General features: G+C 71.4%; 53 protein-coding genes and 1 pseudogene (1 of these 54 cut by a window edge). 30 read left to right on the top strand and 24 right to left on the bottom strand.

Going from position 1 to position 56014, the window contains the following annotated elements:
- On the top strand, positions 1–233 hold the final stretch of the coding sequence (locus ACWEKM_RS17475; protein WP_451622053.1) for a Gfo/Idh/MocA family protein. The gene continues 814 nt to the left of window position 1, outside the view; the window shows 233 of its 1047 coding nt (coding positions 815–1047); its start codon lies beyond the left edge, outside the window; it ends in the stop codon at positions 231–233.
- A 103-nt stretch (positions 234–336) separates the two neighbouring features.
- Here ACWEKM_RS17475 and ACWEKM_RS17470 read toward each other — a convergent pair whose 3' ends face one another.
- Both ACWEKM_RS17470 and ACWEKM_RS17465 read right to left on the bottom strand, forming a co-directional pair.
- Entirely contained in the window at positions 337–1071 is a 735-nt protein-coding gene (locus ACWEKM_RS17470) for a response regulator transcription factor (protein ID WP_451622052.1), read from the bottom strand.
- Positions 1072–1202: 131 nt separating this feature from the next.
- Positions 1203–2468: a sensor histidine kinase gene (locus tag ACWEKM_RS17465; protein WP_451622051.1), complete on the bottom strand. Its 1266-nt coding sequence runs from the start codon at positions 2466–2468 to the stop codon at positions 1203–1205.
- A gap of 178 nt (positions 2469–2646) precedes the next feature.
- Here ACWEKM_RS17465 and ACWEKM_RS17460 point away from each other — a divergent pair, with 178 nt between their 5' ends.
- Positions 2647–2847, top strand: coding sequence for a hypothetical protein (locus tag ACWEKM_RS17460; RefSeq protein ID WP_451622050.1), 201 nt, complete (start codon positions 2647–2649; stop codon positions 2845–2847).
- A 151-nt stretch (positions 2848–2998) separates the two neighbouring features.
- Positions 2999–3388 carry a ribonuclease domain-containing protein gene (locus ACWEKM_RS17455; RefSeq protein ID WP_451622049.1) on the top strand — a complete coding sequence of 130 codons (390 nt, stop codon included), beginning with the start codon at positions 2999–3001 and terminating at the stop codon, positions 3386–3388.
- A gap of 209 nt (positions 3389–3597) precedes the next feature.
- Here the strand turns inward: ACWEKM_RS17455 and ACWEKM_RS17450 are convergent, their stop codons facing one another.
- The 3 genes from ACWEKM_RS17450 to allB all read right to left on the bottom strand — a co-directional run bounded on the left by ACWEKM_RS17450 (position 3598) and on the right by allB (position 7111).
- Positions 3598–4224 (bottom strand): dihydrofolate reductase family protein, encoded by a 627-nt coding sequence (locus ACWEKM_RS17450; RefSeq protein ID WP_451622048.1) that lies wholly within the window; start codon positions 4222–4224, stop codon positions 3598–3600.
- Between the two features lie 331 nt (positions 4225–4555).
- On the bottom strand, positions 4556–5680 hold the full coding sequence (gene alc / locus ACWEKM_RS17445) for an allantoicase (RefSeq protein WP_451622047.1): 1125 nt from the start codon (positions 5678–5680) through the stop codon (positions 4556–4558).
- A gap of 90 nt (positions 5681–5770) precedes the next feature.
- Complete coding sequence (gene allB / locus ACWEKM_RS17440; RefSeq protein WP_451622046.1) at positions 5771–7111, bottom strand: allantoinase AllB; 1341 nt, start codon at positions 7109–7111, stop codon at positions 5771–5773.
- Between the two features lie 268 nt (positions 7112–7379).
- Between allB and ACWEKM_RS17435 the strand changes: the two genes are divergently transcribed.
- On the top strand, positions 7380–8174 hold the full coding sequence (locus ACWEKM_RS17435) for an IclR family transcriptional regulator (RefSeq protein WP_451622045.1): 795 nt from the start codon (positions 7380–7382) through the stop codon (positions 8172–8174).
- Between the two features lie 331 nt (positions 8175–8505).
- Here ACWEKM_RS17435 and ACWEKM_RS17430 read toward each other — a convergent pair whose 3' ends face one another.
- The gene (locus ACWEKM_RS17430) at positions 8506–8793 is read right to left on the bottom strand and encodes a DUF5955 family protein (protein WP_451622068.1); all 288 of its coding nucleotides are present in this window, start codon (positions 8791–8793) and stop codon (positions 8506–8508) included.
- 234 nt (positions 8794–9027) lie between these two features.
- Here ACWEKM_RS17430 and ACWEKM_RS17425 point away from each other — a divergent pair, with 234 nt between their 5' ends.
- Together ACWEKM_RS17425 and aceB are read left to right on the top strand one after the other, a co-directional pair.
- Positions 9028–9636, top strand: a complete 609-nt coding sequence (locus tag ACWEKM_RS17425) for a nucleotidyltransferase family protein (RefSeq protein ID WP_451622044.1) — start codon at positions 9028–9030, stop codon at positions 9634–9636.
- Positions 9637–9814: 178 nt separating this feature from the next.
- The gene (gene aceB / locus ACWEKM_RS17420) at positions 9815–11440 is read left to right on the top strand and encodes a malate synthase A (protein ID WP_451622043.1); all 1626 of its coding nucleotides are present in this window, start codon (positions 9815–9817) and stop codon (positions 11438–11440) included.
- 204 nt (positions 11441–11644) lie between these two features.
- Here aceB and ACWEKM_RS17415 read toward each other — a convergent pair whose 3' ends face one another.
- On the bottom strand, positions 11645–12598 hold the full coding sequence (locus ACWEKM_RS17415) for a HipA family kinase (protein ID WP_451622042.1): 954 nt from the start codon (positions 12596–12598) through the stop codon (positions 11645–11647).
- A 195-nt stretch (positions 12599–12793) separates the two neighbouring features.
- Here ACWEKM_RS17415 and ACWEKM_RS17410 point away from each other — a divergent pair, with 195 nt between their 5' ends.
- Positions 12794–13366: a MarR family winged helix-turn-helix transcriptional regulator gene (locus ACWEKM_RS17410; RefSeq protein ID WP_451622041.1), complete on the top strand. Its 573-nt coding sequence runs from the start codon at positions 12794–12796 to the stop codon at positions 13364–13366.
- 47 nt (positions 13367–13413) lie between these two features.
- Here the strand turns inward: ACWEKM_RS17410 and ACWEKM_RS17405 are convergent, their stop codons facing one another.
- The 9 genes from ACWEKM_RS17405 to ACWEKM_RS17365 form a co-directional block, all read right to left on the bottom strand.
- Entirely contained in the window at positions 13414–14175 is a 762-nt protein-coding gene (locus ACWEKM_RS17405; protein WP_451622040.1) for a gamma-glutamyl-gamma-aminobutyrate hydrolase family protein, read from the bottom strand.
- 14 nt (positions 14176–14189) lie between these two features.
- Positions 14190–15680, bottom strand: a complete 1491-nt coding sequence (locus ACWEKM_RS17400; protein WP_451622039.1) for an aldehyde dehydrogenase — start codon at positions 15678–15680, stop codon at positions 14190–14192.
- Between the two features lie 247 nt (positions 15681–15927).
- Entirely contained in the window at positions 15928–16542 is a 615-nt protein-coding gene (locus ACWEKM_RS17395) for a TetR/AcrR family transcriptional regulator (RefSeq protein WP_451622038.1), read from the bottom strand.
- 28 nt (positions 16543–16570) lie between these two features.
- Positions 16571–17416 carry a fumarylacetoacetate hydrolase family protein gene (locus ACWEKM_RS17390; RefSeq protein WP_451622037.1) on the bottom strand — a complete coding sequence of 282 codons (846 nt, stop codon included), beginning with the start codon at positions 17414–17416 and terminating at the stop codon, positions 16571–16573.
- A gap of 10 nt (positions 17417–17426) precedes the next feature.
- A complete protein-coding gene (locus ACWEKM_RS17385; RefSeq protein WP_451622036.1) occupies positions 17427–18365 on the bottom strand; it encodes a 3,4-dihydroxyphenylacetate 2,3-dioxygenase in 939 nt (312 codons plus the stop codon).
- Complete coding sequence (locus ACWEKM_RS17380; protein WP_451622035.1) at positions 18358–19821, bottom strand: aldehyde dehydrogenase; 1464 nt, start codon at positions 19819–19821, stop codon at positions 18358–18360. Before ACWEKM_RS17380 ends, ACWEKM_RS17385 begins: the two co-directional genes overlap by 8 nt.
- Before the next feature lie 37 nt (positions 19822–19858).
- Positions 19859–20665 (bottom strand): acetoacetate decarboxylase family protein, encoded by an 807-nt coding sequence (locus ACWEKM_RS17375; protein WP_451622034.1) that lies wholly within the window; start codon positions 20663–20665, stop codon positions 19859–19861.
- 10 nt (positions 20666–20675) lie between these two features.
- The gene (locus tag ACWEKM_RS17370; protein ID WP_451622033.1) at positions 20676–21914 is read right to left on the bottom strand and encodes an NAD(P)/FAD-dependent oxidoreductase; all 1239 of its coding nucleotides are present in this window, start codon (positions 21912–21914) and stop codon (positions 20676–20678) included.
- Between the two features lie 3 nt (positions 21915–21917).
- Positions 21918–22106, bottom strand: a complete 189-nt coding sequence (locus ACWEKM_RS17365) for a ferredoxin (protein WP_451622032.1) — start codon at positions 22104–22106, stop codon at positions 21918–21920.
- A gap of 340 nt (positions 22107–22446) precedes the next feature.
- On the opposite strand from ACWEKM_RS17365, the gene ACWEKM_RS17360 reads away from it, so the two are divergent.
- From ACWEKM_RS17360 to ACWEKM_RS17335, 6 genes are all read left to right on the top strand, one after another.
- Positions 22447–23802, top strand: coding sequence for a glutamine synthetase family protein (locus tag ACWEKM_RS17360; RefSeq protein ID WP_451622031.1), 1356 nt, complete (start codon positions 22447–22449; stop codon positions 23800–23802).
- Between the two features lie 20 nt (positions 23803–23822).
- The gene (locus ACWEKM_RS17355) at positions 23823–25112 is read left to right on the top strand and encodes a cytochrome P450 (protein WP_451622030.1); all 1290 of its coding nucleotides are present in this window, start codon (positions 23823–23825) and stop codon (positions 25110–25112) included.
- A gap of 75 nt (positions 25113–25187) precedes the next feature.
- Positions 25188–26087, top strand: a complete 900-nt coding sequence (locus tag ACWEKM_RS17350; protein ID WP_451622029.1) for an amidohydrolase family protein — start codon at positions 25188–25190, stop codon at positions 26085–26087.
- A complete protein-coding gene (locus tag ACWEKM_RS17345; protein ID WP_451622028.1) occupies positions 26062–27570 on the top strand; it encodes an APC family permease in 1509 nt (502 codons plus the stop codon). Before ACWEKM_RS17350 ends, ACWEKM_RS17345 begins: the two co-directional genes overlap by 26 nt.
- A gap of 125 nt (positions 27571–27695) precedes the next feature.
- A complete protein-coding gene (locus tag ACWEKM_RS17340) occupies positions 27696–28538 on the top strand; it encodes a mycofactocin-coupled SDR family oxidoreductase (protein WP_451622027.1) in 843 nt (280 codons plus the stop codon).
- Between the two features lie 250 nt (positions 28539–28788).
- The gene (locus tag ACWEKM_RS17335) at positions 28789–30435 is read left to right on the top strand and encodes an amidohydrolase (RefSeq protein ID WP_451622026.1); all 1647 of its coding nucleotides are present in this window, start codon (positions 28789–28791) and stop codon (positions 30433–30435) included.
- A gap of 194 nt (positions 30436–30629) precedes the next feature.
- Here the strand turns inward: ACWEKM_RS17335 and ACWEKM_RS17330 are convergent, their stop codons facing one another.
- Complete coding sequence (locus ACWEKM_RS17330) at positions 30630–31421, bottom strand: MBL fold metallo-hydrolase (protein WP_451622025.1); 792 nt, start codon at positions 31419–31421, stop codon at positions 30630–30632.
- 125 nt (positions 31422–31546) lie between these two features.
- Between ACWEKM_RS17330 and ACWEKM_RS17325 the strand changes: the two genes are divergently transcribed.
- On the top strand, positions 31547–32131 hold the full coding sequence (locus tag ACWEKM_RS17325) for an ABATE domain-containing protein (protein WP_451622024.1): 585 nt from the start codon (positions 31547–31549) through the stop codon (positions 32129–32131).
- Between the two features lie 17 nt (positions 32132–32148).
- Here ACWEKM_RS17325 and ACWEKM_RS17320 read toward each other — a convergent pair whose 3' ends face one another.
- The gene (locus ACWEKM_RS17320; RefSeq protein ID WP_451622023.1) at positions 32149–32625 is read right to left on the bottom strand and encodes an ATP-binding protein; all 477 of its coding nucleotides are present in this window, start codon (positions 32623–32625) and stop codon (positions 32149–32151) included.
- Between the two features lie 196 nt (positions 32626–32821).
- Here ACWEKM_RS17320 and ACWEKM_RS17315 point away from each other — a divergent pair, with 196 nt between their 5' ends.
- The 3 genes from ACWEKM_RS17315 (at position 32822) to ACWEKM_RS17305 (ending at position 34155) form a co-directional block, all read left to right on the top strand.
- On the top strand, positions 32822–33646 hold the full coding sequence (locus ACWEKM_RS17315; protein ID WP_451622067.1) for a helix-turn-helix domain-containing protein: 825 nt from the start codon (positions 32822–32824) through the stop codon (positions 33644–33646).
- Positions 33643–33849 carry a DUF397 domain-containing protein gene (locus ACWEKM_RS17310; RefSeq protein ID WP_451622022.1) on the top strand — a complete coding sequence of 69 codons (207 nt, stop codon included), beginning with the start codon at positions 33643–33645 and terminating at the stop codon, positions 33847–33849. Before ACWEKM_RS17315 ends, ACWEKM_RS17310 begins: the two co-directional genes overlap by 4 nt.
- Positions 33850–33948: 99 nt before the next feature.
- On the top strand, positions 33949–34155 hold the full coding sequence (locus ACWEKM_RS17305; RefSeq protein WP_451622021.1) for a DUF397 domain-containing protein: 207 nt from the start codon (positions 33949–33951) through the stop codon (positions 34153–34155).
- Between the two features lie 67 nt (positions 34156–34222).
- Here ACWEKM_RS17305 and ACWEKM_RS17300 read toward each other — a convergent pair whose 3' ends face one another.
- Entirely contained in the window at positions 34223–35011 is a 789-nt protein-coding gene (locus ACWEKM_RS17300) for a DUF3050 domain-containing protein (RefSeq protein ID WP_451622020.1), read from the bottom strand.
- A gap of 210 nt (positions 35012–35221) precedes the next feature.
- Between ACWEKM_RS17300 and ACWEKM_RS17295 the strand changes: the two genes are divergently transcribed.
- From ACWEKM_RS17295 to ACWEKM_RS17270, 6 genes are read left to right on the top strand one after another with little or no spacing between them, the layout of a single operon-like run.
- Complete coding sequence (locus ACWEKM_RS17295) at positions 35222–35809, top strand: hypothetical protein (RefSeq protein ID WP_451622019.1); 588 nt, start codon at positions 35222–35224, stop codon at positions 35807–35809.
- Between the two features lie 28 nt (positions 35810–35837).
- Complete coding sequence (gene pabB, locus ACWEKM_RS17290; RefSeq protein WP_451622018.1) at positions 35838–37973, top strand: aminodeoxychorismate synthase component I; 2136 nt, start codon at positions 35838–35840, stop codon at positions 37971–37973.
- Positions 37970–39502 (top strand): AMP-binding protein, encoded by a 1533-nt coding sequence (locus ACWEKM_RS17285; RefSeq protein WP_451622017.1) that lies wholly within the window; start codon positions 37970–37972, stop codon positions 39500–39502. The genes pabB and ACWEKM_RS17285 overlap by 4 nt, the downstream gene beginning before the upstream one ends.
- 35 nt (positions 39503–39537) lie before the next feature.
- A complete protein-coding gene (locus ACWEKM_RS17280; RefSeq protein WP_451622016.1) occupies positions 39538–41112 on the top strand; it encodes an AMP-binding protein in 1575 nt (524 codons plus the stop codon).
- A complete protein-coding gene (locus ACWEKM_RS17275) occupies positions 41109–42296 on the top strand; it encodes an FAD-dependent oxidoreductase (RefSeq protein ID WP_451622015.1) in 1188 nt (395 codons plus the stop codon). The genes ACWEKM_RS17280 and ACWEKM_RS17275 overlap by 4 nt, the downstream gene beginning before the upstream one ends.
- A 10-nt stretch (positions 42297–42306) precedes the next feature.
- Positions 42307–43116, top strand: a complete 810-nt coding sequence (locus ACWEKM_RS17270; RefSeq protein ID WP_451622014.1) for an aminotransferase class IV — start codon at positions 42307–42309, stop codon at positions 43114–43116.
- Positions 43117–43182: 66 nt separating this feature from the next.
- Here the strand turns inward: ACWEKM_RS17270 and ACWEKM_RS17265 are convergent, their stop codons facing one another.
- Entirely contained in the window at positions 43183–43665 is a 483-nt protein-coding gene (locus ACWEKM_RS17265) for a carboxymuconolactone decarboxylase family protein (protein ID WP_451622013.1), read from the bottom strand.
- A 23-nt stretch (positions 43666–43688) separates the two neighbouring features.
- Positions 43689–44006 (bottom strand): annotated as a pseudogene (locus ACWEKM_RS17260) (LysR family transcriptional regulator); the annotation flags it as partial.
- A gap of 601 nt (positions 44007–44607) precedes the next feature.
- Between ACWEKM_RS17260 and ACWEKM_RS17255 the strand changes: the two are divergent.
- Positions 44608–45285 (top strand): GAP family protein, encoded by a 678-nt coding sequence (locus ACWEKM_RS17255; protein ID WP_451622012.1) that lies wholly within the window; start codon positions 44608–44610, stop codon positions 45283–45285.
- A 30-nt stretch (positions 45286–45315) separates the two neighbouring features.
- Here the strand turns inward: ACWEKM_RS17255 and ACWEKM_RS17250 are convergent, their stop codons facing one another.
- Together ACWEKM_RS17250 and ACWEKM_RS17245 are read right to left on the bottom strand one after the other, a co-directional pair.
- On the bottom strand, positions 45316–47133 hold the full coding sequence (locus ACWEKM_RS17250; protein WP_451622011.1) for a glycoside hydrolase family 15 protein: 1818 nt from the start codon (positions 47131–47133) through the stop codon (positions 45316–45318).
- 71 nt (positions 47134–47204) lie between these two features.
- Entirely contained in the window at positions 47205–48689 is a 1485-nt protein-coding gene (locus ACWEKM_RS17245; protein WP_451622010.1) for an IucA/IucC family protein, read from the bottom strand.
- 199 nt (positions 48690–48888) lie between these two features.
- Here ACWEKM_RS17245 and ACWEKM_RS17240 point away from each other — a divergent pair, with 199 nt between their 5' ends.
- From ACWEKM_RS17240 to ACWEKM_RS17230, 3 genes are read left to right on the top strand one after another with little or no spacing between them, the layout of a single operon-like run.
- A complete protein-coding gene (locus ACWEKM_RS17240; RefSeq protein WP_451622009.1) occupies positions 48889–50421 on the top strand; it encodes an IucA/IucC family protein in 1533 nt (510 codons plus the stop codon).
- Positions 50422–50430: 9 nt separating this feature from the next.
- A complete protein-coding gene (locus ACWEKM_RS17235) occupies positions 50431–51693 on the top strand; it encodes a VWA domain-containing protein (protein ID WP_451622008.1) in 1263 nt (420 codons plus the stop codon).
- On the top strand, positions 51693–52508 hold the full coding sequence (locus ACWEKM_RS17230) for a hypothetical protein (protein ID WP_451622007.1): 816 nt from the start codon (positions 51693–51695) through the stop codon (positions 52506–52508). The genes ACWEKM_RS17235 and ACWEKM_RS17230 overlap by 1 nt, the downstream gene beginning before the upstream one ends.
- Before the next feature lie 150 nt (positions 52509–52658).
- Here the strand turns inward: ACWEKM_RS17230 and ACWEKM_RS17225 are convergent, their stop codons facing one another.
- A complete protein-coding gene (locus tag ACWEKM_RS17225) occupies positions 52659–53297 on the bottom strand; it encodes a winged helix-turn-helix transcriptional regulator (RefSeq protein WP_451622006.1) in 639 nt (212 codons plus the stop codon).
- An 87-nt stretch (positions 53298–53384) separates the two neighbouring features.
- On the opposite strand from ACWEKM_RS17225, the gene ACWEKM_RS17220 reads away from it, so the two are divergent.
- The 3 genes from ACWEKM_RS17220 to ACWEKM_RS17210 all read left to right on the top strand — a co-directional run.
- Positions 53385–54593: a pyridoxal phosphate-dependent aminotransferase gene (locus ACWEKM_RS17220; RefSeq protein ID WP_451622005.1), complete on the top strand. Its 1209-nt coding sequence runs from the start codon at positions 53385–53387 to the stop codon at positions 54591–54593.
- 177 nt (positions 54594–54770) lie between these two features.
- Positions 54771–55370 (top strand): histidine phosphatase family protein, encoded by a 600-nt coding sequence (locus ACWEKM_RS17215; RefSeq protein ID WP_451622004.1) that lies wholly within the window; start codon positions 54771–54773, stop codon positions 55368–55370.
- Positions 55371–55510: 140 nt separating this feature from the next.
- A partial coding sequence (locus ACWEKM_RS17210) for a hypothetical protein (RefSeq protein WP_451622003.1) occupies positions 55511–56014 on the top strand: 504 nt, incomplete at its 3' end.

Genomic DNA, 56014 nt, shown 5'->3' with positions numbered 1-56014 from the left:
CGGGGTTCCTGGAGCGGTTCGGCCCCGCCTACGAGGCCGAGCTGTGCGCCTTCGTGGAGGTGGTGCGCGGCGAGCGGGCCAATCCCTGCGACGGGTATGAGGCGCTGCAGGCCCTGCGCGTCGCCGAGGCGTGCGAGGTGTCCTGGCGGGAGCGGCGGCCCGTGCGGCTGGCGGAGATCGAGGGCGGGGACGGGGACGGGGCCCGGGTCACGCCCCGGGCGCCCTTGTGGTGAACGCCGGCCGCACCCCGATGCCGCGTCGACCGCCGGCCGCGCCCAGGGCTGTCCGCCTCTTCCCGCTGGGCCCACGACGCGACCACCGGACAGGGCAATCCATCTAGCGCCCGGCGCCGCCCGTGCCGTGTGGGTCGTCCGTGCCGTGCGTGCCGTGCGTGCCGTGCGTGGGGTCCGTGTCGTCGAGGAGTCCCGCGTCGTGGGCGAGGAGGGCGATCTGCACGCGGTTGTTGAGGCCCAGCTTGGCGAGGACGCGGGAGACATGGGTCTTCACGGTGGCGACGCTCATGAAGAGCGTGGCTGCGATCTCCGCGTTGGCGAGGCCGCGACCGACCGCGACGGCGACCTCCCGCTCGCGGTCGTTGAGCGCGGCGAGCCGCTCGCGCGCGCGGGAGCGGCGGGTCGCGGCGGCGGTGTCGGCCGCGTGCGCCATCAGCTGGCGGGTGACGGTGGGCGACAGGACGGGATCACCGGCCGCGACCCGGCGTACGGCCGCCACGATCTCGGCGGGCGGGGTGTCCTTGAGGACGAAGCCGGCGGCGCCCGCGCGCAGGGCGTGCAGCACCTGTTCGTCGGCGTGGAAGGTGGTGAGCACCATGACCTGGGGCGGGTCCGCACGACCGCACAGCCGCTGAGTGGCCGTCAGCCCGTCCACCGACGGCATACGGATGTCCATCAGGACTACGTCCGGACGGGTGCGGTCGACGAGCGCCTCGACCTCACTCCCGTCGGCGGCCTCGCCGACGATCTCGATGTCGTCGGCCCCGCCCATCATGAGGGCCAGGCCCGCCCGCACGAGCGGGTCGTCGTCGACGAGGAGCAGTCTGATCGCAGTCATGGCCCTTACGTAACCACGTATGTCATCACGGGTGTTGGGCCCACCACCACGTACGTAGTCACGGGTGTTGGGCCCACCGGGGCGCGCGGGTGTCCGGCTCGGCCGTCCGCCGGGGCGGTGTGGACGTGGTCTCAGGCGGCGCCCCACGGCAGCCACGACCGCACCTCGAAGCCGCCGTCCGCGGTGGCACCGTGGTCGAGCCTGCCGCCGGCCAACGTCGCGCGCTCGGTGAGGCCGATCAGTCCCTGGCCGGAGCCGGGGACGTGCGGGACGTCGCCCTCGGGTGCGGTGTTGCGCACGACGACGGTCAGGCCGTCGCCGGGGGCGCCGGTGACGGTCACCGTGACCTCGGTTCCGGGCGCGTGCTTGCGGGCGTTGGTCAGGCCCTCCTGGGCGATGCGGTAGGCGGTGCGGCCGATGGAGGCGGGCACGGCGGCGGGGTCGGTGACGCGGCTGTCCAGTTCGACCTCGGCGCCCGCCTCCCGGTCCTCGGCGACCAGGGCCTTCAGCGCGGCCAGTGTCGGCTGCGGGCGACCGGCGTCGTCGGCGTCGCCCGCCCGCAGCACGCCGATGATCTCGCGCAGGTCCTGCAACGCCTCGTGGGCGCTCTCCCGGATCACCCCGGCCGCCCGTACGACCTCCTCGCGGGGCGCGTCGGGCCGGAACTCCAGGGCGCCCGCGTGCACGCTGAGCAGGGTGAGCCGGTGGGCGAGCACATCGTGCATCTCCCGTGCGATGGCCTCGCGGGCGAGCCGCTGCGCCCGCTCGGCGCGCAGCCGCGCCTCCGTCTCGGCGCGCCGGGCCCGGTCCCGCAGGCTGACCATGAGCTGTCGTTTGGAGCGGGCGAACATGCCCCAGCCGACGACGGAGACCGTGATCAGCACGGTGAGCGCGACGACGCTCGTATAGGACGCGTCGGGGGCGGGACGCAGCCAGTAGAAAAGCGGAACCAGGGCCAGGCCGGCACCGCCGATCCAGGCCACGTACCGCAGGGGCCGGTGCACGGTGAGCGTGAACAGGACGACCAGGCCGGCGCCGCCGGCGGAACTGGACAGGAAGCCGACCGGGATCATGACGACGGCGAGCGCGACCGGCCAGCGGCGGCGCAGCCAGAGGGCGGCGCAGGCCAGGGCGCCCAGCGTCTGGTCGAGGACGGCGAGGGAGTGGGCCAGGCCGATCTCGTGCCGCAGGGAATCGGCGCCCTCCAGGCCCACGGCGGCGGCCAGCAGGAAGCAGGAGAAGTCGACGGCCCAGTCGCGTGCGGTGCGCCGCGGTCGGCGCCCGGCCGGTCCGGTGTCCGGGTCCAAGTCATGGATCACGGACGACGGGAACAGCCACCGTCGGCCCTGGAAACCGTGCGCCGCCGACCGCGACTCCGTGTCCTGCGTACCACTCACAGTCGATAAATCTATGCGGGATCGACGGGCGGGATGGCCCCGAGCGCCGGACCTTCGACCAAAGTCGCGGTGCCGGACACTTTCGGCGGTCCGGGCGGCACACACCGTCCACCCGCGGCGGAGCCGAGGGACCGCACGGCCGATGCGCGACGGGCGGCCGGGGCGCAAGGCTCGTGACATGAAGCAGTTTGTGGAGCTGATCGGTTTCCTCGCCCTGGCGCAGGGAGTCATGGGCCTGGTGCACGAGTTCACCGACTGGCATGTGGGGCTGGTCCAGCGGATGGGTTTCCTCGACGGGTACGAGGTCTACGTCAGCATCTCCCTGATCGTGCTCGCGTTCGCCCTGTTCGCGGCGGCGCAGAGCCGGAAATCCCGCTGAGCCGCGCCCGGCGGGGCCGGGGGCGGCGGGGCCGCGGGCGGGGGGCCGCGGGCGGGGCTCAATGTCAACTCCCAGAAAATTCACCGGGCATGACGGCAAAATCGCTAAGTTGTCATTGACATGCCACCTTCGGCGCGCATCATCATGGGCCATGAGATTCCCCCCACGTGCCACCCGCATCGGCGCCACAGCGGCGCTCCTGTCCGCGCTCCTCATGGGCGCCACCGCCACCACGGCCGACGCCGCGGCCACCGCCGTCGGCGACATCTGCTACAGCGACCTGCCGTCCCAGGCGTACGACACGCTCAGGCTGATCGACCAGGGCGGCCCGTACCCCTACCCGCAGGACGGCACCGTCTTCCAGAACCGCGAGGGCGTGCTGCCCAGCCAGTCGCAGGGCTACTACCACGAGTACACGGTGAAGACCCCTGGCTCCGACACGCGCGGCGCGCGCCGCATCGTCACCGGTGAGGACAACCAGGAGGACTACTACACGGCCGACCACTACGTCTCGTTCGACCTCATCGACTACGGCTGCTGAGGTTCACCGCGCCTGACCGGCGCATCGAGGCACACACCCCCGCCCCGCGGTCCCCCCACACGCACCCGCCGCGGGGCGAGGTGTGTCCGGCAGACCGAGACGCCCGTCGGGCGCGGGCGGGGACCTGGGCCGGTGCGGGGGACGGCCACCGGCTTTCGGTCAGCATGCGGACGCGCCGCGCGGGGCGCGTCGTCTCGCGTAACGGACGGTCAGGCGTCCTCGTCCAGCGCGTACGAACCGTACTCGGGGCGGCCCGCGGCGTCGTACGTCTGGATCGAGACGCCCGCGGCCGTGACGCGTCCGGCGGTGTGGCGGAAGGCGGTCGGGGTCGCACCCGCCGTGAACAGACGGTGACCGGCGCCGAGGACGACCGGGAAGGTCAGCAGGTTGACGGTGTCGACCAGGCCGAGGTCCAGCAGGGAGCGGACCAGGGCGCCGCTGCCGTGCACCTGGAGTTCGCCGTCCGTCCGCTCCTTGAGGGCGGTGACCTCCTTGGCGAGGTCACCGCGGACCACGGTGGTGCCGGACCAGCCGGGCGCGTCCAGGGTCGCGGAGACGACGTACTTCGGCAGGGAGTTCAGCCGGGACGCGATCGGGTCGGCGGGGTCGGTCACCCGCGGCCAGTGCGCGGCGAAGATGTCGTAGGTACGGCGGCCGAGGAGGAAGGCACCGGCGCGGTCGAAGACCTCGGAGATGAACCCGCCGGAGTCCGCGTCCCCGTAGGGAAAGGTCCAGCCGCCCTGAGTGAAGCCGCCGCGCGTGTCCTCGCGCGGGCCGCCGGGTGCCTGGTAGACGCCGTCGAGGCTGACGAAGAGGGTGGAGACGAGCTTGCCCATGGCGGGTTCCTGCTTTCTGGTACGGGGATCTGCTGTCAACACTGAAGACCCCGCGCGCCCCCGCAACTCATCGCCCCACCCGGCACACATCGAGAACAGCCCGCCCGTCCGCCCCTGCTTGTCGCCGCCCTGGGCCACGGTGCTGCGGGTCCGGCCGCTTCGGCGCGCGGGCGCGCTGTGGTGTCCGCCCCCCCGGGGACTGCGCCCACGAAGCCCGCTCGGCCCGCTCGGCCCGCTCGGCCCGCACGGCCCGCACGGCCCGCACGGCTTCGGCCGCGGGCTCCGGACGGGTCGCGTGCTGTCGGCCTACGCAGGTGGGTGGCCGTGGGGCTCAGCCGTCCAGTTCCTGGTGGCGGGCCGCCAGGCGGGCCGCGCCCTCGTCGGTCAGGGAGCCGTACAGGCGCAGCCGCGAAATGCCGCCGTCCGGATGGATGTCCACGCGCGCGTGGGTACCGACGGCCGGTTCCGGCAGGACGAAGCGGTGGTTCGTGTCCGGCTGGAGGCGGGTGCGCGGAAGGATCTCCGTCCACTCGCCGCCCGCGCCGCCCTCGCCGTCCCGCACGGACACCGACGCCCAGCCGGCGCTGTTGCCCTTGAGACAGGCGGTGTCGATCTCGGCCGCGCGGACCGCCGACCGGGCGGCGAGCCGGTAGCGGATCCAGTCATGGCCCCGGTCGCGGCGGCGGCGCGTCTCCCAGCCGTCGTCCATCGTGCGGGAGCGGCCCGGCCGGATGGTATTGGTGGCCGGCGAGTAGAAGCGGTCGGAGGCGTCCTCGACCCGGCCGCCGTTCTCCAGGGCGACCACGTCGAAGGTGCCGAGCACGGCCAGCCACGCGGGATCGGGCACGACCTCGCCGTACACGCGCAGGCGCGCGATGCCGCCGTCCGGATGCTGGTTGACCCGCAGGTGCGTGAAGCGCTGTTCGACGGCGATCTCGAAGCCGTTGGCCGCGTGGCCGCCGACGGGGGTGCGCGGGAGGAGCGTCGTCCACTTCACGTCGTCGGACAGCAGGGCCTCGGGCGACGGGGAGCCGGGCACGCGGGCGCCCTCGATGGACACGGCCTGCGGGTGGTTGCCCCGGAAGTGCGCGGTGTCGACGACGATGCCGCGCACGACGCCGGGCGCGCCGAGCCGGATCAGCGCCCAGTCGTGGTCCTCGGCGGCGGGCCAGGGGTGGGCGGCGTCGGCGCCACGGCGACGGCGTGTCTCCCAGCCGTCCATGATCTTGCCCTTGTGCCCGAAGTGCTCGGGGTCGAACTCGGCGCGCTCGGGCAGCAGCAGGTTCTCCCGCTGGGCGAAGAACTCGTCGTTGGCGGCGATGACCGCGGCGCCGAGCCGGCGGTCGGCGAGGTCGGCGTGGTGGCTGAAGGGGAAGTCGGCGGTGCGGTAGTCCGCGTACGGGTCACCGCCTCCGTAGGGGTGTGCGTCGCCGGTGAAGCGGGGAATCGCCGTCACGGTGATCAGGGGTTCCTTCCGGGAGTCGGCCACTGCGGGGACGGGTGCGGGTGCGGGGTGGGGTGGGGTGGGACGGCACAGGGGTACAGGTCAGGGAGTACGGCTCAGCAGACGGCCCTTCGGATCGGTGAACTCGCCGTCGGCGACGATGCGTTCGCCGCGCAGCCAGGTGGACTTCACGACGCCGTGCAGGGTCCTGCCGGCGTACGCCGTGACCCGGTTGCGGTGCTGGAGGCGGGCCGGGTCGACGATGAAGGTCTCGTCCGGGGCGAGGACGGCGAAGTCGGCGTCGCGGCCCGCGGCGATGGCGCCCTTGCGGGCGTCGAGGCCGATGAGCGCGGCCGTGCGAGCGGACATCCAGCGCACGACGTCCGCCAGGTCGTGGCCGCGCCGCCGTGCCTCGGTCCAGACGGCGGCCAGGCTCAGCTGGAGGCCGGAGATGCCGCCCCAGGCGGTGGCGAAGTCGGGCGTCTTCAGGGCGGCGGTGGAGGGCGAGTGGTCGGTGACGACACAGTCGATCGTGCCGTCGGCCAGTGCCTGCCAGAGCAGGTCCCGGTTGGCGGCCTCGCGGATGGGCGGGCAGCACTTGAACTCGCTGGCACCGTCGGGGACTTCCTCGGCGGTCAGGGTGAGGTAGTGCGGGCAGGTCTCCACGGTGATGCGTACGCCGTCGGCGCGGGCGGCGGCGATCGGCTCCAGCGCGTCGCTCGACGACAGATGGAGCACATGCACGCGCGCGTCGAGCCGTCGGGCCTGCGTGATCAGCCGCGCGATGGCCGTGTCCTCGGCCTCGCGCGGGCGGGAGGCGAGGAAGTCGGCGTACCTCGGGCCGCCGTGCTGCGGGGCGGCGGACAGGTGGTGCGGGTCCTCGGCATGCACGATCAGCAGGCCGTCGAAGGAGGCGATCTCGGCCAGCGACCGGGCGAGCCCGTCCTGGTCGAGATGCGGGAACTCGTCCACGCCGGACGGTGACAGGAACGCCTTGAAGCCGAAGACCCCGGCTTCGTGCAGCGGACGCAGGTCCTTGACGTTGCCGGGCAGGGCGCCGCCCCAGAAGCCGACGTCCACATGGGCCTGATCGGCGGCGACGGCCCGCTTGGTGCGGAGGTGGCCGACCGTGGTGGTCGGCGGCAGGGAGTTGAGGGGCATGTCCACGAGGGTGGTGATGCCACCGGCCGCGGCCGCGCGCGTGGCGGTCCGGAAGCCCTCCCACTCGGTGCGGCCCGGGTCGTTGATGTGCACATGGGTGTCGACCAGGCCCGGCAGCAGGACGTGGTCGCCGACGTCCTCCAGGCGGGTGCTGTCGGCCACGGGCGCGTCGTACGGCAGTACGGCCGTGATCTTGCCGGCGGCGACGGCGACCGAGGCGGCCCGCGTCCCCTCCGGGGTGATGACGCGCGTCGAGCGCAGCACCAGTTCAGCGTCGGACACCCGCACCCCTCTCCGCCACCGTTCACTGCCAGGAAACGGGATATACGCCCACGTAACGGAATTCAACGATCTGTTGAAGGAGTCTTCACTCCCACCCCGTCGGCGTCAAGGGCACGCTTCGAGGCAGGGCGCGTCGAGCACCCACACTAGACCTTTCCACTTAGCGGAATTAAAATTCCGATGAGCAGAACCTAGCTCTGCACCAGCGGCGAGTCAACCGGCCGCCCCGGTAGGCTTCTGACTTCCCGCCAGTCGAAAGGAACGCGCCGTGCCGCCGTCGTCCAGCGCCAGCACCACCGACTCCGTCAAGTCCGCCAGCGGTGGGGTCCAGTCCCTGGAGCGCGCCTTCGACCTGCTGGAACGGATGGCGGACGTCGGCGGCGAGGTCGGCCTGAGCGAGCTGTCCGCGAGCAGCGGGCTGCCGCTGCCGACCATCCACCGGCTGATGCGGACGCTTGTGTCCTGTGGTTACGTCCGCCAGCAGGCGAACCGCCGTTATGCCCTCGGACCGCGCCTGATCCGGCTCGGCGAGTCCGCCTCCCGGCTGCTCGGCACCTGGGCCCGCCCCTATCTGGCGCGCCTGGTCGAGGAGACCGGCGAGACGGCGAACATGGCGCTGCTGGACGGGGACGAGGTCGTGTACGTGGCGCAGGTGCCGTCCAAGCACTCGATGCGCATGTTCACCGAGGTCGGCCGGCGTGTGCTGCCGCACTCCACGGGGGTGGGCAAGGCGCTGCTCGCGGCCGTGCCCGACGACGAGGTGCGCGCCCTCCTGTCCCGCACCGGCATGCCCGCGGCCACCGAGCGGACCATCACCACGCCGGACGGCTTCCTGGCCGCCCTGGCGGATGTGCGCCGCCTCGGTTACGCGGTCGACGACAACGAGCAGGAGATCGGCGTCCGCTGCCTCGCGGTCCCGGTGCCCGACTCCCCCACGGCCGCCGCCCTCTCGATCTCCGGTCCGGCGGGCCGGGTCACGGATGCGGCGACGGAGCAGATCGTGCCGGTGCTCCGGCAGGTGGCGACGGAACTGTCCCGCTCCCTGGCCGACTCGACTTCCTGACGGCGGCCGGGAAGGCACGACGCCGCGGCCGGGCCCGCGGCAGAAGACGCAGAGCACGGCGAGTGGACGCATGGACGATGGCTTCGACGCCATGCCGCCACCGGACGCGATGTCGGGCCTGCCCGGCATGGCCGACCGGGCCGCGTCCACATCGACCGCGCCGATGACCGGGCCGCTTTCGGCCGCACCTCGCCCCACTCGGCCCCCTGGGCGGGCCACACCCATCCCGGCAGGCGCCACGAGCGAGGGCCGCCGCCAACCGAGGAGCGAGCGGGACGACACCGCGTCGGCGCCCCCGGGCCGGCTCCGCAGCGTCCAGCTCTGCGGCGGGCTAGCTCCGCGGTGGTTCCCCGAACAGGTCCACCGCCGCGCGGACCTCCGAAAGCCCATGTGCCAGGGCGCTCACCGAGCCGATCGCGCCCGCGATCAGCAGCAGGGAGCGACGCAGGCGCGGGATCTCCGGGTGGCCGTCGGAGGTCATCGCGGCCAGCACCGCCAGCTCGTCCTCGGCTATCGCGCGGTCCCGGAACTCGGCCGGGTGCGCGGCGAGTTCCCGCCGCAGCCGGGAGACCGCGATCCGCAGCTCCGCCACCCTCGTGTCCTCGTCGCTGCCGGTCATCGGCATCTGCCCCAGACTCCGCAACACGGCCCTCCCCCTCTCGCTCCGCGGGGCGCGTACCCCTCGCGGCCCCAGCCCGGTGCCCGCGGCGCCGGTCGGGTGCCGGGGACGCGGGCCAGTAAACGCCACCCGACGCGCGCCGCGCCACTCCGCGGGCCGATATTCAGTCCCACGGCACCGGGCGCCTCTCCCGGCGTCGGGGGCGCCACTCCCGGCGTCGGGTATGCAGGACCTATGACGGACAACCAGGGCAACGGGGCCGCGGTCGCCGGGCTGCTGCTCGCCGCGGGCGGTGGACGACGGCTCGGCGGCCGGCCCAAGGCGCTGCTGGAACACCGGGGCAGGCCGCTGGTGGAGCACGCGGTCGCCGTGCTGCGCGCGGCCGGCTGCGCACGCGTCCACGTGGTCCTGGGCGCCGCGGCGGACACCGTGCGGGAGCGGGCCGACCTCGGCGGCTGTGTGCTCGTGGACAACCCGGACTGGGCCGCGGGCATGGGCTCCTCGCTGCGGGCCGGGCTGGACTCGCTCGTCGGCACGGGCACCCGGGCGGCCCTGGTCTCGCTGGTCGACCAGCCGGGCATCGGGGCCGAGGCGGTGGGCCGGGTACGCGCCGCGTACCGGGACGAGGCATCCCTCGTCTCCGCGGCCTACGCCGGCGTGCGCGGTCACCCGGTCCTGCTCGGCCGCGCCCACTGGCCGGGCATCGCCGCCGCGGCGACCGGGGACCGGGGCGCCCGCTCCTACCTGAAGGCGCACGAGGAGGCGATCACGCTCGTCGAGTGCGGGGACGTGGCACGGCCGTACGACATCGACACGGAGGCCGACCTGGTCCACCTCGAGTGAGCGGCGTGGCACCGAGCGCCGGCTTGCCCCGCCCCGGAGAATCTCGACATCAACAAACCATTGAAGTTCCACAATGAGGAAACTAGTATCCATTTTCTAGAAGCGCCCGACCGCGCTCCACGGGCCTCACGGAACGACGACCGGCACCCGGTGCCACCGCTGAAGGAAGTGACCGCTCATGTCCGCACCAGCGCCGTCCCCGCTGGCCATCGTCGACGCCGAGCCGCTGCCCCGGCAGGAGGAGGTCCTCACCGACGCGGCGCTCGCCTTCCTGGCCGAGCTGCACCGGCGTTTCACGCCGCGCCGTGACGAGCTTCTCGCCCGCCGGGCGGAGCGCCGCACCGAGATCGCCCGGACCTCCACGCTCGACTTCCTCCCGGAGACCGCCGCGATCCGCGCGGACGACTCCTGGCAGGTGGCCCCGGCCCCCGCGGCCCTGAACGACCGCCGGGTCGAGATCACCGGCCCCACCGACCGCAAGATGACCATCAACGCGCTCAACTCCGGCGCGCGGGTGTGGCTCGCGGACTTCGAGGACGCCTCCGCGCCCACCTGGGAGAACGTCGTCCTCGGCCAGGTCAACCTGATCGACGCGTACACCCGGAACATCGACTTCACCGACCCCGGCAGCGGCAGGTCGTACGCCCTGCGCCCGGACGCCGAGCTGGCGACGGTCGTGCTGCGCCCGCGCGGCTGGCATCTGAACGAGCGCCACCTGGTCGACGCCGACGGCACCCAAGTGCCCGGCGCCCTGGTCGACTTCGGCCTGTACTTCGTCCACAACGCGCAGCGCCTGCTGGACCTCGGCAAGGGCCCGTACTTCTACCTTCCGAAGACGGAGTCGCACCTGGAGGCCCGCCTCTGGAACGACGTGTTCGTGTTCGCGCAGGACTACGTCGGCATCCCGCAGGGCACCGTCCGCGCCACCGTTCTCATCGAGACGATCACGGCCGCGTACGAGATGGAGGAGATCCTCTACGAACTCCGCGACCACGCCTCCGGGTTGAACGCGGGCCGCTGGGACTACCTGTTCTCGATCATCAAGAACTTCCGGGACGGCGGGCCGAAGTTCGTCCTGCCGGACCGCAACGCCGTCACGATGACGGCCCCGTTCATGCGCGCGTACACCGAACTCGTCGTCCGCACCTGCCACAAGCGCGGCGCCCACGCGATCGGCGGCATGGCCGCGTTCATCCCGTCACGGCGTGACGAGGCGGTCAACAAGGTCGCCTTCGAGAAGGTCAAGGCGGACAAGGACCGTGAGGCGAACGACGGTTTCGACGGCTCCTGGGTCGCCCACCCCGATCTGGTCCCGATCGCGCTGGAGTCCTTCGACCGGGTGCTCGGCGACCGGCCGCACCAGAAGGACCGGCTGCGCGAGGACGTCCATGTCACGGCGGCCGACCTGATCGCCGTCGACACCCTGGACGCCAAGCCGACCTACCCGGGCCTGGTCAACGCCGTGCAGGTCGGCATCCGTTACATCGAGGCGTGGCTGCGCGGCCTCGGCGCGGTCGCCATCTTCAACCTCATGGAGGACGCGGCCACCGCCGAGATCTCCCGCTCCCAGATCTGGCAGTGGGTCAACGCGGGCGTCGAGTTCGAGAACGGCGAGCGGGCCACCCCCGAACTGGCCCGCAAGGTCGCCGCCGAGGAACTGGCCGACATCCGCGCCGAGATCGGCGAGGACGCCTTCGCCGCCGGCCACTGGCAGCAGGCGCACGACCTGCTGCTCCGGGTCGCCCTCGACGAGGACTACGCGGACTTCCTGACGCTCCCGGCGTACGAGCAGCTGGCGGGCTGAGGCCGGCCGCGGACGCCCGCCCTCAGCCGTCCGAGCGGCCCAGGGACGAGTGACCCAGGGGCGAGTGGCGAGGGACGTGCCTGGGGCCACTCGGTCGCATACGGGCCGCCGCACCGCCGTCGGCCGTGAGCGGTTCCCGGGCCGGCCGGGCGGCGCGGGGCAGCCATCGGCATCCGGTGCGCTACCCGATCTCCATCCGCCGGGTCATCCCAGATGCGCCGACCAGTCCTGTTCCGCTCCCGGTCTGCCGTGCAGGTCGGGGACCTGCTTGAGCCACGTCGGACGCCCTTCCCGGGTGCGCGCCGCCCGACGGGCGTCCTCGGCGTCGCGTTCCTCCCCGGTGGGGAAGTCCGTGGGAATCCATGCCGGTGACACCCGCACGCGCGCGTGCAGATGGTCGACGTACGCCTGCCGGACCTCGTCCGGCGTCGCGCCGCCGGGCTCCCCGGCCAGCCATGCGTCCGGTACCGCGGCCGTGACCTCGCACAGCAGGTCACGCGTCACCCTGGGCGCCAGTTCGGCGTCGGCCGCGCGGACGTCCGGCGCGGCATACGTCTCCGGTGCCCCGGCGGAGTCGGGGACGCGGAGGCGGCCGAGGGCGTGGTGCCGGAAGTCGTACGCCTTCGCGGGGTCCGCGCCGTCCCAGCGGTGGTGGAAGACGAGGGCGGCGCCGTGGTCGATCAGCCACAGCCGCGGCGGTGCGATGCCCAGGGTCGGCCAGATCATCAGGTTGGAGCTGTGCACGGTGCGGTCGACGTTGACGGTCAGCGCGTCGAGCCAGACGATCCGGCCCGCCTCCAACGGGTCGATGGGGAAGGTCCGCGCCACCTCGGGGGTGAAGTCCCGCGCGCCCGGCAGATGGTCCAGGCCGAGGTTGACACCGGCGCTGGCGCCGTGCAGGTCGCGTACCTCCTGGTGCGGCTCGTGCGCGGCGATCGCCGGATCGAAGCGCACCAGGACCAGCTCGGGGAAGCGCAGCCCGAGGGCCCGCGCCAGCTCGCCCACGACCACCTCGGCGACCAGCGCCTTGCGCCCCTGCGCCGAGCCGGTGAACTTGACGACGTACGTCCCACAGTCGTCCGCCTCGACGATTCCCGGCACGGAGCCGCCCTCGCGCAGCGGCGCGACATAACGGGTCGCAGTGACCTCACGCAACATTTTCCCAGGCTACACGCCCCCTGACCTGCCAATCCTCATCTGGTGCGGCTCGGGCCGGAGCCGTGGGCGGAGCCGCCCTGGCGCTGCGGGGACGGCATCGCCAGGGGCTCGGTCGTCGCGCGCCCGTACAATTTGGTGCCGAACGATCGCGGGCCGTACGAGCCCGTGATCCGGCGACGATGCTAGGGAGGCACCGTGCCAGGCCAGCGGTCCATCAGCGAGGCGGAGAAGCTCGCGGAGGCGAAGCTCGGTGGCATTCCCGTCCGGCGGGAACAGATGGCCGCGGTGGCCAATATCTACCGGGCCGCGTCCGCGGTGCGTCAGCACCTGGAGAACTCCGTGTTGCGTGGCGCGGATCTGACCTGGACCGCTTTTGTGGTGCTGTGGGTGGTGTGGGTGTGGGGTGAGTCCGAGACCCGCCACGTGGCGGAGGAGGCGGGGATCTCCAAGGGCACGCTGACCGGGGTGGCCCGCACACTGGAGTCACGCGGTCTGCTGCGGCGCGCCGATCACCCGACCGACGGACGGCTGGTGCTGCTGGCTCTCACCAAAAAGGGCGAGGACTTCATGCGCCGGGTGTTCCCCGCCTTCAACGACGAGGAAGCCTTCGTCACGGCCCAGCTGAGCGACGCGGAGTGCCGCACCCTCGCCGAAGGGTTGCGGCGCGTGGTCCTACAGGTCGAGGAGGGGGGCGAGGAGCGACGCCGGTCCCTGTTGAACGGAGCGGAGCCCACGCCGCGCCGCAGCGGTCGACGCGCCAAGGGCTGACCGGGCCCCGCTCCTTTTCCTTTTCAGCAACCTCCGCTCCCCTTCAGCTACTTCGACTCCTCTCCAGCTACTTCCGCTCCCTTTCGGCTACTTCCGCCTGCGGCCCTCACCAGTCCGTCGAAGAGGCGCTGCTGCGCCGGGTCCTCGTGTGCGGTGTCCTCCGGATGCCACTGCACGGCCAGGAACCAGCCGTCGCGCTCGGTGAGTTCGACCGCCTCCGTCGTCCCGTCGGCGGCGCGGGCGGTGACGGTCAGTCCCTCCCCCAGCCGATCCACGCGCTGATGGTGGTAGCAGGACGCCTCCGCCTTGTCGACGCCGGTGATGCGGGCCAGGGCCGAGCCCGAGGCGAAGGAGACGGGGTGCCGGAGGTGGCGGTGCTCGCGTCCGGGGCCGCCCATGTCTTGGTGCAGTGTCCCGCCGAGGACCGTGTTGACCACCTGGAGACCGCGGCAGACGGCCAGCATCGGCAGCCCGCCGACGAGGGCCTGCCGGGCGAGTTCCAGGTCGAAGCCGTCCTGCTGGTCGTCGACGTCGTAGACGGCCTCGTGGGCGTGCCCGTCGCCGTAGCGGTGGGGGGCGAGGTCACCGCCGCCCGGGAGCAGGACGCCGTCGAATCGGGCGAGGCGGGCGGCGACCTCCGAAGGGTCGGCGGTGCCGTCCGGGGCATGCGGGTGGACGGTGACGGGCTCACCGCCCGCCCGCCACACGGCCTCGATCAGGGCACGGGCGGTGACCTCCGCCGCGTAGCGCAGGGCCGACGTGCTGGCGGAGAAGCGGGCGGGTATCGCGATGAGGGGGCGATGGGTCACAGGTGGATGGTGGGTCACAACTGGATCCAGGTGCTCTTCAGTTCGGTGTACTTCTCCAGGGCGTGCACGGACTTGTCGCGTCCGTTGCCGGACTGCTTCATGCCGCCGAAGGGCACGGTCAGGTCGCCCTCCTCGTAGCAGTTGACCCAGACCGTGCCGGCCTTGAGTGCCCGGGAGACCCGGTGGGCGGTGGACAGGTCGGAGGTCCACAGGCCGGCCGCGAGCCCGTACTCGGTGTCGTTGGCGAGGGCGACGGCCTCGTCGACGTCGTCGAAGGTGAGCACCGACAGCACAGGCCCGAAGATTTCCTCGCGCGCCAGTCGGCTGCCCGGGGTGACCCGGTCGAAGACGGTCGGTTCGATGTAGACGCCCCCGGATTCGGTGCGCGTCCGGGCGCCGCCGGTGCGCAGGCGGGCGCCGTCCTCGCATCCCGTGCGGACGTGGTCGAGTACGCGGGTGAGGTGCTGCTCTCCGACCAGGGCGCCCATCTCGGTGGCGGGGTCGAGGGGATCGCCCACCCGCAGGGTGCGTGCACGCTCCACGACGGCCTCGGTGACCCGGTCGGCGATGGAGGAGTGCACCAGCAGCCGCGAGGGTGCGGTGCACATCTCACCCTGGTTGAAGAAGATGCCCCAGGCGGCCGTCGCCGCGGCCTTCTCCAGGTCGGGAGCGTCGGGCAGGACGATGTTGGGCGACTTGCCGCCCAGCTCCAGCCAGACGCGCTTGAGGTTGGAGTCGGCGGAATAGCGCAGGAAGTGGCGGCCCACGGCGGTGGAGCCGGTGAAGGCCAGCACGTCGACGTCCGGGTGCAGGCCGAGGGCCCGGCCGGCCACCGGGCCGTTGCCGTTGACGACGTTGAGCACGCCCGGGGGCAGACCGGCTTCCAGGGCGATGCGGGCGAGCAGCAGCGCCGACAGGGGCGAGTTCTCCGAGGGTTTGAGGACGACCGTGCAGCCGGCGGCCAGCGCGGGGGCGACCTTCCAGCCGGCCAGCGTGAGCGGGAAGTTCCAGGGGACGACCGCACCGACGACACCGGATGGCTCCCGGGTGACCAGGGCGAGCGCGTCCGGTGTGGTGTGCGGGGACTCGTCGGTGAGCTTGTCGGCGAGCTGCCCGTACCAGCGGAAGGTGTTGATGACGGCCCGGAGTTCGATGTCGTGGGCGTCGGTGACGGGTTTGCCCATCTCCAGGCTGATGGTGAGCGCCAGCTCGGACCGGTGTTCTTCGAGCAGGTCGGCGAGGCGCACCAGCGTCCGTCCCCGGTCGCCGGGGGCCAGCCGCGGCCATGGGCCGGTGTCGAACGCCCGGCGGGCCGCGGCGACGGCGGCGTCGACCTCGGCCGCACCACCGTCGGCGACTTCGGTCAGGACCTGGCCGTCGCGCGGCGAGACCGCACGGAACGTGCCGCCGCCACCGGCTTCCTCGGCACCGTCGATGAGGTGCGCCCCGGGCAGGTCCAGCTCCTTGGCTCTGCTGAGCCATTCAGCGTGGGTGGTAACGGTCATGCGGTCCTCCAGACCACGTCGGTGCATGGGTGCGGAAGAGAAGGGCGCCGTCCGCGTCGACATCCGTTCAGGGCGGAACGTCCCGCTTTCGACGCGCCCTGGGCGGAGCCGGGATCACGGCGCCGGCCGGCCCATGGGCGGCCGGGGTGCCGGAGCCGTTGCGGACGCCGCCGGTGCCGCCTGCCCGAACGGGCGGCCGAGCGCGGGAAGGACAGGAAAGGGACAGAAAGGGACACGAAGGGAAGGGTCAGTCTCCGGCCGGGCCCTCGGTCAGACCTTCGAGCAAGGTCCTCAGTTCCGACAGGGCCTCTTCGGTGACGTCGCGCTCGCCGAAGACCAGCTGGTGCAGCACCAGTCCCTCCAGCGCGGCGAAGACCAGCCGGGACAGTCCGCGGCTCACCGGCAGGGGACTCATCCGGGACAGCTCCCGTCGGCTGGCCTCGAAGTACTCCTCGTACAGGCCCCGCAGATGGGGCAGCAGCTCCGGTCTGCGCCGTGCCTCCAGCAGCAGCTCGTACTGGAACGCCTGCAACTCGGGGTCGGACTCGACCATGTCCGTGAGCCCGCTGACGAAGTCGGCCGCCTTGCCCGTGCCGGTGTCGAGCGCACTGGTACTCAGGGACGTGCGCACGGCGTGGGTGACAGCCTCCTCGATCAGCGTGTCCCGCGATCCGAAGTGGTGCACGACCAGCCCGTGGGTGACGCCGGCCTCCTCCGCCACGGCCCGGTAGGTGAGCTTGCGCAGTCCGCCGCGGGCCACCACGCGGACGGCGGCGTCCAGCAGGGCGACCCGGCCCGTCCCGTAGTGGTTCACGCGCTTGCGGGTGCGCCTCTCGCGAGCGTGCTCGACGGAGTCGGTCATGCCATCGACCCTACCCCCGGCCCTTCGCTCAACGCTTCGGCGCTCTGATGCCACGGAACTCCCAGTCGCCGCCGAGGGCGGTGGACAGGACCTCCTCGGACTCGGTGGGCTGGGCGCCGACGTCGGTCCTGATGGCCGTGGGGCCGGTGACGATGTGGTTGGTGAGGCGGCCGAGCCCTTCGACCTCCACCTCCACGACGTCCCCGGGCTGCACGGGCCGGGAGTTGGCCGGTGTCCCCGACAGCAGCACGTCGCCGGGGTACAGGGTGATGGTGCGGGCGATGTCGGCGACGAGGTAGTGCATGTCCCACGTCATCTCGTCGGTGGAACCGTCCTGGACCACCTCGCCGTTGACGTAGGTGCGCAGCCGCTTGCCGTGGAAGTCCCAGTCGGTGACCAGGCCCGGGCCGAGCGGGCACAGGGTGTCGGAGCCCTTCACCCGGAGCATCGAACCCGCGTCGGTGTCCCGGAAGTCGTGCAGACCGTAGTCGTTGGCGACGGTGTATCCGGCGATGTACTCCCCCGCGTCGGCCGGGTCGATGTTGCGCGCGAGCTTCCCGATGACGATGGCGACCTCGCCCTCGTAGTTGAGCCACTTGCAGCCATCGGGGCGGACGATCGCGCCCCGGTGACTGTTCAGTGCCGAGATCGGCTTGTGGAAGTAGGTGGGGGTGTCGGGCAGGCCGATCTGGAACTCGTCGACACGGCTGCGGTGGTTGAGGTGGACGGCGATGACCTTGGAGGGGACGACCGGGGGAAGGTGGTGGGCGTCCACGACCTTGACGCTACGGCCGTCCCCGGCGACGAGCTGGTCCCCGTCGACGGTGACCTGGACGGCGGCGCCGTCGAGGAGGATGCGGCGGTATTCGGGCATGGCGGGACTCCTAGCTGCGGCTGTGCGGGGTGCGCGGGGTCGGGGCGGGGGTGGGCAGGCCGGTTCCGGTCCAGCCGTCGGCGGGGCGGTCGAACCAGAGGTGGACCTGACCGGTGCCGATGGAGTTCTCGTAGTCGCCGTACTGGCGGGCCCCGGCGGTGCACGCCTGCTCGCCGAGGGCGCCGGCCAACATCAGGTAGTGGAAGAACTTCGCCTCGGGCTTGTACCGCCAGAACTCGTCCATCGTGTCGAGGACCCTGTCGTGGCGGCCCTCCTTGAACCAGGCGATGCGCTCGTAGTCCGCCTCGCGTGCTTCCGGCGTGAAGATGTGCCTCGGGTCGCCGGACTCGTGGTCGCGCAACTCGCGCAGTGGCCAGAAGGTGTGCGAGAGGGCACCGGAGGCGATGAGCAGCACCCGGCGGCCCGGGGTGGCGGCGATACCGTCGGCCAGCGCCCGACCCAGCCGCAGATGGTCCTCCATGTCGCCGGTCTGACAGACGCCGATGGTGACCCACCGTTTGTCAGGCAGGCCCTCGCCGAGGAACTTCCACAGGTTGATCGTGGCGTAGTAGATCGGCAGATACGCGTCGTCGATCGCGGTGATCCAGGTGCCGTGCTTGCCGGCGAACGACGCGATGTTGCGGGCGAGTTCGGCGTCGCCGGGGTAGTCGTAGGGCATCCGGCACATGCCGCGCGGCAGCTCTTCGGAGGTGAACAGGCCCGCCCGGCGCGGCTGCGCCGTGACGACGAACTCGACGGTGGTCGCCCAGTGCGAGTCCAGGACGACGACGGTGTCGTAGTCCTCGCGTTCGAAGACGTCCTTGCGCAGCTGCCGCAGACCCGTGACGAGGGTGATCTCCTTGCCCTCGTTCAGTTCCAGCCGGGTCTCCCGCGGCAGCACGATGGTGGGCACATGGGCGAGCAGCCCCGCCCCGACGATCTCACCCATGGTCCTGCCAACCCTTCGGAGCGGTCACGGTGTTCTTCACGTCGCAGTAGAAGTCGAAGCTCCAGGTGCCGCCCTCCCGGCCCACGCCCGAGTGCCGGCTGCCGCCGAAGGGCGCCTGGAGGTCGCGGACGAAGAAGCAGTTGACCCAGACGGTGCCCGCCACCAGTTGGGCGGTGACGCGTTCGGCGCGTTCGTGGTCGCCGGTGGCGACGGTGGCGGCCAGCCCGAAGCGGGTGTCGTTGGCGAGCCGGATCGCCTCGTCCTCGGAGGTGAAGGTCTGGAGCGTCAGTACGGGACCGAAGACCTCCTCCTGGACGATCTCGGAGTCCTGGGTGACATCCGTGAGCAGGGTCGGCGCGTAGTACTGGCCGTCGCCCCGGTGGCCGCCGACGACCGCGCGGGCACCCGCCGCGAGCGCCCGTTGCACGAACCCGTCGATCTTCTCCAGCTGGCGGGGGTGGATGTTGGGGCCGAGGTCGGTGGCCGCGTCCCGCGGGTCGCCCTGCCTCAGTGCCGCGGCCTTCGCCACGAACCGGCGGGTGAACTCCTCGGCGAGGGGCTCTTCGACCAGGATGCGGGTCGCGGCCAGGCAGACCTGGCCCGCGTTGTCGTACTGCTCCACCGCCAGGTCGACGGCCAGATCGAGATCGGCGTCGGCGAACACCAGCAGCGGGGATTTCCCGCCGAGTTCCAGGCTCAGCGGCGTCAGGTTGGCGGCGGCCGAGGCGGCGATGTGCCGCGCGGTCGGCACGGAGCCGGTGAAGCTGATCCGGCGGACGTCCGGGTGGGAGGTGAGGGCGTCGCCGATCTCGGCGCCGTAGCCCTGCACGACGTTGAGGACACCCGCCGGCAGCCCGGCCTCGGCCGCGATGTCGGCGAGCAGCGAGGCGGTCAGCGGGGTCCATTCGGCGGGCTTGAGGACAACGGTGTTCCCGGCGGCCAGCGCCGGGGCGATCTTCCAGGTCGCCAGCATCAGCGGGGCGTTCCACGGAGTGATCAGCACACTCGGGCCGGCCGGGTCCCAGCTGACGGTGTTGGTGTGGCCGCGGGTCTCGAAGTCCTCGTGCTCCAGCTTCAGCAGCCAGTCGGCGAAGAAGCGGAAGTTGTGCGCCACCCGGGGCATGACGCCGCGGCGGTGCGAACGCAGGAGGGCGCCGTTGTCGGTGGTTTCGACGATGGACAGCTCTTCGATGCGCTTGTCGACGCCGTCGGCGATGGCGTGCAGAAGGCGGGCGCGCTCGGCGCGCGGGGTGGCGGCCCAGCCGGGGAAGGCGGCCTTGGCGGCGGCGACGGCCGCCGCGGCCTCCGTCGCGGTGCCGCGGGCGATCTCGCCGAGGATGCTGCCGTCGATGGGTGAGACGTCGGTGAAGGTCGCGGTGGAGGCGACGCGTTCACCGCCGATCCAGTGCCGGGTGTCGACGGCGACTCCGGCGACGGTGCTGATGTGTTCACTCATGTCCTGGGGCTCCTGATGATCGATGCGCGGTACGGGCTCACTGGGCACCGGAGGTGTTCGACTCCAGCAGCCGGCCGCCGTCCCACACCACGCCGACCTGCCGGTAGTAAGCGGCGATCGGCTCGCGGACCTCCAGCCGGGCCAGTTCTTCGGTGGGCGCCTCGAACAGCTCCAGGTCGGCGTCGCCCACCCAGGGCTGTCCGCCCTCGAAGGCGGCGGCGCCGGATTCGATCAGCTCGTCGAGGGCGAGGCCCTTGCCCTTCTCGATGGAGGGCAGCCAGCGGTGATGGGCCATCGGGTGGCCGTTGACGAAGCCGTTGGTCTCGGCGGGCTCGCGCAGGGTGACGACGGCCTGGGCGAGGCGCCGGTCGGCGGCGGCGAGGGTGGCGCCGAAGCGGGCACCGGCCTCGATGCGGGGGGCGGGCCCATGGGGGTGGGGGCGGGTCTGGTGGATCGAGCCGAGCTTCTTCGGGTAGCCCTGGTGCAGTCCGCGCGCGATGGCGAAGTCCTTGTCCACCCAGATGTAGACGCAGCGTGTGTAGGTCTGCCCCTGGTACTGGCAGCGGACGACCGCGAACGCCTCCTTGTACTGGGCGCGCACCGGGTCGAGCAGTTCCTCGCCGGGGGCGGCGCAGGACTGCCAGTCGGCCCAGATCAGAGCCACCGCGCCGGGGTCCTCGTCGGCGAGCTCCAGCGGCTGGGGCAGCAGCTCCCGCACCCGGGCCGGATCGGTGCGGTACTCCACGGTGAGCAGGTCGCCGGAGTAGTGCCAGGGCGGGGCGGGGATCAGCGACGAGGCACCCGTCGCCGTCTTGGGGTGGAAGTATCCACGGACACTGGTCACTTGGGTTTCCTTATGCGGTGAGGGCGGGCTGCTTCAGCAGTTCGGCGCGGTAGCGGGCGGCGGCTGCCGCGGTGGCCCGGCCGCCGAGGGCGACGACACCGACCAGCCGGCCGTCGGTGTGGTAGCCGACCAGGACGTCCCCGTCGGGGTCGCCGTCCAGCACCCGCACGTCCTGCTTGCCGAGGGCGGGGGCGCCGAAGGACTGGAGCCGGAAATCGTGCTGGTCGCTCCAGAAGGTGGGCAGGGGGGCGAACGGCGTGAGTCCGGCAGGGGCTCCGTCCGGGCCGACTCCGTCCGGCCCGGCCCCGTCCAGGTGGGCGGCGAGCACGCGGGCGGCGTGCTTGGCGGTGTCGGTCGGGATCGACCAGTGCTCGACGCGGCGGGGCACGCCGTCGTACCGGGCGTTGGGGAAGCGGGCGACATCACCGACGGCGACGACATCGGGACGGCCGCCGACCCGCAGGTGCTCATCGGTGAGGACGCCGTCGGTCAGGTCGAGGCCGTTGCCGTCGAGCCATTCGGTGTTGGCGAGGGAGCCGACCGACTCGACCACGACATCCGCGGCGAGGACCGTACCGTCGGCGAGGACGACGCCGGTCACCCGGTCGTCCCCCTGGAACCCGGTCACGCCGGTGCCGAGGGCGAACCGGATGCCCTGCCGCTGGTGGCGCGCCAGCAGCGCCGTCGCGAGCAGTTCACCGAGGGGTCCGACCATGGGCAGCGGCAGCGGATCGACGACGGTGACCTCGGCGGCACCGAGGGTCACGGCGGTCGCGGCCACCTCGCAGCCGATGAATCCGGCACCGACCACGACCACGCGCGCGCCCGGCCGGGTCAGCGCCTCCCGCAGTCCCTGGGCGTCGCTGCGGGTACGCACGGTGTGCCGCCCGGTGACGGGGCCGGGGCAGCCGAGGCGCCTGGGTCGCATGCCGGTGGCCACCACCAGACCGTCGTACGGCAGTGTCTCCCCGTCGTCCAGGTCCACGACACGCCGGTCGAGGTCGGCTGCGACGACTCTGGTGCCCAGCCGCCACCGCACGTCCGCGACGCCGGCCCGGGGCCGGAAGGCGAGCGATTCGAAGGATGCCTTGCCGGCCAGGACCTCCTTGGACAGCGGTGGCCGGTTGTAGGGCATGTGGGGCTCGTCCCCGACGAGGGTGATCGGCCCGGTCCAGCCGACGGCGCGCAGCTGCTCGGCGGCGCGCAGGCCGGCCATGGAGGCACCGGCCACGACAACGGTCGCGCTCATGGCTCAGTCCTCGATCCGGATGGCCTGGAGCGGGCACACGTCGGCGGCCTCCTCGACCTCGTCGCGCAACGCTTCGCCGGGGTCGGAGACGTAAGCCAGGTGTCCGGCGTCGTCGAAGCGGAAGACGTCCGGGGCGGCGAAGACGCACTGGCCGTGGTCCTGGCACTTGTTCATGTCGACGACGACCTTCATGGCCGGTCCTCCTGATGCTGGGTAGACGTCGGAGCGAGAGGAGAAGGGGCCCGGACTACGGTCCGGCCCTGGGGCCTGCCGTCAAAGGGGTGCGGTTCACCTCACCCCTAATTCGTTTGGCTCCAAACAAAGTATGAGCGGGCGGCGTCCTGGTCAATAGCTATCCAGGTGGATAAATTTCTGCGACAGAACCCTTGCGGGAAAGTGACGCCCATCCTTACCGTTTGACCTCAAACCACAAGGCGACTTCCTGCCAGATCCGCAGTCCGAGGCCGCCCCTCCCTCTCTCCCCCAGCGCCCTGAGCCCTGGGAGGCGCCCCCTTCCCCAGAGGAGACACCGGTGAGCGCATCCGACACCCCACCCGTCCGCCACCACATGGAGCGGCTGGCCGCCCAGGGCATCGACGTGGTCCGGGTGACCTATCCCGACCTCATCGGCACCGAACGCGGCCGGGACGTCCCACTCGACCAGCTGCCCTCGGTCTGCGACCACGGCCTCGCCTTCTGCCGCGCCGTGTACCACACCAGCCCCCAGGGCGATGTGGTCCCGGTCCCCGGCGGCCTGGACGCCGGCCTGCCCGACATCTGTGTGCGCCCCGACCTCACCACGCTGACCGCCCTGCCGTGGGAGCCCGGGGTCGCCACCTGCCTGGGCGACGTCACCGACCCGACCACCGGACTGCCCGCCCCCGAGTCCCCCCGCGACCTGCTGCGCACCGTCCTGGACCGCTGGCGCGAGCACGGCCTGCACCCGGTGGTGGGCCCCGAACTGGAGTACTTCCTGTGCGACCCGGCTCAGGACGCCCCCACGGGCTGGCGCCGCTACAGCGATGTCGCGGGAGTCGTCTACACCGCGGGGCTGCGTGCCGACAGCGACAACCACCTGCTGCGCACCCTCCGTCTGCTGCGTGACATGAACATCGGCGTCAGCAGCGGCAACCACGAGTTCGACGGCTCCCAGTTCGAGATCAACCTGACCCACTCGGACGCCATGACCGCCGCGGACCGCGCCTTCCGCTTCAAGGCGGCGGTCAAGGAAATCGCCCGCAAAGAGGGCCGCCTCGCCACCTTCATGGCCAAGCCGTTCAACGGGGTGGGAGGCTCGGGCTTCCACCTGCATATGTCCTGCGTGGACGACGAAGACGCGAACGCCTTCGACGCACCGTCCTCACCGCACGGCCTCTCGGCCGTCGCACAGCACGCGGTGGCCGGTGTCCTCGCCCATGCCCCCGCCCTGGCCGCGCTCGCCAATCCGACCGTCAACTCCTACAAGCGCTTCGGCCCCGACACCCTCGCCCCCTGGCTGATCGACTGGGGGCTGGACAACCGCAGCGCCATGGTCCGCATCCCGCCCGAGCGCGGCTCGGGCACCCGCTTCGAACTACGCCTGGGCGACGCGAGCGCCAACCCCTACCTGCTCATCGCCGGGACGGTCGCGGCGGCCCTGCTGGGGGTGGTGGCCGGCGAGGCGCCGCCCGCACCGCTCGAAGGCTACGGCTACGACACCACGAAGTCCCCCGTCCTGCCGATGAACCTGCCCGACGCCCTCGACGCCCTGGAGGCGGACACCGCACTCACCGAGGTGCTGGGCAAGGACTTCACCACCTCCTACCTCGCGTACAAGCGCGACGAGGTCGCACGCTTCCAACGGCATGTCACCGACTGGGAGTTCACCGAGTACGCCTACCACCTGTGATGCCGAGGAGGCCACACCCCATGAGCACCACCGCCCAGTCCGTGACCGAGGCCGTGCGCGAGCCGCTGCCCCTGGCCGATGTCGACCTGGCCGATCTCGGCAACTTCACCGACGGCACGACCCCCTGGCGCATGTTCCACACCCTGCGCCATGAGGACCCCGTCCACTGGCAGCCCGAGGAGGCCCCCAACTCCGGCTTCTGGGCTGTCACCCGGCACGCCGACATCGCCCGCGTCGACCGGGACGCGGAGACCTTCACATCGCAGCGGTTCGTCAACCTGGAGGAGGTCGACGACGACCAGATCAAGAAGCGCGCCTCCATCCTCGAACTCGACGGCGTCCGCCATCGCGCGCTGCGCAGCCTCCTCCAGCGGCAGTTCGGCGCGAGCGTCATCAACAGCTACGCCGACTTCCTGCGCGGACTGACCGCGACCACCCTGGACGCGGCCCTGGCCAAGGGCACCTTCGACTTCGTCAAGGAGGTCTCCGCGGACTTCCCCATCAACGTCCTCGCCCGGCTGCTCGATGTACCGCCGGAGGACAACCAGCAGCTCATCGACTGGGGCAACCGCATCATCGGCAACACCGACCCCGACTACGCCGATGTCCTGCTGCACAGCGCGGAGAGCGAGAAGTACCGCGACCTGCCGTTCCGCTCCCCCGCCTCGCTCGAAGTCTTCGAGTACGGGCGCGCGTTGGCCCGGCAGCGGCGCGGCGGCGACGGCACCGACCTGATCTCCAAGCTGGTCAACGAGACCCCGCGCGACGGCGTCCCGCTCTCCGCGCAGGACTTCGACAACTACTTCCTGCTCCTGGTGGTCGCGGGCAACGAGACCACCCGCCACACCATCAGCCACTCCATGCTGGCCCTGCTCCAGCACCCCGAGCAGCTCGCCCGTCTACAGGAAGACCCCTCGCTGATCCCCGGTGCGGTGGAGGAGTTCCTGCGCTGGGCGTCCCCCGTCTACCACTTCCGCCGCACCGCCACCCGCGATGTCGAACTCGGCGGCAAGCAGATCAAGGAAGGCGACAAGGTCGTCATGTGGTTCGCCTCCGGCAACCGCGACGAGGAGGTTTTCGGCAACCCGTACGACTTCGACGTCACCCGGCGGGACAACGACCACATCACCTTCGGCAAGGGCAGCCCGCACCTGTGCCTGGGCAACCTGCTGGCCCGCACCGAGATCCGCATCATGTTCGAGGAGCTGATCCCGCGCCTGACGGACATCAAGCTGGTCGGAGACGTTCCGCGGGTGCGCTCCAACTTCGTCAACGGCATCAAGCACCTGCCCGTCGAAGTCACCTTGTGAGTGAGGAAAGGTGCTGAGGTCCGTGACGGAAACAGCGACACCGGTGATGAACGAGTTCTCACTCGGAGGCCGACGATGGTGAGCGCGATCATAGACGCCCGGGTGTGCCCGCCGATTCCGGCGTTTCTGCCGGATCGCACCTGGGCCGAGTTCGGGGGCACCCTCGATGGTGTGGCGGCGCGCGGCTGGACGGTCGACGATTCGATGAACTCGCCCAGCCTGACCGCCTATCTCGATGAGTGCAAGCGGCTCGGTATCTCACGCGCGGGGCTCACCGCGCGTGTGCCGAATGACGTGTGGGGCGGGCAGGGAAACGCCCCGGTCTTCGACGCGGTCGCCCAGCGGCCGGAGTTCTTCTTCGCCTGCGGGGCGGTCGATGCGCTGGAAACCAACCCTGGTGAGGCGGTGCAGCAGCTCAAGGACCGTGGCGCCCGGGGTGTGGTCGTCGAACCCGGTCTCGCGCGTACCGTCCTGCACATCGACGACCGATCGGTCGATCCGGTCTATGACGCCTGTCAGTCCATCGGGTTGCCGTTGCTGCTGATGGGCGGAGGTGAGACGGGCCCGGATCTGAGCTACAGCGACCCGTTGCGACACGAGCAGGTGGCCATTCGCTTTCCCCGGCTCCAGATCGTCTACATGCACGGCGGATGGCCGTTCGTGCAGGCGGCGTTGGGTGTCGCGTTCCGGCGGCCCAACGTATGGATGATGCCGGACGTGTATTTCCCCGGGTTGCCCGGCGAGCAGGACTACCTGCTGGCGATGAAAACGTATCTGCAGGACCGGTTCCTGTTCGCCAGCAACTATCCGTACTGCCCGTTGGACCAGATAGTCGACCGCTATCACGGGTTCGGGCTCTCCGACGACCTTCTCACCAAGGTGCTGCACGACAACGCCGACCGGCTGTTCTTCGGGGGCGCCGAAGCAATCGATGATCAAAGAGGTTCTCATGGGCAATCAGAGAGATGTCACTGACCCCGGGCCTGCGGGCGCCCAGCTCGTCGACGTGGCATCGCCCCCTTCGGCCGCCGTCGCGAACGACGAGGGTCGGCTCCAAGGACGCATGGGTGTCCTCGAACTGACCTTGACGGTGCTGGCGTTCTCGGCACCCATGGTGGTCGTCACCGGCCCCACACCGTTCGTCATCATCTTCGGGGGTGCCGGAGCACCGCTGGCCTTCGTCATCGCCATGGCCGTGTTGCTGCTCTTCTCCGTCGGCTACACAGCCATGAGCCGCTATCTGCCCAACCCGGGTGCGTTCTACTCGTACATCACAGCGGGCCTCGGCAAGATCACTGGTCTCGGTTCCAGTTTCCTCGCCCTGTTCGTCTACCTCGCGTTCGCCGTCAGCACCTACGCCTTCTTCGCGGTGGTCGCGAAGGGTCTCGTGGAGGGTGTGCTCAACGGGCCGGTAATCCCGTGGTACGTCTACGCACTGGCAGGTGTGGCCGCGACCGGCGTCCTGGGCTATTTCCGGGTCGATCTGTCGGCGAAAGTACTGTCGGCCGTGATGGCGTGCGAGGTCCTCCTTGTCGGAGTGTTCGACATCGCGGTTCTCTGGCAGGGCGGCGCTCACGGGCGATCGCTGACGCCGTTCACCTGGCACGCGCTCACGTCGGGGTCGGTGGGTCTGGCCGTGCTGTTCGCCGCCATGTGCTTTGTGGGCTTCGAGGCCACCGCGGTGTTCCGGGAGGAGACCAGAGATCCTCGGCGCACGGTCCCTCGCGCCACCTACCTTTCGGTGGCGACCATCGGTGTGTTCTATGTCGTTGCCGCGTGGTGCCTCATCCTGGCCTATGGCACGGGGAGCGCCACGGCCGTGGCGCAGTCCAATTTCGCCGGCATGTTCTCCGGTGCGGCTCAGCGCTACCTCGGAACATGGGCGAGCGACGCCGTCACGGTGCTGGTGGTCACATCGGCCTTCGCGGCCCTGCTCGCAGGGCAGAACATCCTGGCCCGGTACTGCCACTCCCTGGGCGTCGACCGAGTGCTCCCGGCGAGGCTGAGCAAGGTACACCCGCGTCATGGATCGCCGCACGCCAGTTCACTCACGGTCACGGCGGTGATCGTGGTCGCGCTGTCGGTCGGGGCACTGTGGACCAGCGACCTGGAGGCCGCCTACAGTCAGCTGGCGGGCGCTGCCGCCTTCGGGGTGCTCGTGCTGATGTTTCTGACCAATGTGTCTGTCGTCTTCTTCTTCAGGAAGCGCCCGGACATCGCGGACGCATCGACCTGGCACCGGCTCGTCGCCCCGGTCCTCAGCGGCGTGGGTCTGGGCGCGGTCCTGTGGCTCTCCCTGACCAACTTCACCACCATGACGGGTGGTTCCATGGCCGGCGCGGTCGTACTCCAGGCGGTGATCTGGGCGGTCTTCCTCAGTGGGGTGGTCCTGGCGGCGGTGTACCGGTCCAAGCGGCGAGATGTGTACGCGCGCATCGGCCGACAGCAGGCGGAGTAATCCGGCCGGTCGGTCGGCGGGTCGGTCGGCGGGTCGGTCGGACGGACGACAGCGGGCCGGCGGGCTCGGCCGGGAGTTCTTGAGTACTCAGTGCAAGGAGTTGTGACGTGGCAAGGAGCCGTGATGTGCGCGATGAGGGAACCGAAGGCATGAAGGGGCGACTCGACGGCAAGGTGGCCTTTGTCACCGGCGCGGCCGGCGGGCTCGGCCGAAGCCACATTCGGCGCTTGGCGGAAGAAGGCGCCGACCTGGTCATCGTCGACATATGTCGATCCGTCGACACCGTGCCGTACCCGCAGTCGACACCGGAAGAGTTGCGCGATGCGGTGGCGGAAGTACAGAGTCTGGGCCGCCGCGTCGTGGCGAGGCAGACGGACGTGCGCGACCGCGACGCCCTCCAGGAGGCGTACGACGCCGGGCTCGACGAGTTCGGGTCGATCGACATCGTCGTTGCCAACGCCGGGATCGCCCCGATGCTGGTGCAGGACAAGCTACAGGCGTGGCATGACGCGATCGATGTCAATCTCAGCGGCACCTTTCACACCATCGAGGTCGCCATCCCGTCGCTGGTCGCGGCCGGACGAGGTGGCTCGATCGTGATCGTCAGCTCCACCGCCGGGCTGGTCGGGATCGGCGGGGCCAGCAACGGGGGCCTCGGCTACGCCGCCTCCAAGCACGGTGTCGTCGGGCTGATGCGGACCTACGCCAACAACCTCGCCCGCCACAGCATCAGGGTCAACTCGGTGCACCCCACCGGCGTGGCCACCCGCATGATCTCCGACCCCGCCATCCTCGAGTTCGTCGCCCAGGACCCGATCCTGTCCGAGGAGGCACCGAACGCCCTTCCGGTGGACACGGTCGAACCGGTCGACGTGTCGAACGCGATCCTGTGGCTGGTCTCGGACGAGGCCCGCTATGTCACCGGTGTGACGCTGCCCGTCGACGCCGGGTTCATCAACCGCCGCTGAACCGCCGAGCCACAGGTGCCGCAGGCACAGCGGCACGCCGAGCCGGGCTGAGCCGAGCTGGACTGGGCCGAGCTGGGCTGGGCCGAGCTGGGCTGGGCTGGGCTGGGCTGGGCCGAGCTGGGCTGGGCCGAGCTGGGCTGGGCTGGGCTGGGCTGGGCTGTCACACGATCACTGGAACAACACTGGAACAACGCGTCCGCACTTCTCGCTCAGGGCCGCGCGGACCATCGGCTGTCCGGAGAGGAACGCCATGACTGATCAGTACGCAGACACGATCTTGACGGGTGGACACGTCAAGACTTCATCGGGCTGGGCCCAGGGGCTCGCTGTACGCGCCGGTGTCATCGAGACGGTCGGCAGCAACGAGGACGTACTGCGACGGCGCGGACCGAACACGCGGGTGATCGATCTGGTCGGCGACACCGTTCTTCCCGGCTTCCACGATCTGCATGTGCACCCGATCTACGCCGGTATCAGGGAACGCCGCTGCAGAATTCCGCAGGGCTCGAACCTGGCCGACACCCTCCGCATCGTGGCAGAGCACGTGTCCCGGGCCGCCCCCGGCGAGTGGGTGCTCGGCGGGCAATGGGACGCGTCCGCGCTCGGCGGCATCCCGGACCGGACCATGCTCGATTCCGTCGCCCCCGACCATCCGGTCCTTCTGGAGGACACCAGCGGACACAGCTCATGGGCGAACAGCGTGGCACTCGCCATGGCCGGTGTCGGCCCCGGCACACCTGACCCGGAAGGTGGCATCTTCGAGCGGGACGCCGAAGGGAATCCGAGCGGCGTACAACGCGAGACAGCCGCCGAGCTGCTGGCCGCCGCGGCCCCCAAGCCGACCGACGAAGAAGTCGAGGCGGCCTTGGAGTGGGCCCTCGCCGAAATGCTCTCCTACGGGATCACGTCGTTCACCGAAGCCGCGGCCGGCTTCACCGCAGGGCCGCTGCCCGAGCTGCGGGCCTACGCCGCTCTCGACGCGCGCGGAGCCGTCAAGCAACGAGTGCGCCTCTGTCTGGTGTGGTCCCCCCACGATCCGGAATGCGACGAGCTGATCGCGACACGAAACCGCTACGCCAGCGGTCGTATCACGCCCGACTGCGTGAAGATGTTCCTCGACGGGGTTCCGACCGACAGCCACACGGCCGCGATGATCGAGCCCTACCAGGACACGGTGCCGGGACGGGACGACGAGGCCAGCCGGCACGGGCTGCTCGAAATCGCGCCGGCGGCCCTGAACGAGGCGGTGACCCGGCTCGACCGGATGGGCATCACCGTCAAATTCCATGCGGCGGGCGATGCGGCGGTGCGGGCGGCGCTGGACGCCATCGAAGCCGCCCGCACGGCCAATGGCCCCGGTCCGCACATGCACAACGTAGGCCACTGCACATTCGTGGCGAAGTCCGACATCGAGCGAGGATCGAGGCTCGGTGCGACCTTTGAAGTCTCGCCCTACTTGTGGCAGCCCGCGCCGATCTGCGACGACATCGCGACCGCGGTCGGCCCCGAGGCCATCGAACGAGTGTGGCCCGTACGCGAGATGGTCGAATCAGGCGCGCTGGTCGTGCCGGGGTCGGACTGGTCGGTCGTGCCGTCGGTGAACCCATGGCCGGCCATCGAGTCGCTGGTCACTCGTCAGGAGCCGGGGGGCAGCGCCGACTGCTTCGGCGCATCCCAAGCCATCACCCTGGAACAAGCCCTCGACCTGTTCACCGTCAACTCCGCACGCCAGGAAGGCATGGCGTACCGCGTCGGGCGCATCGAACCGGGCATGCTCGCCGATGTCATCGTCGTCGATCAGAACCCCTTCGACGTGCCGATCACCCAAGTCCACGCCACCGAAGTGAAGATGACGTTCATCGAAGGTGAGCTGGTCTTCGGATCAGCACCGGCCTGATCGTCCAGCTCCGCAAAGGAGCCACGGGCAGCTGCTCTTGAAGAGCCGGGACGAACACAAGACCGCCCACCGCGCCGTCCGCGTCCGCGGTGGACGCACAGAACATGAAGACCTGGGAAACCTCGCCTTGGCCCGCCAGCGCATCGACGCCGGCGGGCCGCGGTCTTTTCCGGGGCGTGAGCGTCCGGATCGGCTCAGGTGTGCCGACTCCAGTCCAGACGGTCGGTGAGACCGGCCTTGTCGAAGGCGGCTTCGAGTTCGTCGCGGCCCTCGGTGAAGTGGGCCCAGCTGTCGTGGTGGACGGGGACGACTCGGCGAGCGCCGAGGATCCGGGCGGCCTCGGCGGCCTGGGCGCTGTCCAGGACGATCGGCGCGTCGTCGAAGAGCACGGAGAAGCGGGGGGCTCCGGCGAAGAGGATGGCGGTGTCGACCGAGCCGTAGCGCTCGGCGATCTCCTTGACCGCGTCGAGTGAGGCGTTGTCACCGCTGACGTAGACGGTCGGCAGACCCTCTGAGGTGAGGACGAAGCCGACGACCTGGCCGGTGAACGGCTCGACCTCTTCACGCGCGCCGGGGCCGTGGATGGCGGGGACGCCGGTCACGGTGACCGTGCCGCCGTCGGGACGGCGCAGCTCGTGGGACTCCCAGTCGGCCAGGCCCTTGGCCCGGCCCCCGAGGCGCTGTCCGCCGCCGGGGGTGGTCAGGGTGAGCGGGATACTGGCAAGCAGCGCCCGGCCGGAGTGGTCGAGGTTGTCGGGGTGCTCGTCATGCGACAGCAGGACCACGTCGATGGGGTCGAGGTCGGCGGGGGCCACGGCGGAGGGGGTGGTCTTGGTCAGGGTCGGGGCGCCGGGCGAGGTGTAGTCGCCGGGGGCGTCAAAGGTCGGATCGGTCAGGAAGCGCAGGCCGCCGTACTCGAAGAGGGCGGTCGGTCCACCGAGGACACTGACCGGGACCTGGTCGGGCGTAACGGAGAGAGAAGACACGAAGGAAGCACCTCACGAATAGATCTATAGATCTCACGGATAGATTCACTCTAACCGTGAGAGGAAGGTAGCGCGCCTCACGGATGCGGGCAAGCCGTAACATGAGAAACAGGAAGGAACCCGTGATGGAAGAAATCGCCCTACCGCCCGCCCAGGGGGAGGAGGAGCACCCCTCTCTCGCCCTCGCCAACAGCGCCATCGCCCTGCCCGGCGGGCACACCCTCGATCTCCTGAGCACTCCCCCCCAGGCGAATCACTGGCTGACCCAACGCGAACTCGCCCCCGCCGACGCCGGCATGCACGACATCTGTGCCGCGCGGCTGCGCTCGATGCGCGAGCAGATCAGGTCGCTGTTCGCGTCCCGCGCCGCGGGGCTGCCCGCCCTCCCCGCCGCCGTCACGGCCCTCAACGACGCCATGACCCGCGTCCCCACGGCCCCACTGCTGCAATGGGACGAAAAGAACGGCCCCTACCGGGCCACCCCCCATCCCACCACCGCGATCGTCGAGCACGCCCTGGCCGCCCTCGCCGCCGACGCAGCCGACCTGCTCACCTCCCCCGACGCCGAGCGTCTCACCACCTGCGGCTCCGCCCCCTGCAACCGCTATCTGCTCCGCTACGGCCGCCGCCACTGGTGCTCCACCCGCTGCGGCGACCGCGCCCGCGCCGCCCGGTCCTACGCCCGCCGCACCAAGCCCGGAACACCATGACGAGGCAGCCGTGACCGTCAGGTCAGGAGGACTTCGCACCAGACGGTCTTGGTGTACGGGTCACCGCTGGTCGTTCCCCAGTGGGTGGACAGGGCTTCGACGAGGAGAAGGCCCCGGCCGGACTCAAGATCGGGGGACGGCGGCGGGCAGGTGCCGGGGGTGGGTGGGCGGCGGTCGGGGCGGGGGTCCGTGACCTCGATACGGAGGCAGGGACCCGCTGGGTAGAGGGTGAGGCGCAGGCGGAAGCCACGGCCGCGCGCCCGGCCGTGGAGCGCCGCGTTCGTGGCGAGTTCGGCCACGAGGAGCGTCGCCGTGCGGTTGGCCGCGGTCTCGTACGGCCAGCCCCAGCCGTGGAGTTGCCCGGCCGCGAGGCGGCGGGCGCGGCGGGCGCCTTTCGGGGTGGTGGGGAGGAGGGATGTGAAGTGACGGGTGCGCGTGCTGAGTTGCGTGGGTCCGGAGCGGAGTACCGGAGCGTGGGCAATATCGACGTTCATGTCACTCAGCGTGGTCGGTTGTCTCTACGCTGACCAGAAGCGACGTCGGTACGCAGCGTCACTGTCCGCTCGCTGTCCGGCTCTGTCCGGGCGGCGTGGCGTTACGCCGTGCGCCGGTGAGGAGTTGGGGACGGACGGCACGTGGAGGTGTACGGGTATGGGCGTGACAGGGCAGCGGCGGCAGGTCGGTGACGGGATGGAGCCGTACGGCGGTGACGACGAGGAGTCGGCGGCGGTACTGCGGACGGTCGGCAGGGTCGTCAAGGCATGCCGCGAGCGGAAGGGGCTCACCCAGGCCGAGTTGGGAATCGCCATCGGGTACAGCGAGGAGCAGGTGTCCTCGGTGGAGCGGGGGCGGCGAGCACCGAGTCCCGCGTTTCTGGAGGCGGCCGACCAGGCGTTGGACGCCGGTGGGCTGCTCATCGGTCTGAAGAAGGACGTGCAGCAGGCCAGGTATCCGAAGAAGGTCCGGGATCTGGCGAAGTTGGAGGCGGAGGCGGTTGAGATCTGCGCCTACGACAACTCCGTCGTCAACGGGCTCTTGCAGACGGAGGAGTATCTGAGGGCCGTGTTCGGCTCGCGGCGCCCCGCGTTCTCGGAGGAGGAGGCGGAGCGGCTTGTCGTTGCGCGGCTGGCGCGGCAGTCGATCGTCGACGGGCAGATGATCCCAGCCTTCAGCTTCGTGCATGATGAGGCGACGCTGCGGAGGCGGGTCGGGGGGAGAATGGTGCTGCGCCGACAGCTCGAACGGCTGTTGGAAATCGGGCAGATGCGGAACGTGGAGATCCAGGTACTTCCCATGGATCGTGAGGACAACGCCGGTCTCGGCGGCCCCTTCCATCTACTGCGGCTCAAGGAGGGCACCACGGTGGGCCACAACGAGGTCCAGCGAACCAGCCGACTGATCTCTGAACCCCAGGAGATCCAGATCCTTGAACTCCGCTACGGGGTCATCCGGGCTCAGGCCCTCTCGCCGCGAGAATCGCTGGCCTTCATCGAGAAAGTCCTTGGAGAGACATGAGTGTGAAGCCCTCGGCCGGTTACGGCTTCGAGTTGACATGGATCAAGAGCAGCTACAGCACCGACGACGGGCCTGCCTGCGTCGAGGTCGCTTCCGCACCCGGCACCATCCACATACGCGACTCGAAGCGCGCGCAGGGCCCCCAGCTCGCCTTCGGGCCCCAGCAGTGGGCCGCCTTCGTCTCGTACGCCGCCGATCACTGACGTACGGCCTACTGATGCCCCGCGCCCGGTTCCCTTCCGGGCGCGGGCCCTCACCCCACCAAAGTCGCTGGCCTACATCGAGAAACTGCTGGGAGAGACATGATCCTCAAGCCCTTGGCCGGTGACAGCCCCGAACTGAAGTGGTTCAAGAGCAGCCACAGCACCAACGAGAGCCCCTCATGCGTGGAGGTTGCAACCGCACCCGGCACCATCCACATACGCGACTCGAAGCGCGCGCAGGGCCCCCAACTGGCCTTCGGGCCCCAGCAGTGGGCCGCGTTCGTCTCGTACGCGGCCGATCACTGACGTACCCCCACCGACGCCCCGCGTCCGGCTCCCTACCGGGCGCGGGCCCTCAGCCATCGCCACCGACTCAGCCCATCGCCTCCACGACCCCGTCCCACAGCCGCGTACGTGCCTCCAGCGCGAGCAGGACCGTGTCGACCGCCTCCTGCCAGCGCTGCTCGTCGCCGCCGCAGAGGTCGGCGACCATCTGGAGGGCCATCGGGGTGTGCTCCTCGCCGTCGACCTCGATATGCCGGGCGAGGTAGTCGCGGAAGAGGGGGAAGGAGCCCGTGCCCTCCTCCTTGATGACCTGGTCGAACATGTCGGGGATGAGGTCCTCGCGGGAGAAGGCGAAGACGGCGGCCCGGGAGTGCAGCGGACGGTCGGCGATGATCGAGAAGGTCGTCGTGACGAACTCGGCGGCCGACGCCGGAACCTGGGCGACCTTCAGCGCGGTCGGCACGTCTTGGCCCTCGGTCACCAGGTCGATGAACGTGTCGAGCCGGGCGGTGTCGGCGCCGGCCTCGGTCATGGCGGCGCGGTACAGCTCGAAGTGGCTGGTGAAGCCGCCGTTCAGCTCGTCGCTCTCCTCGACGAGGACGATGTCGTTGATGAGCCGCCGGGCCACCGTGGAGCCGCGCGGGACCCAGGGGACGTCCACGCAGGTCAGCTCCCGCTGGAGCGACTTCAGCAGGGACATGAAGTCCCACACCGCGAATGCGTGGTGCGCCATGAACGTCGCCAGGTGCTCACGACCGGAAATGCGCTGGTAAATGGGGTGCGCGGTCACTTCTTTTCGCGCGGATTCCATCACCGAACGTGCCCTTGCGATTCCTTCGTGTCCTTCTTCGGTCAGGTTCCATACGTACCTGGACATGAAGGCCTCCTTCGATTGCGGATTGCGATCCTGCAACGTTTTCGAACGCCGCCGCAACCGATTCCCCGATATTCCGATCGGCACCAGTGACAGATGGGGTCAAGCGCGAGTAAAGGATCGCAAAGAGACACGATCCGGACAATATCGCGCCCGTCAAAAAGACTCGTTGAAACTTTGAACGTGCCCGCGACTTCTTCCGTACCTGACCCTGTGACCAGTAATCCCGTCACCGTCACCGTGGCCTATCACGTGGTGCCGGGCCGTGAGGCCGACTTCCATTCGTGGGGGTGGGCCATGCTGGGCGCCAGCTCCCGGCAGCCGGGCTTCCTCGGGGGCGGTGTCCTAGTAGACCGAGAGTCGGAGTGGCATGTCGTCTATCGCTTCGCCAGCGACAGCATGGCCGCTGCCTGGGACGACTCGCTCGACCGTATGCAGTGGGAGGCGCGCACCGACGGCGTCGCCCTGCGTGCGGGCAAGCGCAGCGTGCACGGGACCAAGGAGTGGTTCGACTCCCAGTCCCCGCCGCCCCCTCCTCCGCCTCCCCCCTCCCCACCGGCGAAATGGAAGCTCTGGTTTGTCAACATGAGTGCGGTGTTTCCGCCGGTGCTGCTCTTCAATCTGGTTGTGCTGCCCTATCTCGGCGGTCTCAATCCATTGTTGCGCACGCTGTTCCTCTGTCTGTGCGTGACGGCCATCGTCACCTGGATTCTCATGCCGCGTCTTCAGCGTTTCTTCAAGAAATGGCTGTATCCCCCGCTCCAGGCGCTGCGCGGGCGGCACAAACGACGGACCGCCTAGGTTCGTGATCGAAAAAGGAGGTGGGCGGGTGAAGACCCTGCTCATCGACAATTACGACTCGTACACGTACAACCTGTTCCAGCTGATCTCCGAGGTCAACGGCCAGGAGCCGACGGTGATCACCAACGACGCCGTCGAAATGCCCGCTCTCGCGGACTTCGACAACGTCGTGGTGTCCCCCGGCCCCGGCCACCCGGGCAACGCCCGTGACTTCGGCGTCAGCGCTCGGGTGGTCGCCGAGTCCCCCGTGCCGGTGCTGGGCGTCTGCCTCGGCCACCAGGGCATAGCGCTCGGCGAGCGGGCGAGGGTGGCCCCCGCGCCGGAGCCGAGGCACGGTCATCCGACCGCGGTCCGGCACGACGGCCAGGACCTCTTCCAGGGGCTGCCGCAGCACTTCACCGCGGTCCGCTACCACTCCCTGGCCGTGCACGAGCCGCTGCCGCCCTCCCTGGAGGCCACCGCGTGGGCCGAGGACGGCGTCCTGATGGGCATCCGGCACCGCGAACGGCCGCTGTGGGGCGTGCAGTTCCACCCGGAGTCGGTGCTCACCGAGTACGGCCACCGCATGCTGCAGAACTTCCGCAACCTGACTGCGAAGCGGGCGCACCGGACCCGTACGAAGAACACCGCCGTCCCCGCGGAGAACGCCCCCCGGGTCGCCATCCCGCACCCCCGCCAGGCCAACCGGCCCGCCTACCGGCTGCACACCCGGCGGATCGCCGGCGCGGTCGACACCGAGGCCGCGTTCAGCAGACTGTTCGCCGCGTCGAAGCGGTCGTTCTGGCTGGACAGCGCCCGGGTCGAGAAGGGCCAGTCGCGGTTCTCCTTCCTCGGGGACGACAGCGGGCCGCTCTCCGAGTTCGTCCGCTACGACGTGGACGCGGGCCGCTGCGAGATCGAACGGGCCGGGAAGCCGCCCCGCAAGGTCACGGCGTCCGTCTTCGACTACCTCAAGCGGCAGCTGACGAACCGGCAGGTCGACGCCACCGGACTACCGTTCGACCTCACGTGCGGCTATGTCGGCTATTTCGGCTACGAGTTGAAGGCCGACTGCGGCTCCACCAACCGGCACCGCGCCGAAACCCCCGACGCCTGCTGGCTGTTCGCCGACCGGCTGATCGCGGTGGACCACGAGGAGGACTTCACCTACGCCCTCTGCCTCGCGGAGGACACCCCGCAGGCCGCGCGCGAGGCCGCCGACTGGCTGGAGTCCACGCTCGCCGAGCTGAGCTGCGTCGCCCCGGACGGGCCGCCGCCGTCCGCGCCGCCCGCCGCGCCCGAGCCCGACCTCGGTGCCGCCGAGCCGTGGCTGGTGCGCGACCGGGCCACCTACCTCGCCGACATCGAGGCCTGTCAGCGCGAACTGCGGGCCGGCACCAGCTACGAGATCTGCCTCACCGACGCGGCCCGGATGCCGGCGCCCCCGGACTCGTACGCCTTCTACCGCGAGCTGCGCCGCGTCAACCCGGCGCCCTACGCGGCCTTCCTGCGGTTCGGCGACCTGGATGTGGCCGGCGCCTCGCCGGAACGTTTCCTGAGGATCACCCGGGACGGGATCGCCGAGGCCAAGCCCATCAAGGGCACCGCCCCGCGCGGCGCGGACCCGGCCCGGGACGCCGAGCTGCGCGACGCGCTCGCGGACGACCCCAAGACCCGTGCCGAGAACCTGATGATCGTCGACCTGCTCCGCAACGACCTCGGCCGGGTCTGCCGCACCGGGTCCGTGCGAGTGTCCAAGCTGATGGCGACCGAGACGTACGCGACCGTGCACCAGCTGGTCTCCACCGTCGAGGGACGGCTGCGGCCCGGCACCGACGCCGTGGACTGCGTCCGCGCCTGCTTCCCCGGCGGCTCGATGACCGGCGCGCCCAAGCTGCGCACGCTGGAGATCATCGACGAGCTGGAGACCGAGGCCCGGGGCGTGTACTCGGGCGCCCTCGGCTATCTCGGGTGCAGCGGCGGCGCCGACCTCAACATCGTCATCCGTACGGCCGTCCTCGCCGACGGCGGGCTGCACCTGGGCGCGGGCGGCGCGATCGTCCTCGACTCCGACCCGGTCGCCGAGTACGACGAGATGCTCCTGAAGACGGCCGCCCAGATGCGCGCCCTGAGCGCCGGCACCACGCTCCCGGCGGGCACGGCCCCCGAGGAGGCGTCCCGATGACCGTCCACGAGCCGCTGCCTGTGCCGGACACGCTCCTCCCGCCGGACGGCGCCAACCTGGCCGGCCGTCTCGCCGCGCTCTCCGAGGCCCACGGCTGGACCACGCGCGCCGCCTTCCACCAGGGGCACCGGACCTGGACCCACGGCGAGGTGCACGATCTCGCCGCGCGGGTCTCCGGTGTGCTGGCCGGGGAGGGGGTGCGGGCCGGGGACCGGGTGGTGCTGGCGCTGCCCGACTCGATCGCGTGGGTCGCGGCCTTCCTCGGGATCGCCCGGCTGGGCGCGGTGGCCGTGCTCGTGAATCCCGAACTGCCCGCCGCCGACCACGCGTTCGTCGCCACGGACACCGCCGCGCTGCTCTGTGTGACCGGGCCAGGGCTGGAGGACGACAGATTCGGCGGGACGGCGCGGATCGGCGCCGACCAGCTGCTCGCGCTCGCCGCGACCACCGAACCGCATCTCACCCACCCCGTCGACGCCGGCAGCCCGCTGTACATCCAGTACACCTCGGGCACGACCGGCTGCCCCAAGGGTGTCGTGCACACGCACGCCGATCCGGGGACGTACCACGAGCTGATCGGCCGTCCGCTGCTCGGGGTCACCGAGGACGACGTCACGCTGTCGGTGTCGAAGCTGTTCTTCGCGTACGGCTTCGGCAACGCCTTCGTCTTCCCGCTGTTCTCCGGCTCCTCCGCCGTACTCGTCGACCGCCGCCCGACCCCGGCCGCCGTGGACGAACTGATCGCCCGCCACCGGGTGACCCTGCTCTACTCGGTGCCGTCGGCCTACGCCGCACTGGTCGCCGACCGGGGCAGCGGCCACGAGGCGTGCTTCGCCTCCGTACGGGCCGCCGTGTCGGCCGGCGAGGGCATACCGGACGGCCTCGGCGAGCGGGTGTCGGAGCTGCTGGGCGCACCGGTCCTGGAGCAGATCGGCTCCACGGAGGCCGGGCACGCGTTCTGCGCGAACAGCCTGGACCACAACCACCCCGGCACCGTCGGCCGCCCGGTCCCCGGCTTCCAGGTGGAGGTCCGCGACCGCGCCGGGCGCCCGGTGCCGGACGGCGCCGAGGGCGAGCTGTGGGTGCACGGGCCGACCGTGACACCCGGCTACCTCAACCGCCCGGAGGAGAGCGCCCGCACCCTGGTCGACGGCTGGCTGGCCACCCACGACCGGGCGCTGCGCGAGCCCGACGGGGCCTTACGGCATCTCGGCCGCGCCGACGACATGGAGATGGTCGGCGGCATCACGGTCTCCCCGCTGGAGGTGGAGGCTGTCCTGCGCGCCCATCCGGCGGTGCGGGAGGTCGCGGTCGCGGCCGTCACCGACGGCACCGGCGCCAGCCGGCTGCGCGCCTTCGTGGTGCCGTTCCCGCCGGTGCCCGACAGCATCCAGGAGGACCTGCTGTGCCTCGCCCGTGAGCGCCTCGCCGCGTTCAAGGTGCCGCGCAGCGTCAGCCTCGTCGTCTCCCTGCCCCGCACGGCCACCGGGAAGCTCCGCCGCCATCTCGTCCGCCAGGGTGCCTGGTGATCACGCCCCGAACCCTCCCCGAGAGGAACCGCCCCATGTCGCAGCAGCCCCTCCTCGCCGACCGAGGCTTCTATCTGGGCCCGATGTTCCGTCAGGCGGCCGACCGGCACGGCGCCGTGTTCGTCACCCTCGACCGCCCGCTGGACACCCACCCCGACCTCGGCACCGCGCTCAGCTACGAGGTCCTCGCCGACGTGGTCGAGGATCTGTCGGCCCGGCTCTGGGCGGCCGGCGTACGACCATCCGAGCAGGTCGTCGTACACAAGACGAACAACGTCGACATCATGCTCCTGACCTGCGCGATCTCCCGTATCGGCGCGGTTCCGGCGCTGCTGGCGCCCGCGCTCGCCGGCGATGTGGTCGGCAAGCTGCTGGGCCGGCTCCAGCGGCCGTGGCTGGTCACCGACGCGGCGAAGCTGGAGGGTCCGCTGAAGGGCCTGGACCTGGACGGCCTGGTCCGTCGTACCCTCACCGTCGCCGAGGCGCCCGGCGCCGAGTCGCTGACCAAGCACGCCGGCGCCGAGACCCCGCGCCCGGTGCGGCTGCACCCGCGCGAACCCGCGCTGATCACCCACAGCTCGGGCACCACCGGCCTGCCCAAGCTCGCCGTGCACTGCGCGAACACCATGTGGAACCGGCTTGTCCCGCAGAAGGCGATGGGCTGGCCGACCCGCGGCGAGGTCGCGGCGCTGCACATGTCGTTCGTGCACTCGCGCTTCTACCACCTGCTCGGTGTGCTCCTGCACTTCGGCAGCCCGCTGCTGCTGATCGTCGACCCGGACCCGGCGTCCGTCGGCCCGCTGCTGGTCCGCCACCGCCCCGGGATCGTCGAGACGCACCCCAACACCTTCGTACTGTGGGAGGAGCTGGCCGACGCGCCCGGCGCCCCGCTGTCGCGCGTGAAGTCGTACGGCTCGACGTTCGACGCAATCCACCCGCGCACGGTACGGCGGCTGCTGGACGCCTCGCAGCGGCGCGCGCCCTGGCTGATCCAGCTGTACGGGCAGAGCGAGAGCGGGCCGGTGGCGTTCCAGTGGTTCACCCGCCGTACGGCCGCCCGCGCGGACGGCCGCCGGGTCGGCACCGGCATCCCCGGCTTCACCCGGGTCCGGGTCACCGGCCCCGACGGCGAGCGGCTGCGCCCCGGCACGCCCGGCCGGATCGAGGCGCGCACACGCGGCCGGATCCTCACCTACCTGGGCATGCAGGAGCAGTACGACCGTCAGCTCACCGACGGCTGGTGGCAGATGGGCGACATGGGGTACCGCAGCCGCATGGGCGCGCTGTACCTGATGGACCGCGAGATCGACCAGATCGACGCGGTGCACAGCAATCTGGAGGTCGAGGACACCCTGATGGACCGCCTGGAGGAGCTGCGTGAGGTGGTCATCGTGCCGGGCGCGGACCGTGAGCCGGTCCCGGTGGTGTGCGTACGGGGCGAGCGGCCACTGGACCCCGAGCGCTGGGCGGAGGCCACGGCCGATCTGCCGAAGCTGGCGGAGCCCCGGCAGTGGCGGTTCGAGGAACTGCCGATGACGGCCACCTGGAAGGTGAAGCGGGTGGAGATCACCCGGATGCTGGCTGAGTCGCGAGAGCCGGTGCGCGCGTGACCTCTCAGCTTCCGGTCGTCGTGGTGGGCGCGGGCCCGGTCGGTCTGTCGGCCGCGCTGGGCCTGCGCTCGCGCGGACTGGCCGTCACCGTCCTGGAGGCGGACCCCGAGGACCGTGAACGGCCGGGCAGCCGGGCGCTGTTCGTGCACCGGGAGACGCTGCGGCTGCTGGAGGGCATGTCCCCGGGGCTGGCCGCCGAGATCACCGCGTTCGGCCGCACCTGGCACACCCGCCGCACGCTCTACCGGGGCCGCGAGGTGTACTCCCGCACCTTCCCGCCGCCGTCCGGGCTGCCCCCGTTCACCAGTCTGCGCCAGCTGGACACCGAGCGCTTCCTGCGCACGGCGTGCGAGCGGGCGGGGGTGGAGTTCGAGTGGGGTGCGCGGATCACAGGCGTCTCGACGTCCGCGGAGGGTGCCGTGCTGACCGGCGAGGACGGGCGCGAGTGGCGTGCCGGGTACGTCGTCGCGGCGGACGGCGCCCGCTCGGCGGTCCGGCAGGAACTGGGCATCGCCATGGAGGGCACCCGGGGCGAGGGCTTCCACGTGGTCGTGGACGTCGCCGACGTGCCGGGCGCCGAGCAGCCGCTGGAGCGGGTCTTCCACTACGAGCACCCGGGTGTCGGGGGCCGCAGTGTGATGCGGGTGCCGTTCACCGGCGGCTTCCAGGTCGACCTCCAGTGCTTCGACGAGGACGCGGAGGACGAGTTCGGCACCGAGGATGCGGTACGCCGCTGGCTGCCGGGGGTGGTCGGCGAGGGGTACGAGGACCAGGTCCTGTGGGTGTCGACGTACCGCTTCCTGCGCAAGGTCGCGGCCTCCTTCACCGATCCGCACCGCAGGGTGCTGCTGGTCGGGGAGGCGGCGCATCTGTTCCCGCCGTTCGGGGCGCGCGGCATGAACAGCGGTATCGCGGACGCCGCGGCGGCGGCCGAGGCGGTCGCCGCGGGGACGGCGGAGGCCGTGGACGGCTTCGCCGAAGTGCGCCGGGCCGCCGGGCTGTTCAACAGCGAGGCGGCCGGAATCGCGCTGGACCATCTGCGCCCGCACCGCCGGGTCGTACGACTGCGGCAGCGTGCGGCGGCGGCACTGGCCCCGGTTGTGCCATCGTGCGGGTCGTGGCTGGAGCACGCGCCGTACGGGCCCCGGGGCGGGGCACCCGCGGTGGCGGGCGGCAAGTACTGAGGAGGACCGCATGGTTGCGCAACTGACCGTCGAAGAAGGCTTGTTGAGCTGGTCACCCAGCTGGGGGTGGCTGACCCCCGAGGGGCCGGTGGCGGCGGACGGTCCGTTGCTGGTCGCCGACTCATGGCTGGTGCGGGACGGCAGGGTACGGGCGTACGGCAGGCACCGGGAGCGGTTCCTGGCGGCCTGCGCGGAGTACGGCGGTCCGGGGCCGCGCCGGCTGGTGGAGTTCTGGCAGGAGGTGACGGCCGCGCTGCCGCGCCGGGGCGAGTGGTTCCCCCGGGTGGAACTCACGGCGGGCTCGGCCGAGTTGAGGCTGCGCTTACGGCACGCGCCGCCGCTCGGCACGGAGATCCGGCTGTGGGCCGCGGGCCGTCCCGACCCGCGCACCACGCCCCGCTGCAAGGGCCCGGACATCGATGTGCTGGCCGGGGTGCGGGGCCGGGCGATGGAGGCCGGGGCCCAGGAGGCGGTGCTGGTCCGGCCGTCCGGGGCGGTGCTGGAGTCGCCGACGGCGAGCCTGCTGTGGTGGGAGGACGACACCCTGTGTCTGCCCCCGTCGGGTCTGCCGCTGCTGCCCGGGGTGACGGCGGCGCTGGTCCTGGAGCGCGCCGAGGCGACGGGGATCGCGGTGGCGCACCGGGAACGGACGGTCGCGGAGCTGTCCGGCCGGGAGGTGTGGCTGGTGAACGCGCTGCACGGCCTGCGGCCGGTGACGGGCTGGGTGGGCGGCGCGGAAATGACCGCGGGCGCGGCGGTGCGGGCGCCGGAATGGCGGGAATGGCTGGAGGGGCTGCGGGAGCCGCTGCCGGTTGATTAAGGAAAGTAAAAACACGGGCATCGGCCTAAAACGCCGATGCCCGATTTCCGCATTGCTTATTCGGTATTACTTCTTCGGCTGGTAACCACCCGGCACCATGCGCGTGGCGATGGCGATCCGGTTGTACGCGTTGATGACGGTGGCCGCCCAGATGAGCGCCGCGATCTGCGCCTCGTCGAAGACCTCCGCGGCCTCGGCGTAGATCTCGTCCGGCACCTGGCCGTCGGAGACGAAGGTCACGGCTTCGGTCAACTCAAGGGCGGCACGCTCCCGGTCGGTGAAGAACGGGGTCTCGCGCCAGGCGTTGAGCGCGTAGATCCGCTGCTCGGTCTCGCCCTCGGCGCGGGCGTCCTTGGTGTGCATGTCGAGGCAGAAGGCGCAGCCGTTGAGCTGCGAGGCACGAATCCGGATCAGTTCGAGGAGTTCCGGCTCGACCTTGGCGTCGGCCGCCGCGGCGACGGCGGCGGCGTGCAGGGAACCCATCGCGGAGGAGACATCGGGGGTGATTTTCTTGAGGGCCACTCGGGATATCGCATCACTGTTGCTCATGGGTCGACTATATCCGCGAATTCTCATTCCGTAGCCACTTTATGATGTGCTTTACGCTCGATTCCGGCGGCGAGTTCACGGACCGTCCGCCGCAGCCAGGCGTGGGCGGGGTCGGCGTCGTGGCGCGGATGCCAGGCTATCCCGAGCCGCAGCGGCGGCAGGGGCACCTCGAAGGTGACCAGCCCGCCACCCGCCGCTCCAGGCCGAGTTCGGCGAGAGCGGCGTCAACCGGCCCGCAGCTTGCCGCGCCGCGAGACAAGCACGTGCTCGGCTTCGAGGGCGAACCGCTTCGCCGTCGACTCACCTTCCGGCGGCTGGTGTCCGCCCCGGACGACGCCCAGGCCACCTCGTCGGGCAGGACCGAGCCCGAGGGGATCGTCGTCTCTCCGGCTCGCGGCGAGTCCGCGCCGGTCCAGAGTGCCTCGACCACCAGGGCGGACAGCCGGCTGCGTTCGATCGGTCTCGGTCGCTCCCGGACTGTGTGCTCCGTCAGCGGGAGGCGGAAGGTCCAGCCCTGTGGCGTGGTGCCGTCCGGGCCGGGGCCGGGCACCTCGTTGACGATGCCCGCCTCGACCAGGCCGCGGACTCCGTCGGTGACGGCGTCGGCGGACAGGCCGGTCCACGTCGCGGTCAGTCCCAGGGCTGGGCGGCCGAGCGATGCCAGGATGCTGAGCGCGGCGGCCACCGCGCGCGCAGACTCGCCCAAGCTCGCGTTCGGGCCCCAGCAGTGGGCCGCCTTCGTCTCGTACGCCGTCGATCGCTGACGTATCCCCCGCCGACGCCCCGCGGTCACCCGTTCGCCGTCGGCCGGTGGTCGCCGGGTCCGAAGGACCCCACGATGGGGAGGAGGGCTGCGCTCGGAGCAGGGCCGGGCGCATCGGATGCGAGCCGGCCGACACGGGCAGTCCGCTCCGGATCATCCGTCTCTCCCCGGAGGCCGTAGTGGGACACGCTGTCGGTGATGTGCTGGGCCTGGCCGCCGGTGTCGCCGTCAGCCCACTTCCGATCGTGGCGATCATCCTGATCCTGGCCACCCCGCGGGGGCGTCTCAACGGACCGCTGTTCGCCTTCGGCTGGGTTCTGGGGCTCGCGGGGCTCGGCGCGATCATGCTGGCCGTCGGCGGCACGGGCGGAGCCTCCTCCCACCAGCACCCCGCTACCTGGGTCGGAGTACTCAAACTCGTTCTGGGCGCGCTCCTCGCCTTCCTCGGCGTCCGTCAGTGGCAGCGCCGCCCCAAAGATCCCTCCCAGGCTCAACTCCCGAAGTGGATGGCGGCGCTCGACCGGTTCACCCCCGTCAAGGTCCTCGGCCTGGGGCTGCTGTTGTCGGCGGCCAATCTCAAGAACGCCCCCCTGACCCTTGCCGCGGGCGCCTCGATCAGCTCCGCCGGGCTCCCCGTGCCACAGCAGATCGGCACACTCGCGGTCTTCGTGGTCATCGCCTCGCTCGGAGTGCTCGCACCACTTGCCGTCTATCTGCTCATGGGCGAACGCGCCAAGGGCATCCTCGGCAGCTGGCGAGACTGGGCCGCGCAGCACAACGTCGCCGTCCTGGCCGTCCTCTTCTTCGTGCTCGGCCTCAAGCTCCTCGGCGACGGTGTCGGCATCCTCGCCGCCTGAGACCAGCCCTCTCAACCGGCCCCTTGGACCTCAGTCGCGCTCCTGGTCGAGGACGTCGTCCAGGGTGGTGGCGGCCATGATCAGCGACAGATGGGTGAACGCCTGCGGGAAGTTGCCCAACTGCTCGCCACTGGGCCCGATCTCCTCGGCGAACAGGCCGACGTGGTTGGCGTAGGTCTGCATCTTCTCGAAGGCATAGCGTGCCGGACGGATCCGTCCGGCACGAGCGAGAGCGTCCACATAGAGGAAGGTGCACAGACTGAAGGTGCCCTCCGAGCCCCGCAGTCCGTCCGGGGAGGCCGCGGGATCGTAGCGGTGGACGAGGCTGTCCGATACGAGCGTGCGCTCCATCGCATCCAGCGTCGACAGCCAGCTCAGCGTCCTGGGCGCCAGAAACCCGACGCGTGGGATGAGCAGCAGCGAGGCGTCGAGGACATCGCTTCCGTAATGCTGGACGAGGGCCTGCTCCTTCTCGTTCCAGCCGCGCTGCATCACCTGTTCGAGGATCGCGTCGCGAGTCGCCGTCCATCGAGGAGCGTCGGCGGGACGGCTGTACGCGGTCGCCAGGCGCAGCCCCCGGTCGAAGGCCACCCACGCCATCACCCGGCTGAAGGTGAAGTCCCGGCGCCCGACACGGGTCTCCCAGACACCCTCGTCGGGGCGGTCCCAGGAATCGGCGAGCCAGTCCAGCGTCCGGGCGAGGTTCTTCCAGCCGTGGTAGCTGCCGCTCATGGCGATCTCGCGTCCCTCCGACAGGGCGTAGAGCGCCTCCCCGTAGATGTCCAGCTGTAGTTGATCGGCCGCCGCGTTTCCGGCCCGCACCGGATACGAACCGCGATAGCCCTCGAAGTGCGTCAGAACCTCCTCCGGCAACTCGGGGTCCCCGTCTACGCGGTACATGATCTGCAGCGGCTCGCCGTCGACGCCTTCCCGGAGCTGGAGACGGTCGCCCAACCAGTGGGTGAACTGCGCCGCCTCCTCGGCGAACCCCAGGTCGAGCAGGGCACGCACGGACAGGGAGCCATCGCGGACCCAGGTGTAGCGGTAGTCCCAGTTGCGTTCACCGCCGATCTGCTCGGGCAGGCCCATGGTGGCGGCGGCGACGGGGGCGCCCGTGGGAGCGTAGGTGAGCAGCTTGAGGGTGATGGCCGAGCGGTGCACCACCCCCGGCCACCGGCCGCGGTACCGGGAGGAGCGCACCCAGCGCTGCCAGAAGTCCACCGCGTCCCAGAACCGTTCCAGTACGCGAGCCGGGGTGGGCGGCGGCGGGATGTCGTCATCGGGCCCGCCGACGGTGAACACGGCCGCGGCCACCTCACCCGATCTCAGGGTCACCGCACCCCGCACATCCCTGCCGTCCGGCCGCAGCGGAAAGGTGCTCTGCAGATGGGCGGTGACGTTCGGCGCCCGGAACGTGGCGGTACCGTCCCGCAGGCAGAGCTGATGGGTGGCGCGGCCGTAGTCGAACCGTGGACGGCACTCCAGAGCGACATGCACCGTGCCGCGTACCGCCCGTGCGCCGCGCAGCAGCACATGCCGGTCGGTGGGGGTGCCGGTGGGGTCCGGTGGCATCCAGTCGAAGATCTCGCCGACCCCGTCCGGCGACATGAACCGGGTCACCAGCACCGCGGTGTCGGGATAGTAGAGCTGCTTGCAGGTGGTGTTCCGCTGTTCCGGCGCGAACCGGAAGTAGCCGCCGCGGTCGTGGTCGAGCAGGGCGGCGAAGACGCTGGGCGAGTCGAACCGGGGAGCCGCGAACCAGTCGACGACGCCCTGGGACGAGATCAGAGCGGCGGTCTGCAGGTCACCCACGAGACCGTGGTCGGCGATGGGCGGGTAACGGTCCATGATCAGCTCACTTCCCTGATGCCTGGTTCCACTGTCCGCCCTGGGCGACAGGGCTGCCAGGGGACGCCGGGTCAGGCCCCGTCGGCCAGTGGGTTCGGCAGGGGGAGATAGCGGGCGTCCGCGCCGTCCGCGCGGGTCCAGCGCAGCAGCAGGTTCGTCTTGCCGGGCAGCGTGGGCGCGGCGAGCAGCGCGCGGGCCTCGGGCAGCTGGTGCCGGGCCAGTTCGCGGCGGACGGCCGGCCAGGGATCGAGTCCTGGATGGCGTTCGGCCAGGGCGGCGGCGACCTCGATGAGGTGGTTGACGACCAGGCAGTACACGAGCCGCTCCCAGCCGGCCGCCCGGGACACGTCGGGGAGCAGCTTGACGCCCTCGGCGTCCCGGAACAGCGCCTGCACGGGTGTCCCGGCGCCGTCCACGGCGACCAGCGTGTTCTGCAGATGCGCCTCGACCACCACGCCGTGGTCGGCGAAGGCCGCGAGGGCCGGCGGTACGACCTGGCGCAGATACGCCGCCCACCAGCGCGCCGGGTCGGCGGCGGTGGCGAGCGGGTCACCGGCGAAGCCCTCCACCAGTGCGGCGGCGAGCAGCGGCGTCACGCCGGGCAGCAGATGGCCGCGCAGCCCGTCGCGGACGAGAACGGCCAGTTCCTCGAACGCGAAGGCGGCGGTGCGGTAGCCGCGGTCCCCGAGCCAGGCGGCGGGGCCGTCGAACGCGGCGAAGGCATGGCTGGCGGCCGCGTCGGTGCGGCGCAGTTCCAGCAGGTCATGGCGCCACAGGCGGCGGATGTCGTTGGTGATGCGGACATCGAGGCTGAACTTCAGGAACAGATCGGGCCCGGGCGCGTACAGGGTGCGGATCGCCGCGGTGGGCCACGCCTCGGACGCGGTCGTACCGAGCCGCAGCAGGCGTCCGTCGGCGAAGGCAGGCGCGAGGGTGCGGGCGGCCAGGTCGAGCTGCCAGGGGTGGGCGGGCAGCAGCCGGTAGCCGGGCGGGGCGGTGCCGAGGGCGTCCAGCGCCGTGGTGTCGCCCTCCTCGACCACCGCGTCCGCGCGCACGCCGAGCAGCACCAGCGGGAAGCGGGCGTGCGCCTCGGGCGCGTACGGCAGCCAGCCGAGGACCGGACCGCCGCCGCGGGCCTTGGGTGCCGGGTGGTGCGGATGGCCGGTGACGAGAGACTGTTCGGAGAGCAGATACGGGTCGTCGGGCGGCGTCGCCCCGGCGCGCGCGGCGAGCAGCGCGGCGATCGCGTCGCGGCTGTCGATCATCTCGGTGGGCAGGTCGTCGTTGGACAGCCCGGTGTGCCGACGCAGTTCGTCGGCGACCAGTTTGACCAGCTCGGTGTGGCCGATGGGGTGCCAGGCGCCGGCCGTGTACAGCTCGGGTGCGGCGGGCCGCCGCCGACCGCGTACGCGCAGCAGTCGGCCGCCGGGCAGCCGGTGGACCCGTGGCTCGCCGGGCCCCGGTACCGGCTCGGCGACCTCGCGGAGCAGGCAGTTGAGCAGGGGCGCGGCGGCATACGCGTCGGCGCGCGCTGCGATGTCGGCGCTGGGGGGCATGGGGTCCACGAGATCCGTTCGTCGTTCTGTGTCCACCGGCGATCCGTTCGTCGTTCTGCGTCCACCGGTATCACGGCCCACACGGTGTGGTGCGGCCACACGGCCCGATGACGATCAGTATGTCTCTCGCCGATGACGATCAGTATGTCTCTCGAATCTGGCATCGCCGCCACCCCGCCCGGACCCGAGGAGCCCGCCCGTGCACCGTCCCCCCACCGTCGAGGCGCAGGTCGCCGCCGAACTGGCCGGCCTGCGGCCCGGCCTCGTGCCCCGGTACGCGGCCGAGCTGTCCGGGGCCCGCGCAGCCGTGCTGACCCGCCTGTGGCGGGCGCTGGCCCATGAGCCGCTGCCGTGGATCACCCGGCGGGCGGCCGGGGCGCACGGGCTCGCGCTGCGGCTCGCCGACGGCCGCGCGCTGCACGGGCCGCGCGCGGATCCGTACGCGACCGACGCATATGTGACCGTCGTGTTCCTGGACGGCACGGCGTACGACGACCCCGCCCGGCTGATGGCGGCTCTCGCGGTGCCGAACGCGGCGGGCTTCGCGGCCGAACTCGCGCACAGCGTCGCCTCGTTGGCGCTGTCGCGGGCCGACCGGCCGGAGCGCTCGGACGCCTGGCCGCGCCGGGACTGGGAGTGGGAGCAGCGGGTGGTCGACGGCCACCCGTTCCACCCGGGCTGCCGTGCCCGGCCCGGTTTCTCGGTGGCGGAGCAGTTCGCGTACGGGCCGGAGCACCGGCCGGTGGTGGCGCTGGGGACGGTGCCGGTCGCCGCGGCGGAGTGCCTGCTGACGGGTGCGTGGCCCGCGGAGCTGCGCGACGGGGACCGACTGCTGATCCCCGTGCACCCCTGGCAGGCGGACCATGTCCTCAAGTCCCGGTGCGCGCAGGGCCCTTCGGTCCACCCGCTGACGGCCCACCCGCTGATGTCCCTGCGCACCCTCGCCGTCCCCGGCGGCCCGCACATCAAGACCGCGCTGAGCGCCCGGCTGACGTCCTCGGTGCGGGACATCTCGGTGTACTCGGTGGGCGCGTCCCAGGCCCTCTCGGCGTTCGCGGAGGGCCTGTCGGACCGCACGGACGGGCTGCTGCACATCACCCGCACCCTGGGCGCCGTTACCGCGAACTCCCCTGATCTGGCCGCCGTGTTGCGCGAGTCGCCGCAGCGGTTCGCGGGGCGGGGCGAGTATGTGCTCCCGGTGGCGGCCCTGGCCGGCACCGGTCTGCCGGGCACCCCCGGCTGGCTCACGGCGTTCGCCCGGCTCGCGCTCACCGTCGGCCTGCGGCTGCTGGACCTGGGCGTGGCCCTGGAGGCGCACGGCCAGAACCTGCTCGTGGTGCTGTCCGCGGCGGGCGATCCGCTGCGTCTGGTCTATCGCGACCTCGCCGACATCCGGATCAGTCCGGCCCGGCTGGCCCGGCACGGCATCGCCCCGCCCGAGCTGACGGGCCGACTGATCACGGACGAGGTACCGGCCCTGCGCCGCAAGCTGTTCGGTTCGCTGGTGGCGGGTGCGCTGGCCGGGGCCGCGGGTTCGGGGCCGGTGCTGCGGGCCGCGCTGGCGGCGGCCCTGCCGGATGTGCCGCGCACCGCCGATCTGGCCGCGCTGCGCGAGGGACCGCTGCCCGCCAAGGCCCTGACCCTGATGCGGCTGTCCCCGCGAACCCCCGGTGACCAGTGGGCCGCGCTGCCCAACCCGCTCGTTTTGGAGCACGACACCTCTGATCAATAGGATCCGCCGATGATCAGAACACAACGGCTGGCGGCGGGAGTCTGCGCCCTGCTCGCCGCCCTGACGGCCGGGATCGCCTTCCCGGCCGGAGCGGTCGCCGATGAGACGGACCAGGCCGCACCGAAGGTCGAACTCGTGCTGGACGTCAGCGGTTCCATGCGCACGCGGGACATCGACGGCGGATCGCGGATGGCCGCGGCGAAGCAGGCGTTCAACGAGGTGCTCGACGCGACACCCGAGGAGGTGCAGCTCGGCATCCGCACGCTGGGCGCCAACTACCCGGGCGACGACCGGAAGGTGGGCTGCAAGGACACCGCACAGCTCTACCCGGTCGGCCCGTTGAACCGGACCGAGGCCAAGACGGCGGTGGCGACGCTGGCGCCGACCGGCTGGACGCCGATCGGGCCCGCGCTCCAGCAGGCGGCCACCGACCTCGACGGCGGAGACGGCACCCGCCGTATCGTCCTGATCAGCGACGGCGAGGACACCTGCGCGCCGCTCGACCCGTGCGAGGTGGCCCGTGAGATAGCCGCCAAGGGCATCGGGCTGACCATCGACACCCTCGGTCTGGTACCCGACGCCAAGACCCGCGATCAGCTCATCTGCATCGCGGACGCCACCGGCGGCACCTACACCTCCGTGCAGCACAAGGAGGAACTCACCGACCGGGTCGGCGAGTTGGTGGACCGGGCCGCGGATCCGGTGGTGACTCCGGTGGCCACCGAGGGGGCCGCCGAGTGTGCGAAGGCGCCCGCGCTGAAGGCCGGGCTGTACACGGACCGCGAGGAGTTCGGGCAGCAGCGCTGGTACAAGGTGGACGTCGATCCCGGCCAGGAGCTGCGCGCATCGGTGAGTGTGGCCGCGGACCGGGCCGTCAACCCCGACCACGGGGTGCTGCTGCGGGCCGTCACGGTGCACGGCCGGGAGATCGTGCGCGGCGAGGCGACGGGCACCGGCCGCACCGACGTCCTCTCGACGGGCCTGCGCTACCCGAAGCCGGACAGCGACGACGACACCGCCCCCGCCGAGTCGGTGTGCCTCCAGATCACCAACTCCTTCTCGGTGGCCGCCGGGGTGAAGACGACGCCGGGGCTGCCGCTGGAGCTGACCGTCGATGTCGTGGACGGCCCGAGCGGGGCGAGCGATGTGGCCGCCTTCGGTCTCGGCCGCGGCTGGTGGCTGCTCGGCGCACTGGTGCTGACCGGATTTGTCGCCGGTCTGCTGTGGGGTTGGCTGTCGCGCTGGCGGCTCGCGATCTGGAGGACCAACTGATGCGGATCACACAGGTGTTGAGCGGCGCCCTGCTGGCGCTCGGGCTGGCCGCGGGTCCCGCCGCGGCCGACTCCTCCCCGTCGCCGAGCGCCACTGACGACGGCGGCGCGCCCACCCGGGCGGGGACGTCGTTCCGTACGGCGACCGAGATCGACCAGGGGCAGCAGGCCACCGCGAGCGGCTCCACGGGCGACTATCTCTACTGGTCGTTCCCGGCGGACGCCGGGCAGCGCCCGAACGTCAGGGCCACGGTCAAGCTGCCCGACACGCACAGCGCCCAGACCTGGCAGCTGGATGTGTACGACGGTCTGCGCCGCCGCCAGTCCTGCCAGTACGGCGCCCAGACCCGCACCGCGGCCGAGGGTGCCGCCACCGTCGAGACGGCCTGCGTCCTGCGCACGGTACGGGCCTGGTCGGAGCCGTGGGCGAACGACCCGCTGCCGGGCACGTACTACATCCGGCTGACGGTGCTGAACGCCGCCCCGGCCGATCTGGGCCTGCCGGTGAGCGCCGAGGTCCACGTCGACTCCAAGGAGATCGGCGGCTCGGCCGCGGTGGACGGCTCGCTGGCGCAGCCGCTGGTTCCCGGGATCTCGGTGGCGTCGGACTCCGCCGCCGAATCGGACGAGGACGGGTCGGTGAAGTCGGCGGTGCTGTCCAGCATCGAACCCGACGGCGGCTGGTCGTCGGGCTGGTGGTCGGACCGCTGGGTGTGGACCGGGGTGGGCGGCGTGCTGGCCGCGCTCGCCGGCATCGGCGGGTACGCACTGACCCGCGGCACCGGACGGCCGTCCCGGGTACCGCCGGGCGTCTGAGCCCCCAGAAGGCCCGCCGGTCCACGAACTCCAGGAGTCGTCGCACCCCTTGAGCCGGGGTGTCGCAACGACCACTGGAACGTGAGGCCGGCGGGCCTTCCGCTGCTCATGGCCTTCTCACGTCTTTCCCATGGCCTTCTCATGGCCTTCTCATGGCTCCCGCAGCGCCTTGGCGAGCGAGCCGTCCCCCGTGACGGCGACGCGCCCGGCCCGTACCGCGTCGGGCAGCGTCAGCGCGCCGCGGGCGATGGCCGTACAGGTCCCGGTGTCCATCGCGAGCCGTGCGTCGGGCTCCGCGCGGGCCGGTCCGTCGCCGTACACCGGCCCCTGCGCACCGCCGACGTGCAGATGGAAGACCCCTTCCTCCAGATGGACTTCGACCAGTCCCTCGATCTGACCCTCGCCGTCCAGCGCCCGCAGCAGCGGCAGCGCGAACCAGTGCGCGCGCACCGCGTCGGTGGGCCTGCGCTCCCCCAGCTCGGACTGCCCCCATGCGCCCAGCGCGGTCAGCACGGGCAGCAACTCCCGTCCACGCTCGGTCAGTTCGTAGACATACGCGGCGCCGGGCGGGGGCAGCCTGCGGCGGGTGGTGAGCCCGTCCCGTTCCATGTCCTTCAGCCGTGAGGCGAGTACGTCCGTGCTCACCCCCGGCAGGTCCGCGTGCAGGTCCGTGTAGCGGCGCGGACCGGCGAGCAGCTCCCGGACGATCAGCAGGGTCCAGCGGTCGCCGACGAGGTCGAGCGCGCGGGCGGCGGAACAGTACTGGTCGTAGCTTCGGCGAGGTGACATGCGACGCAGTCTAGACATGTTGTTGGACTTTCCAAGCTCATACTTGGTAAAACCAAGCAACACCAGTTATCTGAGGGGAAGCGGCGCATGGAGTTCCGGCAGTCGAACAAGCTCAGCGAGGTCTGTTACGAGATCCGCGGTCCGGTGATCGAGCACGCCGACGCCCTGGAGGAGAAGGGTCACAGCGTGCTGCGCCTGAACACCGGCAATCCCGCGGTGTTCGGCTTCGAGGCACCGGAGGAGATCCTCCAGGACATGATCCGGATGCTGCCGCAGGCGCACGGCTACACGGACTCGCGCGGCATCCTCTCCGCCCGCCGGGCGGTCGCCCAGCGCTACCAGAACCTGGGCCTCACAGTCGGCGTCGACGATGTGTTCCTCGGCAACGGCGTCTCCGAACTGGTGTCGATGGCCGTCCAGGCGCTGGTGGAGGACGGCGACGAGATCCTCGTACCGGCACCGGACTTCCCGCTGTGGACGGCGGTGACCACCCTGGCGGGCGGCAAGCCGGTGCACTACCTGTGCGACGAGCAGGCGGAGTGGTACCCGGACCTGGCCGACATGGCGTCGAAGATCACGGACCGCACCAAGGCCGTGGTCGTCATCAACCCCAACAACCCGACCGGGGCCGTCTATCCGAAGGAGATCCTTGAGGGCATCCTCGACCTCGCCCGCCGCCACGGCCTGATGGTCTTCGCCGACGAGATCTACGACCAGATCCTGTACGACGACGCCGTCCACCACTCCACCGCCGCGCTCGCGCCCGACCTGGTCGTCCTCACCTTCTGCGGGCTGTCGAAGACGTACCGGGTGGCCGGCTTCCGCTCGGGCTGGCTGGTGGTGACCGGCCCGAAACAGCACGCGAAGGACTACCTGGAGGGCCTGGCGATGCTGGCCTCCATGCGGCTGTGCGCCAACGCGCCCGCCCAGTACGCCATTCAGGCCGCCCTCGGCGGCCGCCAGTCCATCCACGAACTGACCGCGCCCGGCGGGCGGCTGCGCGAGCAGCGGGACGTGGCCTGGGAACGGCTCAACGAGATCCCGGGCGTGTCCTGTGTGCGGCCCAAGGGGGCGCTGTACGCGTTCCCGCGTCTCGACCCCAAGGTGCACAGGATCCACGACGACGAGAAGTTCGTCCTCGACCTGCTGCTCCGCGAGAAGATCCAGGTCGTCCAGGGCACCGGGTTCAACTGGCCGGCCCCGGACCACTTCCGGATCCTCACCCTGCCGCACGCGGAGGACCTGGAGGCGGCGATCGGACGGATCGGGCGGTTCCTCGGCGGGTACCGGCAGTAGCCGCCGAGACACCGCCCGCGGACGCCACCTGCGGGCGCCGCCCGCAGGTCCGGGTGTGGCCCGAGGGCCGTGTGGCCCGACGGCCGTGTGGCCCGACGGCCGTGTGGCGCAGTCCCGCCTGCGGGCCACCGGTGTCCTGTGCCACGGTGCCGGAAGACGAGCGGAAAGGATGGACAGGTGGGTGACCTCGTTCTCGTCCGGCACGGTGAGACCGAGTGGTCACGGTCCGGACGGCACACCAGCTGGACGGACGTGCCGCTGACCGAGCACGGCCGGGGCGAGGCGCGCCGGCTGGTTCCGCTGGTGCGCTCGCACCGGATCGACGCGGCCTTCGTCAGTCCCCTGCGACGGGCCCGGGAGACGGCCGGGCTGATCGGGGTGGGCGACGCCCGCGTCGACGCCGACCTGCACGAATGGGACTACGGGGGCTACGAGGGGATCACCACCACGGAGATCCAGCGCACCCGGCCCGGCTGGTTCCTGTTCACGGACGGGGTGGCGCCGGGCCCGCCGGAGCACCCCGGGGAGAGTCCGGAGCAGGTCGGCGAGCGGGCCGACCGGGTCCTGGCCAAGGTGGACGCCGCGCTCACCGACACCGACGGCGTCGTACTCCTGGTCGCGCACGGGCACTTCCTCCGAGTCCTCACCGCCCGCCGGCTCGGACTGCCCCCCACACACGGCGCGCTGTTCCAACTCGCCACCGGAACGCTGTGCCGACTGGGCACCGAGCACGACCGGCCGGTCGTCACGGACTGGAACCTCCGGCCCACGCCCTGACCCGGAGCCATGCGGGCCCGGCGCCCGCGGGCCGCCCACTGTCGGACCGGGGTCGTAGGCTGCGAAGGAGCCGACCACCGGCTCTACGAAGTGCCGACCACCGGCTCTGCGGAAGGCTGACCACCGGGGAGGAGCAGGCCGTGAGCCGACCGCCGACCGCCGCGCAGCGGCGGGTGATCGACGCCGCCGACCCGGTCACCGGGCGGCTGCGGGGCACACCGGCGCAGCTCGCCGCGCTGGTGCAGCGGGGGCTCGCCTTCCGGCACCCCCGCCCGCCGCACGACCACTTCCTCACCCCCGCGGGGCACCGCCTGCGCGAGACGGCCCCGCCGCCCGCAGGCCCCGCCCGACGGGCCACCGCCCCCGCCGAGCCCGCCGCACCGGCGACCGCACCCACCACCGACGCCGACGGCGGGGTCTTCGCGGCCCGCGTCGGCGGCGCGCAGGAGTCCGACGCACCGTCCGGTCCGGCGCGGGCGCGCGAGGTGCACAGCGCCTGGCAGGGCCTGCTCGAACTGCGCCGGATGACCAACCCCGACGGGTCCGCCGACCGCCCGTGCGGCTGGGAGCGCACCCATCTGGTGCGAGCCGCCGCGCTCGCCCTGGAGGCGGCCGGCCACCGCCCGGCCGGGCCGGACGCCGAC

This window comes from Streptomyces sp. NPDC004752 (genome assembly GCF_053601275.1).
This window is presented reverse-complemented; position numbering and strand designations above follow the sequence as displayed.

What these genes read in the sequence shown, in the direction of transcription:
- ACWEKM_RS17470 (WP_451622052.1), bottom strand. Translation starts at nt 1,071, where the DNA reads ATGACTGCGATCAGACTGCTCCTCGTCGACGACGACCCGCTCGTGCGG.
- ACWEKM_RS17460 (WP_451622050.1), top strand. Translation starts at nt 2,647, where the DNA reads ATGAAGCAGTTTGTGGAGCTGATCGGTTTCCTCGCCCTGGCGCAGGGA.
- ACWEKM_RS17455 (WP_451622049.1), top strand. Translation starts at nt 2,999, where the DNA reads ATGAGATTCCCCCCACGTGCCACCCGCATCGGCGCCACAGCGGCGCTC.
- ACWEKM_RS17450 (WP_451622048.1), bottom strand. Translation starts at nt 4,224, where the DNA reads ATGGGCAAGCTCGTCTCCACCCTCTTCGTCAGCCTCGACGGCGTCTAC.
- ACWEKM_RS17430 (WP_451622068.1), bottom strand. Translation starts at nt 8,793, where the DNA reads ATGACCGGCAGCGACGAGGACACGAGGGTGGCGGAGCTGCGGATCGCG.
- ACWEKM_RS17425 (WP_451622044.1), top strand. Translation starts at nt 9,028, where the DNA reads ATGACGGACAACCAGGGCAACGGGGCCGCGGTCGCCGGGCTGCTGCTC.
- aceB (WP_451622043.1), top strand. Translation starts at nt 9,815, where the DNA reads ATGTCCGCACCAGCGCCGTCCCCGCTGGCCATCGTCGACGCCGAGCCG.
- ACWEKM_RS17415 (WP_451622042.1), bottom strand. Translation starts at nt 12,598, where the DNA reads ATGTTGCGTGAGGTCACTGCGACCCGTTATGTCGCGCCGCTGCGCGAG.
- ACWEKM_RS17400 (WP_451622039.1), bottom strand. Translation starts at nt 15,680, where the DNA reads ATGACCGTTACCACCCACGCTGAATGGCTCAGCAGAGCCAAGGAGCTG.
- ACWEKM_RS17395 (WP_451622038.1), bottom strand. Translation starts at nt 16,542, where the DNA reads ATGACCGACTCCGTCGAGCACGCTCGCGAGAGGCGCACCCGCAAGCGC.
- ACWEKM_RS17390 (WP_451622037.1), bottom strand. Translation starts at nt 17,416, where the DNA reads ATGCCCGAATACCGCCGCATCCTCCTCGACGGCGCCGCCGTCCAGGTC.
- ACWEKM_RS17385 (WP_451622036.1), bottom strand. Translation starts at nt 18,365, where the DNA reads ATGGGTGAGATCGTCGGGGCGGGGCTGCTCGCCCATGTGCCCACCATC.
- ACWEKM_RS17380 (WP_451622035.1), bottom strand. Translation starts at nt 19,821, where the DNA reads ATGAGTGAACACATCAGCACCGTCGCCGGAGTCGCCGTCGACACCCGG.
- ACWEKM_RS17370 (WP_451622033.1), bottom strand. Translation starts at nt 21,914, where the DNA reads ATGAGCGCGACCGTTGTCGTGGCCGGTGCCTCCATGGCCGGCCTGCGC.
- ACWEKM_RS17365 (WP_451622032.1), bottom strand. Translation starts at nt 22,106, where the DNA reads ATGAAGGTCGTCGTCGACATGAACAAGTGCCAGGACCACGGCCAGTGC.
- ACWEKM_RS17355 (WP_451622030.1), top strand. Translation starts at nt 23,823, where the DNA reads ATGAGCACCACCGCCCAGTCCGTGACCGAGGCCGTGCGCGAGCCGCTG.
- ACWEKM_RS17350 (WP_451622029.1), top strand. Translation starts at nt 25,188, where the DNA reads ATGGTGAGCGCGATCATAGACGCCCGGGTGTGCCCGCCGATTCCGGCG.
- ACWEKM_RS17345 (WP_451622028.1), top strand. Translation starts at nt 26,062, where the DNA reads ATGGGCAATCAGAGAGATGTCACTGACCCCGGGCCTGCGGGCGCCCAG.
- ACWEKM_RS17335 (WP_451622026.1), top strand. Translation starts at nt 28,789, where the DNA reads ATGACTGATCAGTACGCAGACACGATCTTGACGGGTGGACACGTCAAG.
- ACWEKM_RS17325 (WP_451622024.1), top strand. Translation starts at nt 31,547, where the DNA reads ATGGAAGAAATCGCCCTACCGCCCGCCCAGGGGGAGGAGGAGCACCCC.
- ACWEKM_RS17320 (WP_451622023.1), bottom strand. Translation starts at nt 32,625, where the DNA reads ATGAACGTCGATATTGCCCACGCTCCGGTACTCCGCTCCGGACCCACG.
- ACWEKM_RS17315 (WP_451622067.1), top strand. Translation starts at nt 32,822, where the DNA reads ATGGAGCCGTACGGCGGTGACGACGAGGAGTCGGCGGCGGTACTGCGG.
- ACWEKM_RS17310 (WP_451622022.1), top strand. Translation starts at nt 33,643, where the DNA reads ATGAGTGTGAAGCCCTCGGCCGGTTACGGCTTCGAGTTGACATGGATC.
- ACWEKM_RS17305 (WP_451622021.1), top strand. Translation starts at nt 33,949, where the DNA reads ATGATCCTCAAGCCCTTGGCCGGTGACAGCCCCGAACTGAAGTGGTTC.
- ACWEKM_RS17300 (WP_451622020.1), bottom strand. Translation starts at nt 35,011, where the DNA reads ATGTCCAGGTACGTATGGAACCTGACCGAAGAAGGACACGAAGGAATC.
- ACWEKM_RS17285 (WP_451622017.1), top strand. Translation starts at nt 37,970, where the DNA reads ATGACCGTCCACGAGCCGCTGCCTGTGCCGGACACGCTCCTCCCGCCG.
- ACWEKM_RS17280 (WP_451622016.1), top strand. Translation starts at nt 39,538, where the DNA reads ATGTCGCAGCAGCCCCTCCTCGCCGACCGAGGCTTCTATCTGGGCCCG.
- ACWEKM_RS17270 (WP_451622014.1), top strand. Translation starts at nt 42,307, where the DNA reads ATGGTTGCGCAACTGACCGTCGAAGAAGGCTTGTTGAGCTGGTCACCC.
- ACWEKM_RS17265 (WP_451622013.1), bottom strand. Translation starts at nt 43,665, where the DNA reads ATGAGCAACAGTGATGCGATATCCCGAGTGGCCCTCAAGAAAATCACC.
- ACWEKM_RS17250 (WP_451622011.1), bottom strand. Translation starts at nt 47,133, where the DNA reads ATGGACCGTTACCCGCCCATCGCCGACCACGGTCTCGTGGGTGACCTG.
- ACWEKM_RS17245 (WP_451622010.1), bottom strand. Translation starts at nt 48,689, where the DNA reads ATGCCCCCCAGCGCCGACATCGCAGCGCGCGCCGACGCGTATGCCGCC.
- ACWEKM_RS17235 (WP_451622008.1), top strand. Translation starts at nt 50,431, where the DNA reads ATGATCAGAACACAACGGCTGGCGGCGGGAGTCTGCGCCCTGCTCGCC.
- ACWEKM_RS17230 (WP_451622007.1), top strand. Translation starts at nt 51,693, where the DNA reads ATGCGGATCACACAGGTGTTGAGCGGCGCCCTGCTGGCGCTCGGGCTG.
- ACWEKM_RS17225 (WP_451622006.1), bottom strand. Translation starts at nt 53,297, where the DNA reads ATGTCACCTCGCCGAAGCTACGACCAGTACTGTTCCGCCGCCCGCGCG.
- ACWEKM_RS17220 (WP_451622005.1), top strand. Translation starts at nt 53,385, where the DNA reads ATGGAGTTCCGGCAGTCGAACAAGCTCAGCGAGGTCTGTTACGAGATC.